The sequence below is a fragment of the Streptomyces sp. NPDC107517 genome (assembly GCF_055582645.1).
Genome location: NZ_JBVJPM010000026.1, coordinates 54751 through 100423, shown reverse-complemented (window position 1 = coordinate 100423; position 45673 = coordinate 54751). Strand labels below are relative to the sequence as shown.

Genomic DNA, 45673 nt, shown 5'->3' with positions numbered 1-45673 from the left:
GCACTTCTCGTTCGCGGCGTGCGCCTTCTTCGAGCGGGCGCAGCACTCGTTCCACAGCCACCGGCACCGCGCCCATTCCGCTTCGAGGGCGCCAGTTGCGGTGGACGACACGCGAAGGCGGAAGGTGTAGCGGGCATGCCCGACACCTGCCGTCTCCTGCGCCGCGGTCGTCATGAACAGCAACCTATCTGGGAGGACTGACAGTTGAGAGCTCTGATCCAATATGGGCTGCCTCGCCAACACGGCGGGTGGACGCCGATCCGCCCTGCCGGCGAATCGGCTTCTCCTGCCCTGCTCCGCAGGAGCCCGATTCCTCCCCGGCCTGAAGGCCGGGGCATCCTCGGAGGAATCCGGTGAAGCACCGCCGCACAGCCGCGTCCCTCATCCCCCTCGCCCTCGTGTCCGCCTCCCTGCTCACGGGCTGCGCCTATCTGCCGGGCGGAGGCGACGAGCAGCGCACGGTGACCGTCTGGCTGATGAAGGACAGCGCGTCGGACGCGTTCCTCAAGCGGTTCACGAAGAGCTTCGAGGACGAGAACCCCGGTCTGCGCCTGGACATCCGCATCCAGGAGTGGACCGGCATCGGCGAGAAGGTGAGCGCGGCCCTGGGCCGGGCGCAGGGCGCCCCGGCGAGCGAGGACGCGGCGGACGGACCGGCGCCCGACGTCATCGAGGTCGGCAACACGCAGGTGCCCCAGTACGTCGACGAGGGCGGACTCCTCGACCTCAGTCTGGAGTCCGCGCGCGACTTCGGCATGGAGGAGTGGCTGCCCGGACTCGCCGATCCCGGCATGTTCCACTCGCGCCAGTACGGCATCCCCTGGTACGCGGCCAACCGAGTGGTGATCTACAACAAGGACCTGTTCGCCAAGGTGGGCATCAAGCGGCCGCCCCGCACCCGCGCCGAGTGGCTCGACGACACACGGCGTCTCAACACCCATGGTGACCAGGGCATCTACCTGGCCGGCCAGGACTGGTACACGCTCTCCGGGTTCATCTGGGACGAGGGCGGCGACCTCGCGACGGAGGACGGCGGCATCTGGGAGGGCAGCCTCCAGTCACCGGCGGCGCTGCGCGGCATGGAGTTCTACCGGCAGCTCCAGGCCCTCGGCCGGGGCCCCAGGGACGCCGACGAGGAACACCCGCCGCAGTCGGGCGAGTTCGCGAAGGGTGACGTCGGCCAGATCATCGCCGTGCCCGGCGTCGCCCAGGCCGTCGAGGAGCAGAACCCCGAACTCAAGGGAAAGCTGGGCTACTTCCCGATCCCGGGCAAGACGGCGGCCAAGCCGGGGTCCGTCTTCACCGGCGGCTCCGACCTGGTCGTGCCCGAGAACACCGACGACCGCGACGGAGCCGTCGCGGTCGTCAAGGCCCTGGCCGGCGAGAAGTGGCAGAAGGACCTCGCCAGGACCATGAACTACGTGCCCAACAAGACGACGCTGAGCGACGCCGTCGCCGACGAGCCGGGCGTGGCCGCGATGGCGGCGGGTGCCGCACGCGGCCGGGCCACGCCCGTGTCCCCGCTGTGGGCGAAGGTCGAGGCCGACAACCCGATCAAGGCGTACATGTCGAAGGTGCTCGCCGGGGCCGACCCGGCCAAGGAGGCCGGGGCGGCTTCCCGGCGGATCACCAAGGAACTGGACGCCAGCGGACCGTGACCCGCCGCCTGCCACTGAGGTCGGGGGCGTCAGTCCACGACGCTGAGCGAGAGCGCGAAGCGGTTCTGCGCGTCCGTCCACCAGTGCGTCATGCGCAGCCCCGCGCCCGCCAGTTCGGCCCGCACGCCCTCCTCGCGGAACTTCGCCGAGATCTCCGTGCGGATCTCCTCCCCGTCCTCGAAGTCGACCGCGAGGCCGAGCGCCGGGATCTTGACGGTCTGGGTGGCCGTGGAGCGCAGCCGCATCTCGATCCACTCGTTGTCCGCGTCCCACAGGGCGACGTGCTCGAAGGCGCCCGGGTCGAAGTCGGCGCCCAGGTCGCGGTTGATGACACTGAGCACGTTCTTGTTGAACGCGGCCGTCACGCCCGCCGCGTCGTCGTACGCCGCGACGAGGACCGACTCGTCCTTCACCAGGTCCGTGCCGAGCAGCAGCATGTCGCCGGGCCGCAGCAGGGCGCGTACGGAGGCCAGGAACGCGGCGCGCTCGGCCGGCAGGAGGTTGCCGATGGTGCCGCCCAGGAAAGCGGCCAGGCGCGGCCCCGGGGTGTCCGGCAGGGTGAGCCCGAGCGTGAAGTCGGCGATCAGCCCGTGGATGTCCAGCCCTGGCCGCTCGGCGCCGAGCGCCTCGGCGGCGCCCCGCAGCGCGCTCTCGCTGACGTCCACGGGGACGTACGTCTCCAGGTCCGGCAGGTCGTCGAGCAGATGGCGGGTCTTGTCCGACGAGCCGGAGCCCAGCTCGACGAGGGTGCGGGCGCCGGTGGCGTCGGCGATCTCCTGGGCGCGGGCCAGCAGGATCTCCCGCTCGGCGCGCGTCGGGTAGTACTCGGGCAGCGTCGTGATCTCGTCGAACAGCTCGCTGCCGCGCGCGTCGTAGAACCACTTGGGCGGCAGCGTCTTCGGCGTGCCGGTCAGGCCGCTGTGGACATCGGCGCGCAGGGCGGCGCCGGTGGCGTCCTCGGGCAGGGTGCGGGTCAGCTGGTACGGGCTCACGCGGTGGGCTCCTTGAGCGGGGTCAGCAGGACGTCGGTGCGGCTCGCGGCGAGCAGGGTGCGGTCCGGCACCTCGCACCAGTGCGGATCGTCGTCGTACGGCTCGGAGGCGACGACGGTGCTGCGGCCGGGTTCGGTGAGATACCAGAGGCTGTCGCCCCAGGCGGTCGCGGTGATCGTCTCCCCATCGGTGAGGAGGAGGTTGAGCCGTGAACCGGGGGCGGCCTCGGCGACTTCGAGGACGGTGTCGGCGAGGGCCTGCCCCTCGTCGTCGCCCGAGCGCAGCCGGTGCAGCAGCAGCGCCCACACGAACGCCGAGTCGCAGCGGGCCTCCATGGACAGCAGGTCGACGGGCGGCACCGCTGTGGTGAGCGGGGCGAGCGAGCGCGGCCAGCCCTTCACCGCGCCGTTGTGGGAGAACAGCCACGGGCCGGAGGCGAAGGGCGCCGCCGCGGCCTCGCCGTCGGCGCCGCCGAGCGTGGCGTCACGGACCGCGGCGAGCACGGCCCCCGAGCGCACGACCCGCGCGAGGTCGGCGAACGACTGGTCGCCCCAGATCGGCCCGGCCCTGCGGTAGCGCGCGGGCACCGGGTCCCCGTCCGCGTACCAGCCCACGCCGAAGCCGTCGGCGTTCACGGTCCCGTGCCGCTGGCGGCGCGGTTCCCAGGACTGGCGCAGCAGGCTGTGGGGCGGCGCCACGAGCACGTCGCCGAGCGGCACCGCAGGGCCCAGATAGGCCAGTTGCCGGCACATCAGGCACCCTCCCCGTCGCGCGCCGTGCGGAAGCCGGCGAAGATCTGCCGGCGCACCGGATAGTCCCAGTTGCGGAACGTGCCGCGGCACGCCACCGCGTCCACGGCGAACGAGCCGCCGCGCAGCACCTTGTGGTCCGGGCCGAAGAACACCTCCGAGTACTCCCGGTACGGGAAGGCCGCGAACCCCGGGTACGGCAGGAAGTCGCTCGACGTCCATTCCCACACGTCGCCGATCAACTGCCGTACGCCGAGCGGGGATTCACCCGCCGGATAGCTGCCCGCCGGGGCCGGGCGCAGGTGGCGCTGGCCGAGGTTGGCGCGCTCCGGTGTCGGGTCCGCGTCACCCCACGGGTAGCGCATCGACCGCCCCGACGCGGGATCGAAGCGGGCCGCCTTCTCCCACTCGGCCTCGCTGGGCAGGCGCCGTCCCGCCCAGCGCGCGTACGCGTCGGCCTCGTACCAGCTGACGTGCACGACGGGCTCGTCCGGCGGGACCACCTCGGTCACCCCGAAGCGGCGCCGCAGCCACTGCCCCGCCTCACGCCGCCAGAACAGCGGCGACCGCAGGCCGTTCTCCCGCACCAGCGCCCAGCCCTCGGGCGTCCACCAGCGGGAGCTGTCGTAGCCGCCGTCCTCCATGAAGGCCAGATACGCGCCGTTCGTGACCGGCGCGGTGTCGATGTGGAACGGCGGGACGAGGCGCGCGTGCGCGGGCCGCTCGTTGTCCAGCGACCACGGCTCGGTGGTCGTCCCCATCGTGAACGGACCGCCGGGCACCAGGACTTCGGACGGTCCGCGGAACGCCGGGGAGACGGGGTCGGGATCCGGTGCCGTCAGCGCCGGCGCACCCGACCGGAGCTGATGGGTGATCAGCATCGTCTCGTCGTGCTGCTGTTCGTGCTGGGCGATCATCCCGAAGGCGAACCCCGCCTCGGTGAGCCGGGTGCCGTGGAACGGCGTGCTCTCCAGCACGTCGAGCGCGCGGCCCCGCACCTCGGCCGCATAACCGCGCGCCTCCTCGGGTGCGAGCAGCGGCAGCTTGGGCCGCTCGGAGCGCGGGTGCTCGAAGGCGTCGTACAGCGGGTCGATCTCCGGCCGCATCGCCTCGCGGCCCGCGACCGCGCGCAGGAGCCACTGCTCCTCCTGGTTGCCGATGTGCGCCAGGTCCCACACCAGCGGCGACATCAACGGTGAGTGCTGCGCGGTCAGATCGGGCCCCTCGACGCAGCTCGTGAGCAGCGTCGTGCGGTCCCGCGCGGTGAGCAGCGCGGTCCGCGCGCGCTCCCGCAGTGCCTCGGGGTCCGGGGCGGTGTCTTCGCTCTGTGCGGTCATGAGGTGACGGTCCTCCCGGGGGCGGGGGCATCGATGTGGTCGAGCACGTCGTCGGCGGGGCACCGGCCGCGCACGACATAGCGGTCCATGAAGGCGGAGACGGCGGCGAGCACTTTGGGTGACGCGCCGAGCCTCGGCAGCGCGTCGAGCGCCGCCGCGAAGCACGCGACGGCCGCCTCGGCGAGCTCGGGGTCCGAAGGCCCGAGCCGCGCCGCGTCGCGCCACAGCTGATTGTGCGGCGCGGGCAGCGGGCCCGCCCGTTCGGACAGCGGCTTCACCGTGCGGTACGCGGTCTCGGCGGCCTGCGGGTCGTCGAACAGGGCGGTCGTCACGGCGAGCGGCACGATCCAGCCGTCGTCGCCCGGCTGGGCGTCGATCATGCGCAGTTCGAGGTGGCCGCGCGGGCGCACCGGAGGGAACAGGGTGGACAGGTGGTACTCGACGTCACCGCGCGTGGCGGGCCGAGGCCCACCGGTACGCAGCCACGTCCGCAGCGACATGCCGTCGGGCACGTCCCAGGGCCCGCTGTCCTTGCGGACACACATCACCGGCGCGTCCAGGACGTGCCGGACCCAGGCCTCGCGCGGCTCCGCGTCGAGGGGCGGTGCCCCGGACCTGCCCGGGTCGATCTCCTCCCACACCGCCTGGCGGGTGGAGCGCCAGCCGGTCGGACGCCCGCGCAGCATCGGTGAGTTGGCGAACGCGGAGACCAGGACGGCGCCGAGCAGGTGCGAGAGCCGCCACCGTCTGCCGTGGCCGAGCGGCCCCGGCTCCTCGTACCCGGAGTCGAGGCAGACCTGCACCGACGCCGACGAGCACATCATGGCGCGGCCCGCGGGACCGGTCCGGTCGAACCAGGTCTCCATGGCGTCGTAGCGCGGCTCGTGGAGCAGCCGTCGCGGCGGGCGCCAGGGATCGGTGCCGAGGCCGGTCAGCGCCAGGCCACGAGCGGCGAGCGCGGTGCGGACCGCCGTCAGATCGGCCGAGACGGCCGAGACGCAGTCCATGAGAGATGAGGCGGGCAGGGAGCTGAGCTCCAGCTGGCCGCCGGGTTCTACGGTGAGCGCCGAGCTGAGGGGCAGGGCGCCCAGTGCGGCGTACGCCGCGTCGAGCCGTTCGGGTGGCACGGGGAGCCGCGGCCTGCGCGGCTCGTGGACGAGCCACTCCACCTCGACACCCACGGTGCGAGGCGGTCCGGTCTTGAAGCAGATCCCGCGGACCAGCGCCTCGACCTCGGCCTCGGTGACCAGGGCCGCCGTGCCGAGCTCCGTACAGTCTCCTTCGGGCATGTTCAGGACCCTCCTGATCTGTTCGCCTTCATCGTCCCCGGTAGGGGCCGTGCCGTCGACTCGACGGGGATGGGCCGGGCCGGGGCAATGCTCGTACCACCCAAAACCCTCACGGCGAATCGCACAAGAGTGCCCCTCGGACGGTGAAAATCTGTTGCTCGCACAGTCGCCCGGCGCACATCATGCGTTCATGAGAACGACCACGGGGGAGCGGGCGTGAGCGCCCGGCTGCGGGGGATCGCGCAGCAGACGGAGGAGATCGTCGCGGCGGGGCGGTACACGGCGCCGGGCGGCGCGGTCGTGCCGATCGCGGACGCGGTGGCGGCAGCGCGGGACGCGACCCGCACGTACGGCCCGGCCCCGGTCGATGTGCCCGAGCCGGGCCGGCCCGCGGACACGGCCGTCGAGGTCACCGGCGAGTCCAGCCTGGAGGCCGCGCGCCGCCTGGTCACCGCCGGTCAGGACCCGGTCGCCGTCCTGAACTTCGCCTCGGCCCGCAATCCCGGCGGCGGCTATCTCAACGGCGCACAGGCCCAGGAGGAAGCCGTGTGCCGGGCCTCGGCCCTGTACACGTGCCTGCTGCGGGCCCGCGACTTCTACGCTCACCACCGCGAGAACCGCGACCCGTTCTACACCGACCGCGTGATTCATTCACCCGGGGTCCCCGTCTTCCGCGACGACCGCGGACGGCTGCTCGACGAGCCCTACGCCGCGGGCTTCCTCACCTCACCCGCGCCGAACGCGGGCGTCATACGCCGCAGCACCCCGGAGCGGGCGGGCGAGATCGCGGGGGCCCTCGCGTCACGGGCCGAGCGGGTCCTGGAGACGGCCGCGGCGCAGGGCTACAGGCGCCTCGTGCTCGGCGCCTGGGGCTGCGGTGTGTTCCAGAACGATCCGGCGCAGGTCGCCGACGCGTTCCGGGCACTCCTCGACGACGGCGGACGGTTCGCGGGCCGCTTCGACCACATCGTGTTCGGCGTCCTGGACCGCACGCCGGACGCACGGACCAGGACGGCCTTCGAGCGGGCCTTCGCGGCCTCGCCGGCGGTCAGCGCCAGCCGTACCGCTCCCTGAGGCGCAGCACCACGAGGTTGAACCGCATGCGGTCCAGGGCGCAGGCCTCCCGCCGCATGCCCCGCTCGTGGACCCGGAGGACGCGGTCGATCGCCACCCACGAGTCGCGGCCCGCGGTGTCCCACGGCCCGCTGCCGATCGGCACCCACTCCCTGTCGTGGTCGTGCCGCTTGCTCGACAGCTGTACGGCGAGCAGCGTCCCGGCGGCCTCCCTGGCGACGACGAGCACGGGACGGTCCTTGCCGCGGCCGTCGTTCTCCTCGAACGGCACCCACGTCCAGACGATCTCGCCGGGATCGGGGTCGCCGTCGTGGGCGGGCGCGTACTCGGTGCGCACCCGGCCCACCTCGCGCGGCGCGGCCTCGACCGTGGCGGTGGCGCCGGCGCGGCCGGGGTGCTCGTGGGCATGCGGGTCATCGATGAAGGCAGTCACGCGGGTCACGTTAGGGCCTGACTGGCCCAACCCGCTGAGCGGGCCCGGCCGGTGGGACGCAGGCTCGGCGCATGAAGACACCCATAACCGCCCGAGCCGTACGACGCACGCGTCGCATACGCCCGGTCCCCCTGTCCTTCCTCGCGCTCACGGGTGCCCTCGTCATCGCGCTGTGGGGCGCCGCCCTCGCCCCCGCCCGGGGCGGCGCCGCGCCCCCGCCCCGCACCGTCTCGGCCTGGCTGCCGTACTGGGACCAGGAAGGCGCCTACCAGGACGCCCTCGCCCACGCAGACCAACTCCGCACCGTCAGCCCCTTCTGGTACGAGGCGAAGTCCGCGACCCGCATCGACGGGTACCCCAAAGCGGGGGAGCGGCGCATCATCGACGGACTGCACACCGCGGGCATCCAGGTCGTACCGACCGTCGTGGAACAGATGGAGCCCGGCGCCCTCGCGGCCGTCGTCACCAGCCCGGACCGCCGCGCGGAACACATCACGCAACTCCTCGCCCTCGTCCGCAGCCGCGCGTACGACGGGATCGACCTCGACTACGAGTCCATCGTGGCGACCGGCGACGCCGCCTACCGCACCGTGAGCGCGGGCTACACCGCGCTCGTACGTGACCTGTGCGCGCGGCTGCACGCGCTGGACAAGGTGTGCTTCGCCACCGTCACCCCCAAGACCACCACGACGGGCCGCATCTGGGACTACCCGAGCCTCGGCCGGGCGGCCGACCGCGTACGCATCATGGCCTACAACCTGCACCACGCCACGGGCACTCCCGGGCCGCTCTCCTCCACCGCCTGGTACGACGAGATCCTGCGCCGCGCAACGGCCGAAATCCCCGTGGACAGAATCGAGTTGGGCCTTCCCGCCTACGGCTGGGACTGGCCCGAGGGCAGTGACGAGCGCGCCCGGCACGTCACCTCGAAGGAGGCGGAGGCCCTGCGCGAGGCCGTCGGCGCGCCCTACGGACTCGACCCGGCCTCGCAGACCCCGCACTTCACGTACAAGGAGGGCGGCACCGTCCGCACCGTCTGGTACCAGGACGCGCGCGGCACCGAGGCGCACCTGCCCGTGCTGCGCCGCTACGGGGTGCGCAACACGGTGCTGTGGGCCCTCGACTTCGAGGACCCCGGCCTGTGGGCGGTGCTGGCCCGGGGCGCGTGACCCGCTCTACGAGCCGGTGCGCGACTCCTGGAGGTTCTCGGGCCACTTCTCGAACCACCGCTGATCCGCTTCGAGTTGGGCCGCGAGAGAGATGAGCTGCGGCTCGCTGTTCGCGGGGCCGAGCAGCTGCGCGCCCACGGGCAGCCCGTCGCCGGTGAAGCCCGCGGGGACGTTCACGCCGGGCCAGCCGAGGACGTTCCACGGCCACGCGTACGGGCACGCGGCGATCATCGCCCGGTCGGTGCGCCAGCCATTGAGCGCCGCCATCGCGCCGACGCGGGGCGGGGGAGTGGCCGTCGTCGGCGCGAGGACCACGTCGTACGTGTCGAAGACAGCGCCGACCCTGCGCTGGAGCGAGGCCTCGGCGCGCCGGGCGAGCCGCAGCGGAGCGCCCCCGAGTACCCGCCCCATCCGAGCGGACTCCCGGGTCCGCGGGTCGAGCTGTGAGGGGTCGGGAACGTCGCGCAGCCGGTCGGTGACGCCCGCGGTGGCGCGCGGCACGAACGCGAGGCCGATCTGCCCGTAGCGCGGGTCGGCCTCCTCCACGTCGTGCCCGAGCGCGGCGAGCCGCTCCGCCAGCGCGACGACACGGGACCGCACAACGGGGTCCAGTCGTTTGGGAGTTGCGGTGAACGGCATGCGCAGGGACAGCGCGACACGCAGCTTGCCCGGCTCGACGCGGGCCGCCTGCGCCGCCCCGATCCGCGGCGGACGGTGCAGGTCCCCGTCGTGCGGACCGCTCGCCGCGTCCAGGAGCAGCGCCGCGTCCTCGACGGTCCTGGCGAGCGTGCCGTTCACGGTGATCCCGTGGAAGGACTCCGCCCAGGGCCACGTCGAGATCCGGCCGCGCTGCGGCTTGATCCCGACGAGGTGCGTCCACGCGGCGGGGATACGGATGCTGCCCGCCCCGTCCGAACCGAGCGCGGCCGGCACGATCCCCGCGGCGACGGCCGCCGCCGAGCCGCCCGACGAACCGCCGGGTGTGTGCCCGTGATGCCACGGGTTGCGGGTGTCGCCGAACGCGGGCCCCTCGGTGAAGGGCCACTGCCCCAGCTCGCACGTGTTCGTCTTGCCGATCACGATGGCGCCCGCCGCGCGCAGCCGGCGCACGGCCTCCGCGTCCTCGGTCTTCGGCGGGAAGTCGCCGGGGCAGCCGAACGCGGTCGGCTCGCCCGCCACGTCCATATCGTCCTTCACGGCCAGCGGCACGCCGAACAGCGGCCGACTGCCTCCTGACGTGCCTTCGCCCGTCGCGCGTTCGCGGTCCGCGGCGTCCGCCTCGGCGAGCGCAGCCTCCCCGCGGACGACACGGAACGCGTTCAGGGCAGGCTGTGTTGCCTCGATGCGCGCCAGGGCCTCCTCGACGAGGACGCGCGACGACACGTCCCCCTCGGCGAGCGCGCGGGCGGTCGCGGCGAGCCCGGCGGCACGGTCGGACGCCATACGGACACCTCCTCGTACGGAATGCGGACTACGGAACTTCGGAAATTCGAACGCCTGAGTGCACGCACGCTAGCGGTCGCGGGCCCCCGCCGGTATGCCCGGCCGGGAACCCGGCCGCACCCGTCTGGAAAGATGCGGTGCGTCATGGTGCAGATACCGAAGCCGCAGTCCGCCCGCACATCACGGGAGTCCGCCGCGCCGAGTCCGGCGCCGACGAGCGCCGACGTCGCCCGGCTCGCCGGGGTCTCGCGCGCCACCGTCAGCTACGTCCTGAACAACACCAGCGCCGTCAGAATCAGTGAACCCACCCGCCGCCGCGTCCACGAGGCCGCGAAGGAACTCGGCTACGTGCCGCACGCGGCGGCCCGCAGTCTGCGCGCCGGGCACACCCGCATCGTCCTGATGCCCTCTCCGAGCGTCCCGGCCGGACCTCTCTACAACACGTTCTTCAACGACCTCCAGTGGGCGCTGAGCCGCCTCGACTACACGGTCGTGCAGTACGGCAGCGTCAGCCTGCGCGGCGACGACGCTGCGCGCGCCTGGGCGGAGCTGCGCCCGGTCGCGGTGCTCACACCGCCCGACCTGGGCACCGAGGGCGTCGAGGTGCTGCGCCGCTCCGGCGCCAGGGCAGTCATCACGATCGGCCCCGAGCGCGCCGAGGGCGCGCACGCGCTGCTCATGGACCACCGTGAGGTCGGCCGGAGCGCGGGCGCCCACCTCGTCGAACGCGGCCGGCGCCGCATCGGCGTCGTCCTGCCGACGGAGCCCGGCCTCGACCACTTCGCGCGGCCGCGCCTGGAAGGCATACGCAACGAGGTCCTCGGGACCGGCGCCGTGGTCTTCGAGCTGCCCCTCGCCTACGACGAGGATTCGGCGGCCCAACTGGTGCCGAGGGTCAGGGAGTTGGGTCTCGACGCCGTGTTCGCGTACAACGACGAGTACGCGATGCTCCTGATGCGTGCGCTCCAGGACGCGGGTGTCGGCATTCCGGAGGAGACGGCTGTCATCGGGGCCGATGATCTGATGCTCGGGCGGCTGCTGCGGCCCCGGCTGAGCACCGTCCGTATCGAGCTGCCGTCCGGGCAGGAACTCGCCGAGCTCGTCGACCGCCTCGTGCGCGACCCCGGCGCCGTCACCGAGTCGCACGACATGCTCCGGGCCCGCGTCGTGGCGAGACAGTCGACCTGACGACCGGGGCCCCGCACGGCCCACGCGACTAGGATGTTGCGTGCTCAACAACATGGGCCGGCGCACCGTCCCGCGCGCCGCCCCGGAGATCAGTGACCGATCGGAGATCCGGCATGCCCCTGCTCGACCCGAAGACCTGGCAGGCCCGCCCGCTGTCGGGCGATGAGCACGAGGTCACGGAGCCCGCCACGGGCGAGCGCCTCGCCACCGTCACGCTCGCCTCCCCGGACGACGTCCGCACCGCGGCGAAGGCCGCCGCGGCGGCCCAGGGCGACTGGGCCCGGCAGCCCCACTTCGCGCGCGCGGCCGTCCTGCGCCGCGCGGGCGACCTGTTCACCGAGCACGCCGACGAGCTGCGCACCTGGCTCGTGCGCGAGTCGGGATCGATCCCCGGCAAGGCCGACTTCGAGCTGCACGTCGCCGCCCAGGAGTGCTACGAGGCCGCCGCCCTCGCGTCCCGGCCCACCGGCCAGGTCCTGCCCAGCGAGGCGCCGCGCCTTTCGTACACACGCCGCGTCCCGGCCGGTGTCGTCGGCGTCATCGCCCCGTTCAACGCCCCGCTCATCCTCTCCATCCGCTCCGTCGCCCCGGCCCTCGCGCTCGGCAACGCCGTCGTCCTCAAGCCGGACCCGCGCACGGCGGTCTGCGGCGGCCTCGCCCTGGCGGCCGTCCTCGCCGCCGCGGGCCTGCCGCAGGACGTCCTCCACGTGCTGCCCGGCGGAGCGGACGCGGGCCAGGCGCTCGTCGCCGACCCGGACGTCCCCGTCATCTCCTTCACCGGCTCCACCGGCGCGGGCCGGGCCGTCGGCGAGGCCGCGGGGCGCCACCTCAAGCGCGCGCACCTGGAACTCGGCGGCAACTCCGCCCTGATCGTCCTGGCGGACGCCGACCTCGACGCCGTCATCTCCACCGCGGCCTGGGGCTCCTTCTTCCACCAGGGCCAGATCTGCATGACGACCGGTCGCCACCTCGTCCACGCCTCGCTCTACGAGGAGTACGTCGAACGCCTCGCCGCGAAGGCCGAGTCCCTCGCCGTCGGCGACCCCCACCGCGACCAGGTCCATCTCGGCCCCGTCATCGACGCGGCCCAACTCGCCAAGATCCACGGCCTGGTGGAGGCCAGCACCGCCGCGGGGGCGAAGCTCGCCGCGGGCGGCACGCACCGCGACCTCTTCTACCGGCCGACGGTCCTCGCGGGCGTGGACGACAGCACGCCCGCCTACGCCGAGGAGGTCTTCGGCCCCGTCGCGCCCGTCCGCTCCTTCACCGGCGCCGACGAGGCGGCCGCGCTGGCCGCAGCGAGCCCGTACGGCCTCTCCCTCGGCATCGTCACCCGCGATCCGGCGCGCGGACTCGACCTCGCCGAGCGCATCCCCACCGGCATCGTCCACATCAACGACCAGACGGTGAACGACGAGGCGGTCGCTCCGTTCGGCGGGGTCGCGGCGTCCGGCACGGGCGCCCGCTTCGGCGGCGAGGCGAACATCGAGGCGTTCACCGAGACCCGGTGGACGACGGTGCGCGGCGACGTGGCGGGCTATCCGTTCTGACCCCCGCGCGCACGTGAAACGGCCGCCGGGCCCGTACGGAAGTACGGGCCCGGCGGCCATCGTCATGGGGTCGGCGTCAGGCCTGCGCGCCGTCCGCGCCGTCCGCGCCTTCCTCGGCCTTCGCCTGCTGCTCGGCGATCGACTTGCGCACCTCGTCCATGTCCAGCTTCCTGGCCTGACCGATCACGTCGTCCAGAGCCTCCTGCGGAAGCGCCCCGGGCTGGGCGAACACGGCGACCTGGTCACGGACGATCATCAGGGTCGGAATCGACTGGATCCCGAACGCCGACGCGAGCTCCGGCTGGGCCTCCGTGTCGATCTTGCCGAAGACCAGGTCCGGGTTGGCTTCCGCGGCCTTCTCGTAGACGGGCGCGAACTGCTTGCACGGCCCGCACCACGACGCCCAGAAGTCGATCAGCACGAATCCGTTGTCCGTGACCGTCTGGTCGAAGTTCTCCTTGGTGAGCTCCACGGTGGTGCTGCTCATGATGTGCCCTCTTCCTGCTTCCTGGTTGCGGTGCTGAAGCCGCTGTTCACAACGGTCCCGGTATCGGACGTATTCCGCGCGCGTACCCGTGTGGCCCCGTCGCACACCTGCGACCACACTGGGCCCATGACGGATGAGAACACATACGACGTGGTGGTGCTGGGCGCTGGGCCGGTCGGGGAGAACGTCGCGGACCGGGCACGGGCCGCGGGCCTCAGTACCGCGGTGGTGGAGAGCGAGCTCGTAGGCGGCGAGTGCTCCTACTGGGCGTGCATGCCCAGTAAGGCCCTGCTGCGCCCGGTCATCGCCCGGGCCGACGCCAGGCGTCTGCCGGGCCTGCAGCGGTCCGTGGAGGGTCCGCTGGACGTGCCCGGGGTCCTCGCCCGCCGTGACGAGTACACCTCACACTGGAAGGACGACGGCCAGGTGAGCTGGCTGGAGTCCATCGGCGCCGACCTCTACCGGGGCCAGGGACGCCTCGCGGGCCCCCGCCGGGTCGCCGTCACCGGGCCCGACGGGACCGAGCATGTCCTGACGGCGCGGCAGGCAGTCGCCGTCTGCACGGGCACGCGGGCCGCGCTCCCCGACCTCCCCGGCCTGGCCGACGTCGAGCCGTGGACGAGCCGCGAGGCCACCAGCGCGCAGAAGGTGCCTGGCCGGCTCCTCGTGGTGGGCGGCGGAGTCGTCGCCGCGGAGATGGCCACGGCCTGGCAGGCCCTCGGCTCGCAGGTCACGATGCTCGTACGGGGGTCGGGGCTGCTGTCCCGGATGGAGCCCTTCGCCGGCGAGCTGGTCACCCAGGCCCTCGTCGAGGCCGGCGCGGAGGTGCGGACCGGCGTCTCCGTGAAGGGGGTCACCCGGGAGGGCGGCACCGTCGTCGCCACCCTGGACGACGGCTCGACCCTGGAGGCCGACGAGATCCTCTTCGCCACGGGCCGAGCGCCCCGCACCGAAGACATCGGCCTGGAGACCGTCGGACTCGAACCCGGCTCGTGGCTCCCCGTCGACGACAGCCTCCGGGTGGAGGGCAGCACCTGGCTGTACGCGGTCGGGGACGTGAACCATCGCGCGCTGCTGACCCACCAGGGCAAGTACCAGGCCCGTATCGCGGGCGCGGCCATCGCGGCCCGCGCCCTGGGCGTCCCGCTCCTGGAGACGGACCGCTGGGGCGCCCACGCGGCGACGGCCGACCACTCCGCCGTCCCGCAGGTCGTCTTCACGGACCCCGAGGCGGGCTCGGCAGGCCTCACCCTGGCGGAGGCCGAGGCCGCGGGCCACCGCGTCCGGGCCGTCGACTACGACATCGCCTCCGTTGCGGGCGCGGGCCTGTACGGCGACGGCTACCGCGGGCGGGCCCGCATGATCGTCGACCTCGACCGCGAGATCCTCCTGGGCGTGACGTTCGTCGGCCCGGGCGTCGGCGAACTCGTCCACTCGGCGACGGTCGCCGTCGCGGGCGAGGTCCCGATCGACCGCCTGTGGCACGTGGTGCCGTCGTATCCGACGGTGAGCGAGGTGTGGCTGAGGCTGCTGGAGACGTACCGCGGCTGAGGGTTGTCCCCGATCGCGTGGCTGTCCGGGCGGGTCACGATGCCCTCCGCCCGGACAGTCTCCCCCCGGTTGTCAGGGCGCGCAGAGTTCCCCGCGGACCGCACGGGCCGCCGCGACCACGTTCTCCAGGCAGGCGCGGGTCCCGGGCCAGTTGGACCTCCTCGACCTGCTCGCCGGACTCCGACCCGGTCTCTCATGCCACCGAGCCGGGCGAGCGCCCGTACATCCGTTTCCTGAGAACCTCCGCTTCCTGAGCAGGCCTTGCCGTACCGCAGGTCAGGAGGTCCTGGTGCCGGCAATGGCCAAAGTCACGCCGGGCGGCCCGGTCTTGGCCGTGCGCTCCGCACGCGGTACGGTCTCAGCGATATCGACGACAGCAAAGCGGAAGCCGGTGAGAATCCGGCACGGTCGCGCCACTGTGAGACGAGCTACTCGCCCGGACGGGCAGGGACCTCGCGAGTCAGACCCGCAGCTGTCGTACTTGTGCACCACCGAGATGGGACGCGAACTCCCAGAGGAGGTCCTGCCATGGCGCAGACCGTCGCGCAGCCGACAGCCACCACCCCCGTTCTTCCCGCAGCGTTGCCCTTGAAGGCGATCGCCCCCTGGGCGGTCTTCTTCGGCATCCTGATGCTGGTCCTTCTCTACTTCGTCGGCGCCGAGCAGGGCGCCACGGCCGTCGTCTCCGGCGAGGGCGTTCATGAATGGGTGCACGACGCCCGCCACCTGCTCGGCTTCCCCTGCCACTGACGAGGGACGCCGCGAAGCTCATGAACTCCGCAACAGTGAGAAACCTTCTCGTACGCGGCATGCTCGCCGGCCTCGCCGCCGGCCTGCTCGCCCTGATCGTCGCCTACCTCCTCGGCGAACCGAGCGTCGACAGCGCCATCGGCTACGAGGAGGCGCACGCACCCGCGCACCACCACGAGGTCGAACTCGTCAGCCGCAGCATGCAGTCCACCGGCGGCCTCGCCACCGGAATGCTGCTCTACGGCATCGCCTTCGGCGGCATCGCCGCCCTCGCGTACTGCTTCGCGCTCGGCCGCGTCGGCCGCTTCACCCCACGGGCCACGGCACTCCTGCTCGCCGGCACGGCCCTGCTCGCCGTGTACGTCGTGCCGTTCCTGAAGTACCCCGCCAACCCGCCGTCCGTCGGGGACCCCGGCACCATCAGCGAGCGCACGACGCTGTACTTCCTGATGATGCTGCTCGGCGTCCTCCTCGCCGTCTCCGCGGTGATCATCGGGAAACGGCTCGCTCCCCGCCTGGGCACCTGGTACGCCACCGTGGCCGCGGTCGCGTTCTTCGTCCTCACGATCGGACTCGCGTACGCCTTCCTGCCGGTCGTCAACGAGGTGCCGAAGGACTTCCCCGCCACGCTGCTGTGGCGGTTCCGCACCTCGGCCCTCGCCATCCAGCTCACCATGTGGACAGGATTCGGCCTGATCTTCGGTGAGTTGGCGCAGCGTCAGCTCGTCCCGCGCACCGAGGCGGTCGCGTCCGGCAAGGCAACTCCCGTACCCCACTGAGAGAACCGCGCCACAGCCCGGACCCCCAGACAGGCGATCAAGCGCAGAGGGCCGCCGGAACCACCCGGTCGGCCCTCTCGCTTTCTTCCGACTTTCTTCCGAGGGCGGAGATCCGCGTGGCCAGACACCCCCAACCGCGCCACATCACACTCGGCGGCCGCGAGGCGGTCGCGCTGTCCCTGGAGGAGTACGAGCAACTGATCGCCAGCAGACGGCAGATCGGCGGTCAGAGCGCGCGTGTACGCGTCCTGGCGCAGCGGGCCAAGGAGAGCGAGGAGCTGCTGAGGGAGATCGAGTCACTGGTCGGCTGCCCGTCGCACGGGTGCCACGGCCCGCGGGACCGACGGGGGAGTGAGGGCCCGGACGGCGAGGCGGACGAACCCGCGGGAGCGGCGGACGGCGACTGCCTGCGGTGTGCGCTCACGGCGCTGCTCCTGCGGCATCGGGCATCAACGGGCGTGCATCCGGGGGTAGTTGGAGGCAAGTGCTGCTCACCGTCGAGCCAGTAGGGGGCAGCGGTGAACGGGCGGTCCACTCCGGGACCCCTCCAGGACCACTCCGGGTCCCTTCCGGGTCAGCTCCCGGCTTCGCCCTCCGACGGGCCGAGCGCCCGTCCGAGCCGAATGTTCCAGCGCCCGGAGCGCCCGCTGACATCGGTCGCGGTCAGGGGCGGTACGTCGAGCCGCCAGAACGCCGATCCGGGCGCGTCCAGGATCGTGACGGCCACCGCCCGCACCACCTCCGGCTCCACAACGGCGAGCGTCCGGCCGCCGAGCTCCGCCGAAGCGTCCAGCAGGCGCGCGACCCGTTCGCACAGGGCACGAACGGACTCCCCGCCGTGTGGCGCGGCGCCGGGGTCGGAGAGCCAGAGGGCGATGCCGGCCGGGTCCTGGGCGCTCACCTCGTCGAGTGTCAGCCCCCGCCAACGGCCCGCGTCGAGCCCGGCCAGCTCCGGGGCTTCGACGGCGGCGAGTCCGAGCGCCGTCGCCGTCTCCCGGCAGCGTACCGTGGGGGAGACCAGCAGCCGCTCGGCCGCGGGCAGGAAACCGGCCGCCGCCCGGGCCCGTGCCGCGGCGCTCGCGTCGAGCGGACACCCGTCATCGAACCGGGCCTCCCGCAGCGACCGGCTCGCGGCGGCAGAGATCAAGGTGACGCGGCTGGTCACGGGTTCGGTCCTGTCCTCGATGTGCTGGGCGACCGGGGGACGCCGTGCCCGCGCGTCCCCCGCGTGGCGCTCGACGCGCCTATGAACGCGGCTCGCGCTCCTTCTTGACGGCGCGCAGGACCACGAACTTCGGGTCGCTGGCGATGAGTTCACTGTTGCCGAACAGACGGCGCAGCTTCACGTGGTAGCCGAGGTGGCGGTTGCCGATGACCCACAGCTCACCGCCCGGGCGCAGCGCGTCGCGCGCGTCGGAGAACATACGCATGGCCGTGGCCGCGGTCGTCGCCTGGTGCGAGTGGAACGGCGGATTGTTCAGGACCAGGTCCGCGCTGCCCGCGGGCAGCTCCGCGAGCCCGTCGCCCACGAGGAACTCCGCCCTCGCCTCGGGGTGTTCAGAGGGGTCGATGTTCGCCCGGTAGGTCGCCTCGGCCGACGCCACCGCCTGGAACGACTCGTCCGTGAACACGATCTCCGCCCGCGGGTTCTCCAGCGCCATGGCCGTACCGACAACGCCGTTGCCGCAGCCCAGGTCCACGACGCGCTCGGCGCCCTCGCTGCGGGGCAGGTGCTGGAGCAGGAACCGGGTGCCGATGTCGAGACGCTCCGCGCAGAACACCCCCGCGTGGTTGGTGACGGTCCGGCCCGACACGGGGCCGACACCGTCGGGCAGGGCGTACGTGTGGGGCCACGGGTTCCGCGGCCGGGCGAGCGCCGGGAACGGCGTGGTGAAGATGAGCCGCGCCTTCTTCTCGGCGAGGGACGTGCGGGTCGGGCCGATGATCCGTTCGAACAGCTTCAGCGTCGAGGTGTGGATCTCCTTGACCATGCCGGTGCCGATCACCACGGTGTCTTCGTGGACGGCGGGCGCGATGCGGTGCAGCTGGTCCTCGAGGAGCGCCAGGCTCTTGGGGACGTGTACGAGCAGGACGTCCACGCGCTCCGGCGGGGTGTCCTGGGTGGTCAGCAGGCGCACGGCGTTCTCGTCGAAGCCGGCCCGGTCGAGGTTGGCGCGGGTCGCCCGCTGCCCGAGGTACGAGTCGGAGATCGCGGTCGGCCGGTCGCAGTGCCCGGCCAGGGACGTGGCGAGCGCGCCCCACCGGTCGCCGATCACGACCACCGACCCTGAAAGATCGGTGGCGCTGTCGGCGAGATGCCGCAGCAGGTACTCGTCCGCGGCATCCCACGCGCGCAGCGGGTCGTGGGAATCCTCGGGGAAGCGGGCGAGGTCGAACTCGCCCCATGACGTCTCGAAACGGTTGCTCATCGTCCCGCCAGGCTAGCGGAGCCGCAGATCAGGGTGCCGGGGGCGGGGCCGACCGGAGGCCGACCGGCCCAGTGGCCGGCCCCCGGCCGTGGCTCAGGCGTCGCCGAAGTCGCCCGCGAACGCGGCCGCCATCCGCAGATGCGGTCCCGCCTCCTCGTGGCGGCCCTGGCGCTCCAGGGTGCGGCCGAGCATCAGACGGGCGTAGTGCTCGACCGGGTCACGCTCCACGACCGTGCGCAGCTCGGCCTCGGCGCGGCCCAGCTGGGCCGAGTGGTAGTACGCGCGGGCCAGCAGCAGGCGCGCCGCCACCTGCTCGGGGATCTCGGCGACCAGGTCGTCGAGAATCTGCGCCGCGAGCGTGTACTCCTTGGCGTCGAAGAACATCCGCGCGCGCTCCCAGCGCTCCGCGGGGGTGCCCTGCGTGTAGTAGTTGACCGTGTTCACCACTGGTGCCTCCTCGACGGCTGTAAACGGCACGGACCCGGCGCATATTCCGTCCTGGTGAGCGCGCGGGTCCACCCGTACGCATGCCTGACGGGACGGCCGGGTCGGGTCTAGGTTGTGAGCCATGAGCAATCTTGATCGCGAGGCGGTGCCGACCATGTGCGGCGGCCGGGGCTTCGTCGTGGCGGAGCCCGTACGCGAACTCCTCTCCCCCCGGCGCGTGAAGCTCGGCGAGTCCACCGAGGTCCGCAGGCTGCTTCCGAACCTCGGCCGCCGCATGGTCGGCGCCTGGGCCTTCGTCGATCACTACGGGCCCGACGACATCGCCGACGAACCCGGCATGCAGGTGCCGCCCCACCCCCACATGGGGCTGCAGACGGTGAGCTGGCTGCACGAGGGGGAGGTCCTGCACCGCGACTCCACGGGCAGCCTCCAGACGATCAGGCCCCGCGAGCTGGGACTCATGACGTCCGGACGGGCCATCAGCCACTCCGAGGAGAGCCCGCGCCCGCACGCCCGTCTGCTGCACGGCGCGCAGCTGTGGGTCGCCCTGCCGGACAGCCACCGCCACACGGAACCCCGCTTCGAGCACCACGCCGACCTGCCCCAGGTCACGGCCCCCGGCCTGAGCGCGACCCTGATCCTCGGCGAGCTCGACGGCGCCGCGTCACCCGGCACGACGTACACACCCATCGTCGGGGCGGACCTCAGTCTCACGCGCGGGGCCGATCTCAGCATCCCCCTCGAACCGGACTTCGAGCACGCGGTCCTGTCCATGTCGGGCGAGGCCCACGTCGACGGCGTCCCTGTCCTGCCCGGCTCCATGCTCTACCTGGGCTGCGGCCGTACCGAACTCCCCCTGCGCGCCGAGTCGGACGCTTCCCTGATGCTCCTCGGCGGCGAGCCGTTCGGCGAGGAACTGATCATGTGGTGGAACTTCATCGGCAGATCGCAGGACGATATCAGTCAGGCTCGTGAAGACTGGATGGGCGGGTCGAGATTTGGGGAAGTGAAGGGGTATGACGGGGATCCACTGGCTGCGCCGGAGCTGCCGCCTGTGCCGCTGAAACCTAGAGGTCGAGTGCGTTGAACTGGCTCTTTGTGGCGTGAGCTATGCGGGGCTGGGCAGGCGGCGTAGTCGACTTGCCCGGCTTCCCTTCGCTGCGATCGCAAACGATCCTCGGGGGCCTTGAATCCACGTTCGCGAGTTGCAGGATTCGTCACCCGTGGGCAGCTCTCATCAGACTGATGCTGACCCAATGCTGACTTTCCTGACGCCGCATCAGGTTTCTGGTGGCACAGAGACCTGGCCGATGCCCGACGATCCGAGCTCCCGTTTCAGGGCCCAGGCCGGGCGCTCCAGCGCAGGGCACAGGCGCTCATCCCCTATGAAGAGCGATTCCTTGCGGAGTGCTGCCGACTCGAAGGGGCGTTTGTGCGGTTCTCACAGATCGCCGCACCTCCAGTCCGCTCGGTCGGCACTCTTCATGAATGGCGATTGTGCCAGGCGAGATCCTCCGAGTCGGCGATGATGTCGGTCCGGTGCTGATCGGTGATCTGTTGCGGGGCGTGGCCGGTGTGATGGGCACCGTACGCAGCGCGGCCCGGCCGGGAAAGGACCTCGGCTCGACGCTGTGCGCGGCAGAGAGGAACTCCTCGGCCTGCTCCGGCCATACGCCGGGCGGACACGGGTGTAATGCCTCAGCCCGCAGCAGCCCTCGGCGTTCTCGCCGATGAGGAACCGAAGCGCGACAGCTACCTGTCCACTTGGCGGAGGCCACGAGAGTTGTCGACCTTGATGTGCTCGAGGCGCATGGCGCCCCAGGGGATGTTCCGGCCGAACGAACACCGTAGTGGCCAGAGTGGACCAACCGCTGATGTTCAGCCCGCCAAGGGCGCCCGGGCCCTGAGGACAAGACGTACAGCAGTACCGATGCTTGTAGCGTCGGCCACACTCCTCAGTGAACGACCATGGAGTGAGGCTCGGGTGCTTGTCCGGTGGCAGATCGTGGCCGCGCGCGAAGGGCAGCGAGGCTGATGAATGTCATTGAGAACAGGCCCGTCAAGGCGAACGCGATGAACCCCCAAGAGCCGTTCCCCGATGCCAGAAGCTGACCGCCGAGCCACGGGCCGAAGACGGCGCCGAACCGGCCCATGCCGGAGGTCCAGCCGACTGCTGTCGCACGGTTGTCGGGTGTGGAGCGGATCGACACGGTCGCATAGATCATGCTCTGCGCGCTGTTGAGGAAGAATCCGGCGAGGAAGACCACCGTGAAGGTGAGTGCGAGAGCCATGTGGATGCTCAGCAGGTAGACGCTCATCGCGGTGGCCAGGAACCACACGGCCGAGATGCGTGGTGCGCCAAAGCGGTCTGAGGCTTTGCCGGCAGCGAGCAGTCCGATGATGCCGCCGAGGTTGAAGACGACCACGAACTGCAGGGACGAGCCGAGGTCGTAGCCTTCGGAGCGCATCAGGGTGGGCAGCCAGGTGGCAACACCGTAGACGAGTAGCAGTCCGCCGAAGGAAGCCAGCCAGTACAGGAGGGTCTGGGGCCACTGGCGGTCGCGGAACAGGGCGGCGACCGCGTCTCCGCGGCGGGGCCCGTCGGCTGTGGCCGGTGGGTCGGGCAGGGGGGCGCCGTAGGTGTCAGCTGTCTGCTGTGCCTCGCGCGTTCGGCCCTTGGCCATGAGGAAGCTCAGCGACTCGGGCATGGCCTTGATCAGCACAGGCACGAACAGCACGGGTACGACGCACGCCCAGAAGGCCGAGCGCCAGCCCAGCGGCTCGACCACCCAACTGGCCACCTAGGCAGAGACGATGCCGCCGGTACTGTGCGCGGTCATGACGCCTCCCACGGCCAGGGCGGTGCGGTGCCCGGGGGCGAATTCGGAAACCATGGTGATGGCGGTGGGCAACAGACCGCCCAGACCGAGTCCTGCCAACGTGCGGCCCAGACCGAAGATGGCGACGCTCGGGGCGAGGGCGCACAGGCTGGAGGCCAGGGAGAAGATGGTGACGCACGCGATCACCGTCTTCTTGCGGCCGATGCGGTCGCAGACGGTGCCTGCGGCGAGGGCCCCGATGAGCATGCCGAAGGTGGCGTAGCTGCCCAGATCACCGGCTTGCCCTGGATCCAGCCCCAGGGCCTTGGTCTCGAGCATGTGCGGCAGTACTGAGCCGTAGATGAACATGTCGAGGCCGTCGAACAGGACAGCGGTCCAACACAGGGCGAAGACTATGGCGGTGCCGCGTCCAAAGCTGCGGACAGTTGTTGGTGGGGCAGAGGAGCCAATCGTTGTGTCCTCTCGTCCAAAGACTCTCAGCGGGTGAGAAGCGGAGGTGGCGTGCCTCCCGGACACCACCGCTTATAGACAGTGCTGAACATCGGCCGCCACGGTCGCCGCCTGCGGAGCCTCAGGCACAGGGGACCGGGTTTGGTTGTGGCCAAGCCCTTGACCAGCCGCAGGCAAGCGGTCCGGGCTATCCGGCCACCCTCCAGTTCGATCGGCGGCCTCGTGCAGCGCATCACGATGGTTCAGCTGAGCCATCGTGGGCGGAGCACGAGAAGGAGTCGGCCGGCGACCGGCCGGACGACGACGTGCGCGCGGCCGCATCGAGGGCTGGTGCGCACTGATCACACCGCTGGCTACAGAGCAGGCCGCACTCGAATGTGTCCTGATGCAGTACGAGGGTCGGGGCGCGGTCGAGGACTGCCCATGCCGTCACCGCCATCGGCGCGGACAAGGACGGCTTCCGGCATCGCCCAGCCGGGCGAAGACGAGTGCCCGAAAGACCCTGGTCGGTCATACCGGTGCACCGCATATAGTTCCGGGACAGGCAGCAAGCGGGGAAGGCGCAGACGATGGGCGCCACGCAGGATCGGTGGAGGGCGAATGGGCGGGGAAGCAGAGCGCGGCGTGAGCACCGGGCAGGTGCCGTCGGCCGCACACCGCGGGCCCATCAGCCACGCGATCTTCCGGGTCGCCCGACTGCACCGCATGATCGCCGGGCAGCTGCTGCGCGAGGTGGGCCTCCACCCGAGCCAGGAGCTGGTGATGATGGAGCTCTGGGAGCGCGGCGCGATGCGCCAGGTCGACCTCGGCCAGGTCGTCGGCTCGGACGCTGCGACGATCACCCGTACTGTTCGCCGTCTGGAGCAGGCCGGGTTCGTGCGCCGTGTGCCCTCGCCCACCGACAAGCGCTCGGTGATCGTCGAGCCGACTGCCGCCAGCATGGCATTGCGGCGCAAGGTCGAGGACATCTGGGCTGAACTCGAAAACTCCGCCGCCGGTGGCCTTTCCAAGAGTGAGCAAGCCGACGTGCTCGCCGCGCTCGAGAAGCTCGAGCGGAATCTGGCTCATGAGGCACGCGACGCCGAGCCAATCGGTTGCGTGGAGGAGCTCCCGGGCGACTGAGCTGCGCGCCACTTGATTGTTCAGGCAAATGAAGGTGCGGTCGGTCAGGGGGCCGCCGCACCCTTGAGTTTTCCCTGCAAAGAGCAGCCGTCCCGGGTGTGTTGAGGTGCGGTGCCGAAAGGTTTCTTAGTTCATACGTCCTGAAGGTTGCTTGACCAATCTTTTCCGCCGCACTACGGTCTCGTACACTGCCGAGGGAGGTCGGATGAGTTTCGACACACCTGTGGGTACCCGTGGTGCGCGCCAGCCGGGCGGCTGGCTGCGCTGGGTCAACAAACTTATGGCGCGCCGGATCCGCCGCAAGGGCGGAAAGGTCATGGGAGCCGATGCGCTGGTCCTCACGACCGTGGGACGCAAGAGCGGTGAAACGCGGGAGACTCCGGTGATGTGGTTTCCCGGTGACGGCGACAGGTGGCTTGTGGTGGCCTCCGCTGCGGGGGCGCCGAAGAATCCCGCGTGGTACCTCAACATCGCGGCCCACCCCGACCAGGTGGCGATCGAGGTGGAAGGGCGCCGGATCGACGTGGTGGCCGAGCAGTTGCACGGCGACGCCCGTGAGGTGGCATGGGAACGGATTACTGCCGCGTCCCCGCGCTTCGCCAAGTACCAGGAACAGACCGACCGATTGTTGCCGGTGATCCGCCTGACGCCGCGCGGCGCCTGAGACATCGGTTCGCCAGTCACTCCGAGGGCGTCGCCAGATGGCAGGCCGCCCAGTCCGCGATCGTGCGCAGCACGGGGACGAGGGCCCGACCGTGGTCACTGAGTCCGTAGCGGGTGCGGACGGGCGGGCCGGGATCCACGATCCGGTCGAGGAGGCCGGCCTCGGCCAGCTCCCGCAACCGGTCCGAGAGCATGCGCTCGCTGACACCGGACACGGTGCGGTACAGCTCGGCGAAGCCCAGCGGTTCGCGGCGAAGCGCGGCCAGGATCAGCCCGTTCCACCGCTTCCCCAGCACGTCGAAGGCGCGGCGCAGATCGCCCGGTGCCGGGCATTCGGCAGGCTGGGACCCGGTGCCGTACGCGGCCGGAGACGCGACCGGTGCTCTGGGCTCGACAGTCTCTGGATGACGGACGGGGATCGGCACGTCTTCCCGGGCGGCGGACAGCGCCCTGGGTCTATTCATGCTGGTCACCGCCTCCTCGGGCGTCCGAAGGCCCAAATCTTGTCCGGCCTAGAAATATACAAGCGTTGAGGTGAGTCGTCGAACGGCCCCGGCCCCGGCCCCGGCCCCGGCCTCGGCCCCGGCGTGCCGGGGCCGAGGGGCTCCGGTGAACTCGGCGCCGTGCAGTGGCGGTTGGAGGGCAGATGGGCGCGATCAGGGCCCAGGCTGCGCCGACCACGAGATGTATCGCGGCGAGTATGACGACGTCCTGTGTCGTCGGCCATGAGGAACGGCGACACGCTGGAGATCACTGCGACCGCGAGCCCGGTCCTCGCGAGCCGCCGCGCGAGGGCGGGGGTGTCGCGGCACGGGGAGGTCGATGACGGCGGCGCCGATCAGCAGCGGCGTGCGGAGGCGGCGGCCACCACTTCGACGGTGAGGTCGTACGGGCGTCGATCGTCGTCGCCGCTCCGGCGACGGCGGCGATCCAGTACGCGATGCGGTCGAGGGCGGCGGGTCCGATCACGGCGACAAGGGCGCGTGGGACGGCCGGAACCTGCCGGCCAGCGATCAGCGGGGCGGTGCGGGTGGTTGTTCTCGGGTGTTCCATGAGGGCAGGGCTACGGAGATCCCGGGCGGAACGGCCCAGCGGATATGTCAAGCTGCAACAGGTTCTCGGTATCATCCGCGCATGCCTCAGCAAACCCTGCGGATCCCGGGGATCGAGCGGCTCGACCTCCCACAGACGCGTGGGTCCATCGAACCCCTGCACACCTATTTGCGTGAGTGCATCCTCGACGGCCGGATCCCACCGGGCACGAAGCTGTCGCAGGTGGCACTCGCCGACCAGGTCGGCGTGAGCCGCACCCCCGTACGGGAAGCGCTGCGCATGCTTCAAGAGGAGGGCCTGGTCGAGGGGCAGGCGAATCAGCGTTTGCGCGTGGCCGGGTTCGACCCGGCGGAGCTGGATGGTATCTACGGCGCCCGGATCATGCTGGAGTGCCTGGCGATCGCCACGACCATTGACGGGTTCGGCCCGGCGCAGCGCCGTCAGGCCAAGGCGGCCCTCAGCGCGATGCGACGCTCCGCCAGAAGCCGGGACCTGTCCGCCTGGTTCACCGCACATCGCGAGTTCCACGAAGTGCTCGGCAGCGCTCCCGGCGGGGTGCTGCGCACCCAGATGCGTACGCTTGCCGACCGCAGCGCCCGCTACATCCGTATCGAGCAACATGTGGACCCCGCCGAGTGGCAGAAGGAAGGCGACATTGAGCACGCCGCGCTCCTGGAGGCCGTAGCCGCCCATGACGAGCGGCGTGCTGTCCCCCTGATGGCCCGCCACCTCGAACGAACAGCACGCCGCGTTCTCACCGACTGCGCCCCCGACTACATCTTGCAGGCTGTCCCCAAAGCGGTGGCATTGATCGGTCGGGGCGACGAGCCCGCTGGCTGAGGGATCCGCGGCGGCGTCGGTGCGGCGGGGCTCGGGGCGGGGCGCATTCCTGCAGTGTGCGCGGTGAGGCCCGCCACTTGGGCCCAGCGGCGGACGCCGGAGCCGAGGGGCGCGTCGAGTGATGGGGCGACCAGGACGGGGCATTGGCCGACGCCCCTACGGCGCTGATGACGGGCGTGAAGCCGTACGGCAGGCCGGCGAAGCCATTCACCTGCACCCGCACCTGCCTGACCATGCAACGCCGAGCAGCGCCCCATTGGCGACGGCGCAGATGTCAGAGGCGGATTCGCCCTGGGCGTCCGAGTCCGAAACAGTTCCATGGCCATGTCTTTGCACACCGGAGTGCCGGCGAATGCCGCGGAATTCGTCCGCAAGCGCATCATTGGCCACTCCGTGGAACCCATGGCGCGCGCCGTGGACGGCCCCGACACGCGCCTGAGAGCAGTGCTGAGCAGCGCCCTGATGAGGTGCGTCGCAAGCCGGCGGAATCTGCTCAGCAGGCCGGGCCCTGCCGGGGTCGACCTGGAGGGTGCGCTGCGCCTGGTCAGCCCGGTCCTGCGCGGTCTTCTGCCGCCGCACGCGGACAAGGAGCCCTCCGCGGGCTGATGTCAGCTGACCTTTGTGGGCGTGTCCAGGACCCGGTCATGGCCGACTTCCCTTACAGAGCCGACGAGTTGGGCCGTGGTGCGCAGTCGGATGTCCGTGCTCGACGAGCCCACCATGAGCTCGATCTCCCCCGGCTCCACGATGCGCCGCATGCCGGGGCCCGTGTAGGCGAGCCGGTCGGAGTGCAGGGTGAACGTGACGCGGCGCTGTTCACCCGGGGTGAGCGCGACCCGGGCGAAGCCCGTCAGTTGAGTGACGGGGCGGGGGAGCGCGGCGACGGGGTCGGCGGTGTACAGCTGGACGACTTCGGCGCCGACCCGCTCTCCGGTGTTGCGCACCACGCAGCTGACCTCGATCTGCCCGCCAGTTGCGAACTCATCTGCGCTGAGGGTGAGTTCGTCGTACGTGAAGGTGGTGTACGACAGGCCGTGGCCGAACGGGTAGGCGGGGGTGGGATCGAGGTTGCTGACGCCCTCGCTGTTGCCGCCGAGCGGCGCGTGCAGATACGTACCGGGTTGGCCGCCCGCCGTCCGCGGCACCTGCACCGGTAGCTTGCCGGATGGAGTGACGCGGCCGGACAGCACGCCCGCGAGTGCGCTGCCGCCTTCCTCGCCGGGGAAGAACGCCTGGACCACGGCCGCGGCGCGGTCTGTGTAGGCGCCGAGTGCGTAGGGTCGGCCGGAGACGACGAGCAGTACGACCGGTGTGCCGGTGGCGAGCAGAGCCTCTACCAACTCGTCCTGGACGCCCGGCAGGGCCAGGTTCTCGGCGTCACAGCCCTCGCCGGAGGTGCCGCGACCGAACAGGCCGGCGCGGTCGCCGACCACGGCGACGCACACGTCCGACTCGCGGGCCCGTGCCGCGGCCGCGGCGATCCCGTCGCGGTCGATGTCCTTGACCGGACAGCCTTGCTCGAATGTGATCTGAACGCCGCTGAGTTCGGCGTCCAGAGCGGCGAGCAGCGAGCGGGCCTCTATGCCGTTGTCGTGGCCGGGGTGGTGGGGCAGGACGTGGTTGGGGAACGAGTAGCAGCCGAAGAAGGCGTTCGGGTCGTCGGCGCACGGGCCGATGAGGGCGACCGTCGCGGTGTTCGGGGTCAGCGGCAGCACGCCGGAACGGTTGTCGAGCAGGACCACGCTCTGCTCCGCGATACGGCGGGCGAGGGCGCGGTGGGCGGGCGGGTCGAAATCGACGGGTCCGTCAGACGTATCAGCCTCCGGGCTGAAGTCGGCGTCGAGCAACCCGAGTTCCGTCTTCTGGCGCAGAATTCGGCGCACAGCGCGGTCGACCAGCCCCTCCGGGACGTCCCCGGCGCGGACGAGTTCGGCGAGCGGTTCGCCGTAGCAGAGGGTGTTGGGGAGTTCGACGTCGATGCCGGCGCGCAGGGCGCTGGCGCCTGCCTCGCCGTCGGTCGCGGCGACGCGGTGCATGGTGCGCAGGAACGCCACGGCCCAGTAGTCGGAGACGACCGTGCCCTCGAACCCCCAGTCTTCGCGGAGGAGGTGGGTGAGCAGATGTGGGTCGGCTGCCGCAGGGACACCGTCCACATCGGCGTAGGAGTTCATCACCGACCGCGCGCCGCCCTCTCGCAGCGCCATCTCGAACGGCGGCAGGATGACGTCGGCGAACTCGCGCGGGCCCATCGAGACGGGGGCGTGGTTGCGGGCGCCCTTGGATGCCGAGTACCCGGCGAAGTGCTTGAGCGTGGCGATGATCCCGGCGCTTTCCAGGCCGCGCACGTATGCGGTGCCGGTCATCGAGACGAGGTACGGGTCCTCGCCGAGGGTTTCCTCGACCCGGCCCCAGCGGTAGTCGCGTACGACATCGAGGACGGGGGACAGTCCCTGGTGGACGCCGACGCGGCGCATGCTCGTGCCGATCGCCCGCGCCATGTCCTCGATCAGTGCGGGGTCGAAGGTGGCGGCCCAGGCCAGGGCGGCGGGGAAGACGGTGGCGCGGTACGTGGTGAAGCCGGTGAGGCACTCCTCATGCGCGATGGCGGGGATGCCGAGTCGGGTGTGATCCATCAAGTCGCGCTGCAGGGCGGCGAGTTGGTGTGCGCCGTCTGAGGGTTCCACGGGCTTGGTGCCGAACGGGCGGGTGAGGTGGCCGAGGCCGTTCTTGCTGGCGGAGGCGAATTCGGTGTGCCGTGCGAAGACGTCCTGCATAGGGGCTACGTTGCCGCTGACCTGGCGCACGCCGGGCCAGGCACTGCCCAGTTGGGCGAGTTTCTCTTCCAGGGTCATCTCGGCGAGGAGTGCCTCGACCCTGTCGTCACGCGGGCAGGCCGGATCGGCCCAAGGTGTCGTCATGGTGCGTCCCTTGAGATGGGGTGTGGAATTCGGTTCAGGAGTGGTCGGGTGGTGGTGCGGTGGAGCCTCGGATGACCAGCTGGGTGGCCAGTTCCACCCGGTGGCTGTCCAGCGGTTGCTGTCCGGAGCTGAGCCGTAGCAGCGTGCGAAGGGCAGCAGCACCGATCTCCGCGAACGGCTGGCGCACAGTGGTCAGAGGCGGGGCAGAGGTGGTGGCCGCGGCGGTGTCGTCGAAGCCGACGATGCTCAAGTCCTGCGGTACGCGCAGGCCGTGCACCCGGGCGGCCTCGATGACGCCGAATGCCTCCAGGTCGTTGCCGGCGAAGACGGCGGTGGGCGGTTCGTCCAGGGCGAAGAGCTCCAGCGCGGCCTCGTAAGCCGGTTCGAAACGGAAGGCCCCTCGTTTGATCAAGCACGGGTCGGGGGTGATGCCCGCGGCGGCGAGGGCGGCTTGGTAGCCGTGCAGCCGCGCGGTGTTGCACACGGCGTCGTGCCGGCCCTCGATCATGCCGATCCGGCGGTGCCCGAGTCTGAGGAGGTGTTCCGTGGCGGCCATGCCGCCACTGAAGTTGGTGGCGCCGATGCTCGGTACGGAATCGTCCGGCACGTTCATCGGATCGATCAGTACGAGCGGGATGCCCGCTTTGGTGAACTGGGCGCGCTGCTGCGGGGTCAGCTCGGACGTCACGAGGATGACGCCCTCGCGCCCCGCGTGGCTGATCTTGCGGACCCAGCCGGCGCCGAGCGGGTCGTCGGGCGCTGTGCCGATGACGACGTCGACGCCGGCCGCGGCCGCCGCCTCGGTCACGCCCTTGGCGATCACCAGGTTGTTGGGGTTGACCAGTTGGTCGAAGGTGAGGTCGATGGTGCGGACCGGGGCCTGGACACCGCCGGGCCCGCGGGCCACGTAGTCGTGCTCCAGCAGGAGTTGCTCGATGCGAGCCCGGGTCTCGGGCGACACATCGCTGCGGCCGTTGACCACTTTCGACACGGTGGCCACGGAGACCCCGGCCGCCTCGGCGATGCCGGTGAGGGTGGTCCGACCTTGCTCGACGACTCTCTTCGCCATGGTGATCCTTTCGGCTTCTTACGGGGACGCTAGCGCAACCTTTCGCCGTGGTCCATAGGTTGTTGTGCAGGCAAGATTATTGGCTCAGACCGGTTGACCGGGTCGGGGAACGCTCTCTAATTTATCGGCCAGCGCACGTAGTTGTTTCGAAAACTTTCGAGCCGTGCAGTGTTGTCGAGCCTCTGAGAGCGAAGGAGCTCACGATGGCCCCGAGAATCACCACCCGCATACTGGTCCCCGCAGCCGCGACCGTCCTCGCGCTGACCCTGACGTCGTGCGGCAGCAGCGGACGCTCCACCGATGGCAGCGGCTCCGGCGACGGCACCCTGGTCTGGGCACTGACGCAGGGCTCTGAGGCGACGTTCCGCGCCTCCGCCAAGGAGTGGAACAAGACCCACCCGGACAGCAAGGTCACCTACCAGTTCTTCCAGAACGACCCGTACAAGCAGAAGCTGCGGACGGCGGTCGGGGCGGGCAACGGGCCGGTCCTGTTCGAGAACTGGGGCGGTGGCGCGCTCAAGAACTATGTCGACGCCGGCAAGGTCGGCGACCTCACCCCGGAGCTCGACAAGAGCCCGGAGTGGAAGAGCCGGATCTTCCCGAACGTTCTGCAGAGCACCACCATCGACGGCAAGGTCTACGGCGTTCCGGTCAATGGTGTGCAGCCCGTCGTCCTGTACTACAACAAGGAGCTGTTCCAGAAGGCGGGCGTCCAGCCGCCGAAGACGTGGAGCGATCTCCTCGCCGCGGTGAAGAGGTTCAAGGCCGAGGGCATCGCCCCGCTGTCCATGGGGGGTGGGTCCAAGTGGCCTGACCTGATGTGGCTGGAGTACCTGGTCGACCGCATCGGCGGTCCGGAGGTCTTCGCGAGGATGGCCGCGGGCGAGAAGGGTGCGTGGTCGGACCCGGCTGTCCTCCAGGCCGCCAAAAAGATCAAGGAGTTGGTCGACGCAGGAGGCTTCGCCAAGGGCTTCACCTCCGTCTCCGCCGACACGGGCCAGGCCGAGGCGCAGGTGTACACCGGCAAGGCCGCGATGATCCTGCAGGGCAGCTGGGGGTACGGCACGATCCAGACCGGCGCCCCGAAGTTCGTCTCCGGAGGTCACCTCGGCTGGACCGGATTCCCCTCCGTCCCCGGTGGCAAGGGCGACGCGACGAACGTCGTCGGCAACCCGGCCAATTTCGCCTCCCTCTCCGCGCAGGCCGGCGCCAAGGAGAGGAAGGCCGCGGTGTCCTATCTCAAGGACGGTGTCTACAACGCCAGTTACATCGACAGCCTGCTCAAGGGCGGCAATGTGCCCCCGGTGAAGGGTCTTGAGCCGAAGCTCAAGACCGCGGACAATCCGGACTGGCTCGCGTACGTCTACGGCCTGGCCAAGGACGCCAAGAGCTTCCAGCTCTCGTGGGACCAGGCGCTCAGCCCCGCGCTCGGCGACGCCCTTCTCACGCATCTCGATCAGCTGTTCCTGGGTGAGATCAGCCCGAAGGAATTCTGCGCGCAGATGGACGAGGCGGCCGCGTCGTGAGCCTTGCCGCTGGCAAGCGGACAGCTGGTACGGCCACCAGGGGCGGTCCGCCGTTCCTGATGGCCGTACCCGCCCTCGCACTCTTCGCCGTGTTCGCGCTGGTGCCCATGGCGATCGTGGTCTATCTCAGCTTCACTCGCTGGGACGGCCTCGGCAGCCCTGCCTGGGCCGGCACCGACAACTGGCACGAAGCGCTCACCAGCGACGTCACCCGGCACGCGCTGTGGCTCACCTTCAAGTTCATGGTCGTGTCATGGCTCGTCCAGACACCGATCAGTCTCCTCCTCGGTGTCTTCGTCGCCGGAAAGCAGCGCTACCGGGCCCTGTTCGCGGTCGTCTACTTCATCCCGCTGCTGATCTCCTCGGCCGCGATCGCCATCATCTTCAAGAACCTCCTCGACCCCGGCTTCGGCCTCGGCGCCACCCTCGGCCTCTCCCTCCTCGATCAGAACTGGCTCGGGGATCCTCAACTCGCCTTCTATGCCGTCGTGTTCGTCATCGCCTGGCAGTTCGTGCCGTTCCATACGCTGCTCTACCAGGCCGGTGCCCGGCAGATCCCCGCCTCCCTCTACGAGGCCGCGTCGATCGACGGCGCGGGACGCCTGGCCCAGTTCCTGCACATCACGCTGCCGCAGCTGCGCTACACCGTCGTCACCTCGTCGACGCTGATGCTGGTCGGCTCGCTCACCTACTTCGACCTCGTCTTCGTCCTCACCGGCGGCGGCCCCGGCTACGCGACCCGCCTGCTACCACTGGACATGTACATCACCGGCTTCCAAAGCAACGACATGGGCCTCGCCAGTGCCATCTCCGTGATCCTTGTCGCGGCCGGACTCCTCCTCTCCCTCGTCCTCGTCCGCTTCTCCGGCTTCTCCCACATGCGAAGCCAGCAGGCAGGTATGTGATGTCCGTGCTCTCCCACACCCCGGCAACCGGCTCCGAGGCGCGTACCGCGGTGCCGTCCGGCACCCCGGTCTCCGGCCGTCTGCGACGCCTCAACCCCCTTGGCGCGCTCGGCGGTTGGCTCTGGCTGCTCATCGTGATCGTCCCGGTGTACTGGGCCGTCGTCACCAGCCTGCGCACCCGCGAGGGCTTCTTCGAGGCCAACCCCCTGGCCGTACCGTCCGACCCGACCCTGGAGAACTACCGCCTCGTCCTGGACAACGGCTTCGCCCACTTCCTGTGGAACAGCGTCACCGTCACGGCAGGTGCGACGGCCCTGACCCTCGCCGTGTCGTTCCTTGCGGCGTACGCGATCGTGCGAGGCAGCGGCCGGGCCCTGCGCTGGTCCTTCAGCGTGTTCCTGCTCGGCCTGGCCATCCCGCTCCAGGCCACGATCATCCCGGTGTACTTCCTGATCGCCAAGGCCCGGATGTACGACACCCTGCCCGCGATCGTGCTCCCCTCGGCGGCATTCGCGATCCCGCTGACCGTGATCATCCTGGTCAACTTCCTGCGGGACATCCCCGACGAGCTGTACGAGTCGATGCGCGCGGACGGTGCGGGACACTGGCGCATGCTGTGGAGCCTGGCCCTGCCGCTGTCCCGCCCCGCGCTCATCACGGTCACGATCTATGACGCGCTGAACGTCTGGAACGGCTTCCTCTTCCCTCTGATCCTCACGCAGAGTCCCGACAAACGTGTCCTGCCGTTGTTCGTGTGGAGCTTCCAGGGTGATTTCACCATCAACGTCCCCGCAGTCCTGGCCGCCGTCATCCTGTCGACGCTGCCGATTCTCGCGCTGTACGTGATCGGGCGACGTCAGCTCATCGGCGGACTGACCGCCGGTTTCGGCAAGTGACGGACAAGTTCGTCGACACGCGTGACAAAACTTGGCCGAGCAATGATATATCTGGTGGATCTTCGCGGGGTGTGTGTCACAGCAGCCTTAATCCTGGGCTGATCCTAGATTGCTGGCATCGTTTCGCGGCTGCCTGCGAGTGATTGTCCGGCTTAGTAAAGGCGCTCAGTGCAAGGGGAAGTTTCATGACCGATGGGCCCGTTCTTGTTGTCGGCGGCACGGGCTCACTCGGCGGACAGGTCGTCGACGCGCTGCTGGCCCGAGGGAAGACGGTGCGCGCTTTGGTGCGTCCCGGGTCGGACGCGCGGCGCCTCGAAGCCGCCGGGGTGTCCATCGCCCGAGGCGACATGCTCGACTTCGGTTCTCTTCTCAGAGCGTTCGACGGCGTCGACTCGGTCATCACCACGGCGGCGGGCTACACCCGGCACAGCAAGGGCGACAGCCCGGAGACCGATGTCGTCGGCAATCGCAACCTTGCCGATGCCGCAGCGACCGTCGGTGTCCGAAGGTTCGTACTGACCAGCATCCTCACCTGCGACCAGACCCCGGACGTCCCGCACTTTTGGCACAAGAAGCTCGCCGAGGACCGGCTGGAGGAACTCGGGGTCCCGTTCGTGGCACTGCGTCCAGGCGCGTTCCTCGACCAGATCACCCAGACCGGCGGTGACGGGTTCGCCAAGCGCCGGCTCAACTGGTTCGGCTCGGACCGGACGACGTTGACCTTCGTGCTCACCTCCGACCTTGCCCAGTACCTCGCTGCCGCGGTCGACGTGGACGCGGTCGACGGGGAGCGCATCGACATCGGCTGGGACCGCCCCATCTCCGTGCGGGAGATCGGAGACATCGCCCGCGGCCTTCTCGACGCGGAGATCAAGGTCCGCTCCTTCCCAGCCGGATTCCTGCGCGTGGTCGGCCGCCTGGTGGGGCGCATCGCGCCGTTTACCAAGGACATGTCCGCGATGGTCGATTGGTTTGAGACCGGCCGGTACGTCGCCGACACCGCCCGCCAGAAGGTCCTCTGCGGCGCCGAGCCGACGGCCAAGGACGCTGTCGCCCGGCTGCTCATCAGCCTCGGACATGCCGTCGACTGACGGGGCCGGCGGGTATAGCCCTCAGTGCTCTGGTGTCTTCCTGTTCAGTCATGAAATGTGTCGTAAGCCTCGCCTTCGAGGGGTGATGTCCCGGCTGGATGCTTTAAGCCTGGAGAGCGTTATGCCTGGTGGCGGGGCGGTTTCACTGTCGACTCCCCTCATGGTGACGCGCGTCATGCTGCAGCGGGAATGCGTGACTCGCTTTGCTTGTTTGAGCAACTAATGGCACGATGGATACCGGCCGAGGCGTCCTCCAGGGCGTCCGCACCTTGCACTGAGGAGATTGACGATGACGAAGGCGTTCGAGACCTACGAGCTGGGCGGCAAGCAGCTGGCGAACCGGATCGTGATGGCCCCCATGACGCGGAGCCGGGCGCATGGCCCGGGTGAGTCGGCCACGGATCTGATGGCCACGTATTACGCGCAGCGTGCGAGTGCGGGTCTGATCGTTGCGGAGGGTACGCAGCCGTCGCCGATCGGCCAGGGCTACCCCGACACCCCGGGTATCCACACCGCCGAGCAGGTCGAGGCGTGGAAGAAGGTCACCGCGGCGGTGCACGCAGAGGGCGGCGTCATCTACCTGCAGCTGATGCACACCGGCCGCGTCGGTCACTCCAGCTGGACGGGCAACCAGCCGGTCGCTCCCTCGGCTGTCCAGGCCAAGGGGCAGGTGTACACGCACAACGGGCCGAAGGACTTCGAACTGCCGCACGCGCTCACCGACGCCGAGGTCGAGGCGACCATCGCCGACTACGTGACCGCGTCCCGCAACGCCATCGCGGCCGGTTTCGACGGTGTCGAGCTGCACGGCGCCAATGGCTACCTGATCCACCAGTTCCTCTCGCCGAACACCAACACCCGCACCGACCGCTGGGGTGGCTCGCCCCAGGGCCGCGCCCTGTTCCCCATCGAAACGGCCAAGGCCGTGGTGGAGGCCATCGGTGGCGACAAGGTCGGCTTCCGCATGTCGCCGGGCAACCCGTTCAACGACATCGACGAGAGCGACCGCGCCGACGTCGAGGACACGTACACGGCGCTCCTCGACGGCCTGGCCCCGCTGAACCTGGCCTACCTGCACGAGATGGAGGCCCCGGGCCACCGAGACTTCACCGAGCAGGTGCGCAAGGCGTGGAACGGCACCTTCATCCTGAACCCGTTCACGGGCCAGGAGCCCACCGGTCTGAACGACCTCGGGCTGCTCGAGGACGGCCTCGCGGACCTGGTCTCCTTCGGAGCCCTGTTCATGTCCAACCCTGACCTGCCGGCCCGCCTTCAGCAGGGTGGCCCGTTCGCCACGCCGGACCGCTCCAAGGCCTTCGGCGGAGACGCGACCGGCTACACCGACTACCCGGCCCTCCAGGGCTGAAGCAGTGACGCGGCCGCGCAGCTGAGCTGATCGGCCCCTGCGCCCGCTCCGCCTCCAGGCGAGCGGGCGCCACGCCGTCTTGAACCGCCCACCCGGAGTACCCGGGCGGGCGGCACCCGCGGTGCAAGTGCCGGACCGCCAGAAGGATCAAGGAGGAAGAATGAGCGGCGGAACCGAATGCGGGGGAGCGAGCACCGCGCAGGTGCCGATCTGCGCACGGCGAGGCCCCGTCAGCCACGCGTTCTTCCGGGTGGCCCGGCTGCACCGCATGATCGCCGGCCAGTTGCTGCGTGAGGTCGGCCTCTATCCGAGCCAGGAACTCGTGATGATGGAGCTGTGGGACCGCGGCGCACTGCGCCAGGTGGACCTCGGCCGACTTGTCGGCTCGGACGCGGCGACGATGACCCGAACCGTCCGGCGCCTCGAGCAGGCCGGCTACGTGAGTCGTGTGCCCTCGCCCACCGACAAGCGGTCGGTGATCGTCGAACCCACCGCCGCCAGCAGGGCGTTGCGGCGCAAGGTCGAGGAGATCTGGGCCGAACTCGAACGGGCCTCCGTGGGCAACTTCACCGAAGCAGAGCAGGCCAAGATCCTCGCCGCCCTTGAACGGTTCGAGCGGAACCTGGCACACAGCGCCGGCGAGGCCGAAGCGGCGGGCGATACCGAAGAGGCCTCCGACGCTTGAGCGGCGTACCAGCCGCCCACGACCGGAGGCCCGAGACCCCCATCCAGTCACAGCCCGGGAGGGCACCCCATGCAATTCGGTGTTTTCAGCATCGGCGACGTCTCCGGCGAACTTGCCGGTGGGAACCCGCGTGCCGAGCAGCAGCGCCTCAAGAAGATGGTTGCGATCGCGGTCAGGGCGGAGGAGGTGGGGTTCGACGTGTTCGCGACGGGTGAGCACCACAATCCGCCGTATGTGTCGTCGTCGCCGACGACGTTGTTGTCGCACATTGCCGCGAAGACCAGCCGGATCATGCTGTCCACGTCGACGACGCTGATCACGACGAATGATCCGGTGAAGATCGCCGAGGACTATGCCGTGTTGCAGCACCTCGCGGATGGCCGGGTTGACCTGATGATGGGCCGTGGCAACACCGGGCCGGTGTATCCGTGGTTCGGCAAGGACGTGCGGCACGGCATCCCGCTGGCGGTGGAGAACTATGCGTTGCTGCACCGGTTGTGGCGTGAGGAGAACGTGGACTGGGAGGGCCGTTTCCGCACTCCGTTGCAGAGTTTCACCTCGGTGCCCAGGCCGCTGGACGGCACCCCACCGTTCGTCTGGCATGGCTCGGTGCGCAGCCCGGAGATCGCCGAGCAGGCCGCGTACTACGGCGACGGGTTCTTCGTGAACAACCTGTTCATGCCGACCGATCACTTCCGCCGGCTGATCGGTATCTACCGTGAGCGGTACGCGCATTACGGGCACGGCACCGCGGAGCAGGCGATCGTCGGCGCGGGCGGACTCGTCCACGTGGCCCGCAACTCCCAGGAGGCCAGGAGCCGGTTCCGTCCGTACTTCGACCGTTCACCGATGGCTGGGCACGGGGTGTCGATGGAGGAGTACCTCGCGCAGACGCCGCTGACCGTGGGCAGTCCGCAGGAGGTCATCGACAAGGTACTGACGTTCCGTGAGCACTACGGCGACTACCAGCGCCAACTGTTTGCCATGGACAGTGGCGGGATGCCGCTGGAGACGGTTCTGGACCAGCTCGACCTGCTGGGCGAGGAGGTCCTCCCGGTGCTGCGCAAGGAGACCGCCGCCCTGCGGCCCACCGACGTGCCCGCAGCCGCACCGATTCATCCGGCCGTCATCGCCGAGCGGAACGGAAAGTAAGAGGGCGCGGTGTACGCGAGCTCTGGGTGATCAACGGGCCGTGGCCGTGCTGACGGCGGATTTCCGCAGCAGCGGGACGAACGCAATTTGGAAATGCAAGGAGAACAATGGATCTGGGACTGCAGGGTCGACGGGTGCTCGTCACCGGCGCCTCGGGAGACATCGGGCGTACGACAGCACTCGCGTTCGCCGCCGAAGGCGCACACGTCGCCATCACGTACCACTCGAACGACGAGGCTGCGGAGAAGCTCGCGGCCGAGATCATGTCCGAAGGCGGTACCGCGACAGCCGTCCGACTCGACCTCGGGGACGCGTCGTCGACGGTGGAGGCGGTGGGTACAGTCGTGCGCGTCTTCGGTGGCATGGACGTGCTGGTGAACAACGCAGTCGCCCGCACACCGCGCGTTGCGGGCGGTGAGCTGTTCGAAGATTTCCCACTCGACGTCATGCGTACCTCGGTCGAGACGAATCTTCTTGGGCAGTACGCCCTGAGCCAGGCCGCGGTCAGGGCGATGCGCGACAACGGCTGGGGCCGCATCGTGCATGTCTCGAGCAGCCTGGTCGTCGACGGCCTCCCCGGCTCTTCCGCGTACACCACGCCCAAGGCCGCGCTACATGGCCTCACCCGCACCATGTCGCGTGAACTCGCGCCCGCGGGGATTTTGACAAATGCCGTACTGGCCGGCCTAGTTGCCCGCTCAGGCACCCCACAGGCCATCCTCGACCGCGCCACCCGCTCGGCCGCGATCGGTCGCCCGAGCACCGCGCGTGAGATCGCGGATCTGATCGTTTTCCTCTGCTCCGGCGTCAACACCAACATCACCGGCGAACTCATCCGCGCCGACGGCCACTCGCTCACAACAGCGTAGGCGGTTCACGGCCCAGGGCGGATCCGCTGTCTGGCGGGCGGGGCGTCGCAACTCGTGGAGCCCGACCACCGGACAGCGCTGAGGTCAGCCGAGGGTGGGGTAGTCCGTGTAGCCGTGCTCGTCACCGCCGCAGAAGGTCGCGCGGTCGGGCTGGTTGAACGGGCCGCCCTGGAGGAGGCGAGTTGGAAGGTCGGGGTTGGCGAGGAAGAGGGTGCCGAACGTCAGGGCGTCGGCGGTGCCGTCCTCGATCAGCTGCAGTGACGAGGCGTCGGTCGGCTTGGGGTAGGTGAATGGGTTGAGGACCAGGGCGCCGGGCCATTCCTTGCGCAGCCGCACCGTGAGGTCGCGGATGTCCGACATTTCCATGACGTGCAGGTGGGACATGCCGAGCGGGGCGAGGGCGGCGATGAGTTCTCCGTAGAGACCCGGGAGGTCGCTCTCGGTGGTGTCGCTGAGCGGGTTGGCCGGAGAGATGCGGATACCCACCCGGTGTCCGCCGATGGCCTCGGACACCGCAGTGGCTACCTCCACGGCGAAACGGATGCGGCCCTGGATACTGCCCCCGTACTCGTCGGTGCGCAGGTTGGCGTTGTCGGAGAGGAACTGGTGGATCAGGTGGCCATGACCGCCGTGCAGCTCCACACCGTCGAAGCCGGCGGCTATCGCGTTGCGGGCGGCATCGGCGAAGTCGACGACAGTCTGCGCGATCTCGGCCTTGGTGAGTTCCTTCGGAGTGACGAAGTCCTGTGGCCCTTGGCGGGTGAGGGCCTGTCCCTGGGCAGCCACGGCCGACGGCGCGACCGGCCAGTCGCCGTCGGGCAGCAGTGCCGGGTGGGAGCGGCGGCCAGTGTGCATCAGCTGGGCGAAGATGCGACCCCCGCGCTCGTGCACGGCCGTTGTGACCTTGCGCCACCCGTCCACGTGCTCGGGGCTGTGCAGGCCTGGGTTGTCGGCGTGTCCCTGGCCAAGGGCGCTGGGCTGGGTTCCCTCGGTGATGATCAGGCCGGCGGATGCCCGCTGGGAGTAGTACGTGGCCATGGCGTCGGTGGGGGACTGGCCTGGGCCGGTGGCGCGGTTGCGGGTCATGGGGGACATGAAGATGCGGTTCTTGAGGGTGGTCCCGGCGAAGTCGAGGGGTTCGAAGGCGGTAGGCATGATGAGCTCCAGAAAGCAGAATTCGTAATGAAGGAAGTGCTTGTTTCGTCGCGCTGACGTGCAGGCGGCTGCCTGTGGGGGATCGGGTGTCCGGTGTGGGTGTGACGGGCGTCGGTACGCGCGGCCGGTCAGGGAACAGCCGGGAACGTGCTGGCCTGTCTGGCGATGGTGGGCGTGGGCCCGGTCAACACTCGTAGTCGGCTTCTGACGTGGCGATCTTGGTCAGGAGGTCGCCCAGCCACGCGCGCACCTGTACGGACAGCGCGATGAAGGACGGTCCTCCACCTCGGCCAGGGACCTTGGTGGCGCTTCCTGTGCGGAGCTGAGCACGACGTGCCACAGGCCCGGGGAGCCAAGCCCTCCGGCCGTCTCCTCGTACGGATGCGGAGGCGGCCAGAGAGGTGGTGTGGGACAGGACGGGTGAGGATCAGGAGGTCGAGCCCGCTGTGAGGGCTGGGAAGCTGATTCGTCCTTCTTGCAGCTTCGCGTCGTGCGGTGCTGCGTCGAGGCCGCTGTCGGTGATGTAGAGGTGATTGCCCCGCACCGCGGTGGCGGTGGGGGATGCGACGCCGTCGGCCTGGGTCACGGCGACCGTCTTGGTGCCGTCCGGACGGATCACTGCGACTTCGTTCGAGGCGTGCAGCGCGGCGAACACCACGTCGGAGCGCCCGTTGAGGAAGTTGAAGTCGTCGATGCCCACGACGTCGGTGGCCACCACGGCGACGCGCCCTGCGGAGCCGTCCGGCGCCACGGGGACACGCAGAAGCGTGCCCTTGCTGAGGTTGGAGACCCACAGCGCGCCGTTGTGGAAGCGGAGCCCATTCGCGCCGAGCGGCCGGGACGACGACGTGTCCGGCGCCAGCGACGCGTCGGTCAGCCAGGCCGTCGCCGCTCCGCCGGCGGAGGGAACAGACCACACGGCGCCCCGGTCGCTGTCCGCGACGTAGAGCGTGCGGCCGGCCGGATCGATTGCCAGACCGTTGGGGAAGGTGCCCACGGGCAGGGCCGCGAGGCGCTCGGGGGTGCCGCCGGGGGCGAGCTTCCACACGCCGGAACGGGAGGCGTCCTGGGACAGGACGTTGAAGTACACGGTGCCGTCGGCTCCGCGGGCGTTGCCGGTGATCGCGTCACCCGCGGAACCCGTGGCGAGAGTCGTGCGCTCGCCGGACTGGCTGATGCGCACCAGTGTCGGTGCCTTGCCGACCGGGGCGCCCATCATCGACAGCGTGAGCGAACCGCCCGGGTTGGCGGTGATGTTCTCCGGGGCCTCGCCGGCCGCGAAGTCGAACGTGGCCGCCGTCTTCACTTGCGTGACGACCTGGGGGGACTTCCCGGATCCGGTCCCGGCCGTCGCCGCGGTCGCGTAGGGCGCCGAGACGAGGACGGTTACTGACGCGGCGGCCGCTGCTGCGAGCGTGAGCCGGTGGCGCAGGGCGGACTTCCTGATTTCCATTGCTCCCTCGTCCGAAATCTTCCTGAAGTGCGCTTCTTGAAGTGGCTGCTGCCGTCAGCGGTGGACCGACTCCACGGTGTAGAGGTGTGGTTCGAAGTGCTCGGCGAGCTCCCCGGCGGCGCCCATCTGTTGCCGAGCTTCGGGGTCGGCCAGGACGGCGCGCAGGTGAGCCTCGGTCTCCCACTGCGCGTAGGAGGCGACCCGGGTGCCGTCGGTGCCGGCATGCACCGTGGTGGAGATGAAGCCCTCGCGGTGACGCATCACGTCGTTGGTGGTCTTCGCCAATGCGTCGAGCAGCGCGCGCTGGTTCTCCGGCTTGACGGTGAACACGTTGATGAGCGTGGCCACTTGGGTTTCTGCGGTGATGGTGATCGTGGTGTCCATGACCGGTCGTCCTTCCGGGGGCGCTGTGGTCATGCCGGTCATGCGGCCTGGTCGGCCGGTCGGCGCTCGATGACGAGGTCGCGCTCGAAACCGTCCTTCAGCCACTCGCGGCAGACCTCGGCGTAGGCGATGGGGCCTCCGGGGTAGCCGGAGTGGATCAGTTCGGACTGCGCGTTGGGGGTGCAGTTGAGTTCGGGGCGGGGGAGGCCCGCCGCCTTCTCCTTGATCTGCTGCGCCCAGTTCTCCTCCGCCTCGGGGCGGACCTCCACGCTCGCGTACGCCTGGTCGAGGCAGCGGCGGACGATGGTGGCGACGTGGGTGGCCTGGTCGTACAACTGGTGCGTGAAGTTGATCGCGTGGGTCGCCTGGGGGATGCCGCCGACCACGAACAGGTTCGGGAAGCCCGAGGTCAGGACGCCGTGCAGGGAGCGGACGCCGTCGCCCCATGCCTCGGACAGCAGCTGACCGGCGCGTCCCGCGACGGGGAAGTGGCCGGCGTTCATGTCGAAGCCGGTGCCGAAGACGACGCAGTCGACCTCGTACTCCACCCCGTCGACGACGATGCCGTTCGCGGTGAGGCGCTCGATGCCGCGACCCTCGGTGTCCAGGAGGGTCACGTTGCCGCGGTTGTAGGCCTGCAGGTAGGTGTCGCTGAACTGGGGGCGGTTGCAGCCGAGGTTGTAGTACGGCTTGAGCTTTTCGGCGGTGTCCGGGTCGTCGACGACCGTGGCCATGTCGGCACGGATCTTCTCCATGGCGGCGTAGTTGCCCATGAGCATCCGTGTGGCCATGTCGGCGCCCTCGAGCCGGGCGGCGACCTCGGGCGGCAGGTTTCGCGGCAGCTTGGCCAGGCCGGTCAGCGAGTCGTTCAGGAGGTCCTTCGCGGGAGGCGCGCTGCCGGGCGGGCTCTGCACGACCGCGGTGAGGTTCTTGACGCGTTCCTGCTGCCAGCCCGCTTTCTGGCCCCGGAACCACTCGGGGTCAGTGGGCTCGTTGTTACGGGGTATGACGACGACCGGGGTGCGTTGGACAACGGTCACCTGGTCCGCGTACCGGGCCAGTTCGGGGATGAACTGGATGGCGGAGGCCGCGGTGCCGACCACCGCGACCCGCTTGCCCGCGAGCTTGGTCAGGCCGCCGCGCTCGTTGCCGCCGGTGTAGTCGTAGTCCCAGCGGCTGGAGTGGAAGACGTGTCCCCGGTACTCATCGAGTCCGGGTACGTCGGGGATGCTCGGGTTGTCGAGCGTGCCGCCGCCCAGGCACAGGAACCGGGCCCGCATCTCGTCGCCGCGGTCCGTGGTGACGGTCCAGCGGTCGGCGGCCTCGTCCCAGCGCACGCCGGTGACCTGCGTCTGCATCAGGGCGTCCGCGTCCAGTCCCTCCTTCTCGGCGAGGAGTTGGGCGTTGGCGCGGATCTCGTCGCCCTGGGCGTACTTCTCGGTCGGCATCACGCCGGTCTCTTCGAGCATCGGCATGTACGAGTACGCGTCGACGTCGCAGCGGATGCCGGGGTAGCGGTTCCAGTACCAGACGCCGCCGAAGCCGCCGGCCTTCTCGATCAGGCGGACGCGCTCCACGCCCGCCTTGCGCAGGTGCGCGCCCGTGATGAGGCCGGTGTGGCCGCCGCCGACCACGACGACATCCACCTCGTCATGCAGCGGTTCGCGCGCGAAGCCCGGCTCGACGAAGGGGTCCTCGACGGACAGGACGGCGCTGTGTGCGACCGGCCGCCCCGGCGTCGGCTTTCCCGAGCGACGCTTCCTGCTCTCCTCCAGGTACTTGAGGCGGATCGCCTCGGGGTCGAAGCCGGAACCACCGGGCGTGGCCGAGGTGTTGCTCACGTCGTGTCTCCTTGTTGTGCAGTTCTGATTTTGGGCAGGCCGGAGCCGCGCGCCGGGTCTCGGGAGGTGCCGGCGCCGCGGAGGGTTGCGGGCAGCCGGGTACGGCGAGGCGGTGGCATGCGGCCGGGCCCCGGATGGGGGCGCCCGCCGGCCGTGCGTTTCGGGCGGTCGGCGAGGCGCTGGGTCAGGCGTCGCCGTGCGCGTCGCCCTCGTGAACGGTCCGCTGAATGCTCACCGGCTGGTCGTGCCGGAACGGCTCGCCCTTGAGGTTGAAGCTCCACGACAGCGTGGGCGTGATGCGCAGGTAGCGCGCTGTGCCGAACTGTCCGTCGCGTTCGACGAGTTCGGCGGTGCCGTAGACGCGCAGGTAGCGCGGCGTCCACGGATCGACGGCGGGCAGGTCGTCGATGACGAGGGCGACCTTGGTCCTGCCCGCCTCGACGTTCAGGAACTTACGGGTCTTCGCGGGGGCGATGCCGCCCACGTACAGATATGTACCGTCGAACTCGTACCCGACCGGCACGACGTCCGGCTGGTCGTCCACCGAGACGGTGGCGATGCGGGCCAGTCGCTGTGCGTGCAGGTAGCTGATCTCTTCTTCGGTGAAGGACATCGGTGTCTCCTCTGTACGAAGGGAGCGATGGGTGCGATCAGTGACGGTCGTCGCGCGATGTCAGGCGGCGCTGCCTGTGAACAGCTGGCCGAGGCGGCCGGTCAGCAGGTCCGTGCCCTTGAACTGAGAGGTGACGTCGGGCCCCGCGATACCGCGGCCCGGCAGCTGGGAGGCGCCACCGGCCGGACCGAGCGGGAGGATGATCGCGGCCGGGCCCGGCTGGTATGCGGCGAGGTCGGTGCGGCCCGCGATGAGGGCCTTGATGTTGCCCGCCACGACCTCGACGTGGCGGTTGGCGGCGCTGGCCTGCTTGGGCTCGGCGACGTCGGTGATGTCACCGAGCGCGAAGACCGCGTCCTGCCCCTTGACCTGGAGCGTCTCGGTCACCGCGAGCTGCCCGTTCGGCTGCCGTACGTCCGCGAGCGCGTCGGCGACGTAGTTGGTCTGCGGGACGACGCCGAAGCAGCGGAACCAGATGTCGGCGTCGATCTCCGTGCCCACGGCGGTGCTGACGTGGAAGGCGCCGTGCTCGCCAGGCTTCGTGGACGGGTCGGTCGCGAGCGGGGACCCGAGGACGAGGCGGATACCGAGTTCGTCGAGCTGGCGGCGGATCTCCTCACGCAGCTCCGGGTCGTAGCCGGGGAGGATGTCGGCCATAGGGTCGACGATCGTGACGGTCTTCTCCGGCCAGGCGGCCTTGATCTCTCCGGCGAACTCGAGGCCGACCGGCCCTGCACCGAGCAGCATCACGTCCCCGGCCGCGAGCAGATTGCCGCGTGCCTGCTGGTACTTCTCCTGCGCCTTAGCGGTGTCGTCCACGTCGCTCTTGGCGGGGAAGGGGTAACCGGAGCCGGTGGCAAGGACGATGTAGTCAGCCACCAGTTCCTCGCCGGAACCCAGCGTCACGCGGCCCGGCTCCACCCGCACGGCACGGTCGCGGATCACGCGCCCGTTGGTGAGCAACTGGTCATAGGGGAAGAAGACGCGGGGCAGAAAATCTGGGTCCACGGCCGCGCGCAGGGCGCCTACGGCGTGGAAGAAGGCTTCCTTGGGCTCGACCAGGACGACATCGGCGACGTCGTCAAGTGCCTTCGCGGCGGCACTGCCGCCGTAGCCACCGCCGACAACCACAACGGACTTGGACATGGAGCTCTCCTCAGAAACGGTGATAGGTCAGGGTGCGGTCAGCAGGCCGTGCATGGCGCCGGACTGGTAGCGCTCCACGGCGTCGATGACGCGTGACTGGCTGGACATGCAGAACCCGCCGTACATGTAGGCGGGACTGTGAATGGGGCGGCCCGCGCCGAAGAGGAACTGCGCGCCCTGCTCGCCCGCCTCGATCTCAACGGCCCCCTCGCCCTGCTCGAACACGGCCAGGCCGGACGGGCCGAGGTCGCCGCGGCTCGACGGCGTGGCGATGCGCCCGCCGCCGCTGACCGTCATGGCGAAGCCGCGGA

The 45673-nt window shown here is 70.3% G+C and carries 43 protein-coding genes and 2 pseudogenes (1 of these 45 cut by a window edge); 22 read left to right on the top strand and 23 right to left on the bottom strand.

What is annotated here, in order from left to right; genetic code table 11:
* Positions 1-174 (bottom strand): annotated as a pseudogene (locus ACZ67T_RS37555) (RNA-guided endonuclease TnpB family protein); the annotation flags it as partial.
* A 179-nt stretch (positions 175-353) separates the two neighbouring features.
* On the opposite strand from ACZ67T_RS37555, the gene ACZ67T_RS37550 reads away from it, so the two are divergent.
* Positions 354-1658, top strand: a complete 1305-nt coding sequence (locus ACZ67T_RS37550; RefSeq protein WP_469990369.1) for an extracellular solute-binding protein — start codon at positions 354-356, stop codon at positions 1656-1658.
* A gap of 29 nt (positions 1659-1687) precedes the next feature.
* On the opposite strand, the gene egtD is transcribed toward ACZ67T_RS37550, so the two are convergent.
* The 4 genes from egtD to egtA are packed head-to-tail and all read right to left on the bottom strand — an operon-like array spanning position 1688 to position 6025.
* The gene (egtD, locus tag ACZ67T_RS37545) at positions 1688-2650 is read right to left on the bottom strand and encodes an L-histidine N(alpha)-methyltransferase (RefSeq protein WP_469990368.1); all 963 of its coding nucleotides are present in this window, start codon (positions 2648-2650) and stop codon (positions 1688-1690) included.
* Positions 2647-3402 carry an ergothioneine biosynthesis protein EgtC gene (egtC, locus tag ACZ67T_RS37540; RefSeq protein ID WP_469990366.1) on the bottom strand — a complete coding sequence of 252 codons (756 nt, stop codon included), beginning with the start codon at positions 3400-3402 and terminating at the stop codon, positions 2647-2649. Before egtC ends, egtD begins: the two co-directional genes overlap by 4 nt.
* A complete protein-coding gene (gene egtB / locus ACZ67T_RS37535) occupies positions 3402-4736 on the bottom strand; it encodes an ergothioneine biosynthesis protein EgtB (RefSeq protein ID WP_469990364.1) in 1335 nt (444 codons plus the stop codon). Before egtB ends, egtC begins: the two co-directional genes overlap by 1 nt.
* A complete protein-coding gene (gene egtA, locus ACZ67T_RS37530; protein WP_469990362.1) occupies positions 4733-6025 on the bottom strand; it encodes an ergothioneine biosynthesis glutamate--cysteine ligase EgtA in 1293 nt (430 codons plus the stop codon). The genes egtB and egtA overlap by 4 nt, the downstream gene beginning before the upstream one ends.
* A 216-nt stretch (positions 6026-6241) precedes the next feature.
* On the opposite strand from egtA, the gene ACZ67T_RS37525 reads away from it, so the two are divergent.
* Entirely contained in the window at positions 6242-7099 is an 858-nt protein-coding gene (locus ACZ67T_RS37525) for a TIGR02452 family protein (RefSeq protein WP_469990360.1), read from the top strand.
* On the opposite strand, the gene ACZ67T_RS37520 is transcribed toward ACZ67T_RS37525, so the two are convergent.
* Entirely contained in the window at positions 7074-7532 is a 459-nt protein-coding gene (locus ACZ67T_RS37520) for a type II toxin-antitoxin system PemK/MazF family toxin (RefSeq protein ID WP_100593005.1), read from the bottom strand. The two genes, ACZ67T_RS37525 and ACZ67T_RS37520, sit on opposite strands and share 26 nt — an antisense overlap.
* Positions 7533-7603: 71 nt before the next feature.
* On the opposite strand from ACZ67T_RS37520, the gene ACZ67T_RS37515 reads away from it, so the two are divergent.
* On the top strand, positions 7604-8701 hold the full coding sequence (locus ACZ67T_RS37515; RefSeq protein ID WP_469990358.1) for a glycosyl hydrolase family 18 protein: 1098 nt from the start codon (positions 7604-7606) through the stop codon (positions 8699-8701).
* 6 nt (positions 8702-8707) lie between these two features.
* On the opposite strand, the gene ACZ67T_RS37510 is transcribed toward ACZ67T_RS37515, so the two are convergent.
* Positions 8708-10144 (bottom strand): amidase, encoded by a 1437-nt coding sequence (locus ACZ67T_RS37510; protein WP_469990356.1) that lies wholly within the window; start codon positions 10142-10144, stop codon positions 8708-8710.
* A gap of 144 nt (positions 10145-10288) precedes the next feature.
* On the opposite strand from ACZ67T_RS37510, the gene ACZ67T_RS37505 reads away from it, so the two are divergent.
* Both ACZ67T_RS37505 and ACZ67T_RS37500 read left to right on the top strand, forming a co-directional pair.
* Positions 10289-11332 (top strand): LacI family DNA-binding transcriptional regulator, encoded by a 1044-nt coding sequence (locus ACZ67T_RS37505; RefSeq protein WP_469990354.1) that lies wholly within the window; start codon positions 10289-10291, stop codon positions 11330-11332.
* A gap of 113 nt (positions 11333-11445) precedes the next feature.
* Positions 11446-12882 carry an aldehyde dehydrogenase family protein gene (locus ACZ67T_RS37500; protein WP_469990353.1) on the top strand — a complete coding sequence of 479 codons (1437 nt, stop codon included), beginning with the start codon at positions 11446-11448 and terminating at the stop codon, positions 12880-12882.
* Positions 12883-12958: 76 nt separating this feature from the next.
* On the opposite strand, the gene trxA is transcribed toward ACZ67T_RS37500, so the two are convergent.
* Entirely contained in the window at positions 12959-13369 is a 411-nt protein-coding gene (trxA, locus tag ACZ67T_RS37495; protein ID WP_469990351.1) for a thioredoxin, read from the bottom strand.
* A gap of 126 nt (positions 13370-13495) precedes the next feature.
* On the opposite strand from trxA, the gene ACZ67T_RS37490 reads away from it, so the two are divergent.
* The 4 genes from ACZ67T_RS37490 (at position 13496) to ACZ67T_RS37475 (ending at position 16958) form a co-directional block, all read left to right on the top strand.
* Entirely contained in the window at positions 13496-14920 is a 1425-nt protein-coding gene (locus ACZ67T_RS37490; RefSeq protein WP_469990349.1) for a dihydrolipoyl dehydrogenase family protein, read from the top strand.
* 528 nt (positions 14921-15448) lie between these two features.
* Entirely contained in the window at positions 15449-15670 is a 222-nt protein-coding gene (locus ACZ67T_RS37485) for a CbtB domain-containing protein (protein WP_100593014.1), read from the top strand.
* A gap of 20 nt (positions 15671-15690) precedes the next feature.
* Positions 15691-16449, top strand: a complete 759-nt coding sequence (locus ACZ67T_RS37480) for a CbtA family protein (protein WP_469990347.1) — start codon at positions 15691-15693, stop codon at positions 16447-16449.
* A gap of 116 nt (positions 16450-16565) precedes the next feature.
* Positions 16566-16958: a hypothetical protein gene (locus ACZ67T_RS37475; RefSeq protein WP_469990345.1), complete on the top strand. Its 393-nt coding sequence runs from the start codon at positions 16566-16568 to the stop codon at positions 16956-16958.
* Positions 16959-17023: 65 nt separating this feature from the next.
* Here the strand turns inward: ACZ67T_RS37475 and ACZ67T_RS37470 are convergent, their stop codons facing one another.
* From ACZ67T_RS37470 to ACZ67T_RS37460, 3 genes are all read right to left on the bottom strand, one after another.
* On the bottom strand, positions 17024-17614 hold the full coding sequence (locus tag ACZ67T_RS37470) for a histidine phosphatase family protein (protein ID WP_469990343.1): 591 nt from the start codon (positions 17612-17614) through the stop codon (positions 17024-17026).
* Positions 17615-17693: 79 nt separating this feature from the next.
* Entirely contained in the window at positions 17694-18878 is a 1185-nt protein-coding gene (locus ACZ67T_RS37465) for a methyltransferase (RefSeq protein ID WP_469990341.1), read from the bottom strand.
* 93 nt (positions 18879-18971) lie between these two features.
* Positions 18972-19262 carry a tetratricopeptide repeat protein gene (locus ACZ67T_RS37460; protein WP_326778390.1) on the bottom strand — a complete coding sequence of 97 codons (291 nt, stop codon included), beginning with the start codon at positions 19260-19262 and terminating at the stop codon, positions 18972-18974.
* Positions 19263-19446: 184 nt separating this feature from the next.
* On the opposite strand from ACZ67T_RS37460, the gene ACZ67T_RS37455 reads away from it, so the two are divergent.
* The gene (locus tag ACZ67T_RS37455; protein ID WP_469990339.1) at positions 19447-20412 is read left to right on the top strand and encodes a pirin family protein; all 966 of its coding nucleotides are present in this window, start codon (positions 19447-19449) and stop codon (positions 20410-20412) included.
* Positions 20413-21280: 868 nt separating this feature from the next.
* Here the strand turns inward: ACZ67T_RS37455 and ACZ67T_RS37450 are convergent.
* Positions 21281-22615, bottom strand: a pseudogene (locus ACZ67T_RS37450) (MFS transporter).
* A 600-nt stretch (positions 22616-23215) separates the two neighbouring features.
* On the opposite strand from ACZ67T_RS37450, the gene ACZ67T_RS37445 reads away from it, so the two are divergent.
* Positions 23216-23737, top strand: coding sequence for a MarR family winged helix-turn-helix transcriptional regulator (locus tag ACZ67T_RS37445; protein WP_469990337.1), 522 nt, complete (start codon positions 23216-23218; stop codon positions 23735-23737).
* Between the two features lie 205 nt (positions 23738-23942).
* Positions 23943-24401, top strand: coding sequence for a nitroreductase/quinone reductase family protein (locus tag ACZ67T_RS37440; protein WP_469990335.1), 459 nt, complete (start codon positions 23943-23945; stop codon positions 24399-24401).
* A gap of 16 nt (positions 24402-24417) precedes the next feature.
* Here the strand turns inward: ACZ67T_RS37440 and ACZ67T_RS37435 are convergent, their stop codons facing one another.
* Both ACZ67T_RS37435 and ACZ67T_RS37430 read right to left on the bottom strand, forming a co-directional pair.
* A complete protein-coding gene (locus ACZ67T_RS37435; protein ID WP_469990333.1) occupies positions 24418-24864 on the bottom strand; it encodes a winged helix-turn-helix transcriptional regulator in 447 nt (148 codons plus the stop codon).
* 286 nt (positions 24865-25150) lie between these two features.
* Positions 25151-25453, bottom strand: a complete 303-nt coding sequence (locus ACZ67T_RS37430) for a hypothetical protein (protein WP_469990331.1) — start codon at positions 25451-25453, stop codon at positions 25151-25153.
* A gap of 81 nt (positions 25454-25534) precedes the next feature.
* Between ACZ67T_RS37430 and ACZ67T_RS37425 the strand changes: the two genes are divergently transcribed.
* Both ACZ67T_RS37425 and ACZ67T_RS37420 read left to right on the top strand, forming a co-directional pair.
* Complete coding sequence (locus tag ACZ67T_RS37425; RefSeq protein ID WP_469990329.1) at positions 25535-26293, top strand: GntR family transcriptional regulator; 759 nt, start codon at positions 25535-25537, stop codon at positions 26291-26293.
* Positions 26294-26617: 324 nt separating this feature from the next.
* Entirely contained in the window at positions 26618-26899 is a 282-nt protein-coding gene (locus ACZ67T_RS37420) for a hypothetical protein (RefSeq protein ID WP_469990327.1), read from the top strand.
* A gap of 2 nt (positions 26900-26901) precedes the next feature.
* Here the strand turns inward: ACZ67T_RS37420 and ACZ67T_RS37415 are convergent, their stop codons facing one another.
* Together ACZ67T_RS37415 and ACZ67T_RS37410 are read right to left on the bottom strand one after the other, a co-directional pair.
* A complete protein-coding gene (locus ACZ67T_RS37415) occupies positions 26902-29211 on the bottom strand; it encodes a beta-xylosidase/alpha-l-arabinosidase (protein ID WP_469990325.1) in 2310 nt (769 codons plus the stop codon).
* Between the two features lie 34 nt (positions 29212-29245).
* Complete coding sequence (locus ACZ67T_RS37410) at positions 29246-30280, bottom strand: LacI family DNA-binding transcriptional regulator (RefSeq protein WP_469990324.1); 1035 nt, start codon at positions 30278-30280, stop codon at positions 29246-29248.
* A 203-nt stretch (positions 30281-30483) separates the two neighbouring features.
* Between ACZ67T_RS37410 and ACZ67T_RS37405 the strand changes: the two genes are divergently transcribed.
* The 8 genes from ACZ67T_RS37405 to ACZ67T_RS37370 all read left to right on the top strand — a co-directional run bounded on the left by ACZ67T_RS37405 (position 30484) and on the right by ACZ67T_RS37370 (position 38770).
* The gene (locus tag ACZ67T_RS37405) at positions 30484-31806 is read left to right on the top strand and encodes an extracellular solute-binding protein (protein ID WP_469990322.1); all 1323 of its coding nucleotides are present in this window, start codon (positions 30484-30486) and stop codon (positions 31804-31806) included.
* A 59-nt stretch (positions 31807-31865) separates the two neighbouring features.
* Positions 31866-32711 carry a carbohydrate ABC transporter permease gene (locus ACZ67T_RS37400; RefSeq protein ID WP_469990371.1) on the top strand — a complete coding sequence of 282 codons (846 nt, stop codon included), beginning with the start codon at positions 31866-31868 and terminating at the stop codon, positions 32709-32711.
* A complete protein-coding gene (locus ACZ67T_RS37395) occupies positions 32711-33607 on the top strand; it encodes a carbohydrate ABC transporter permease (RefSeq protein ID WP_469990320.1) in 897 nt (298 codons plus the stop codon). Before ACZ67T_RS37400 ends, ACZ67T_RS37395 begins: the two co-directional genes overlap by 1 nt.
* Before the next feature lie 185 nt (positions 33608-33792).
* A complete protein-coding gene (locus tag ACZ67T_RS37390) occupies positions 33793-34698 on the top strand; it encodes an SDR family oxidoreductase (protein ID WP_469990318.1) in 906 nt (301 codons plus the stop codon).
* A gap of 289 nt (positions 34699-34987) precedes the next feature.
* Positions 34988-36064 (top strand): alkene reductase, encoded by a 1077-nt coding sequence (locus ACZ67T_RS37385; protein WP_469990317.1) that lies wholly within the window; start codon positions 34988-34990, stop codon positions 36062-36064.
* A 160-nt stretch (positions 36065-36224) separates the two neighbouring features.
* Positions 36225-36749, top strand: coding sequence for a MarR family winged helix-turn-helix transcriptional regulator (locus tag ACZ67T_RS37380; RefSeq protein ID WP_469990315.1), 525 nt, complete (start codon positions 36225-36227; stop codon positions 36747-36749).
* Positions 36750-36818: 69 nt separating this feature from the next.
* Positions 36819-37901: a CE1758 family FMN-dependent luciferase-like monooxygenase gene (locus ACZ67T_RS37375; RefSeq protein WP_469990313.1), complete on the top strand. Its 1083-nt coding sequence runs from the start codon at positions 36819-36821 to the stop codon at positions 37899-37901.
* Between the two features lie 107 nt (positions 37902-38008).
* Entirely contained in the window at positions 38009-38770 is a 762-nt protein-coding gene (locus ACZ67T_RS37370) for an SDR family NAD(P)-dependent oxidoreductase (protein WP_469990312.1), read from the top strand.
* Positions 38771-38854: 84 nt separating this feature from the next.
* Here the strand turns inward: ACZ67T_RS37370 and ACZ67T_RS37365 are convergent, their stop codons facing one another.
* From ACZ67T_RS37365 to ACZ67T_RS37335, 7 genes are all read right to left on the bottom strand, one after another.
* The gene (locus tag ACZ67T_RS37365) at positions 38855-39925 is read right to left on the bottom strand and encodes an alkene reductase (protein ID WP_469990310.1); all 1071 of its coding nucleotides are present in this window, start codon (positions 39923-39925) and stop codon (positions 38855-38857) included.
* 427 nt (positions 39926-40352) lie between these two features.
* On the bottom strand, positions 40353-41378 hold the full coding sequence (locus tag ACZ67T_RS37360; RefSeq protein ID WP_469990308.1) for an SMP-30/gluconolactonase/LRE family protein: 1026 nt from the start codon (positions 41376-41378) through the stop codon (positions 40353-40355).
* Between the two features lie 54 nt (positions 41379-41432).
* Positions 41433-41762 (bottom strand): antibiotic biosynthesis monooxygenase family protein, encoded by a 330-nt coding sequence (locus ACZ67T_RS37355; protein WP_469990307.1) that lies wholly within the window; start codon positions 41760-41762, stop codon positions 41433-41435.
* Between the two features lie 38 nt (positions 41763-41800).
* Complete coding sequence (locus ACZ67T_RS37350) at positions 41801-43603, bottom strand: flavin-containing monooxygenase (protein WP_469990305.1); 1803 nt, start codon at positions 43601-43603, stop codon at positions 41801-41803.
* A 184-nt stretch (positions 43604-43787) separates the two neighbouring features.
* Positions 43788-44216, bottom strand: a complete 429-nt coding sequence (locus ACZ67T_RS37345) for a PPOX class F420-dependent oxidoreductase (protein ID WP_469990303.1) — start codon at positions 44214-44216, stop codon at positions 43788-43790.
* 60 nt (positions 44217-44276) lie between these two features.
* Positions 44277-45362, bottom strand: coding sequence for an NAD(P)/FAD-dependent oxidoreductase (locus ACZ67T_RS37340; protein ID WP_469990301.1), 1086 nt, complete (start codon positions 45360-45362; stop codon positions 44277-44279).
* 27 nt (positions 45363-45389) lie between these two features.
* On the bottom strand, positions 45390-45673 hold the final stretch of the coding sequence (locus tag ACZ67T_RS37335; RefSeq protein WP_469990299.1) for a pirin family protein. The gene runs 568 nt beyond the window's last position; 284 of the gene's 852 nt are visible here — the last part of the coding sequence; its start codon lies off the right edge, out of view — the gene reads right to left on this strand; the stop codon is at positions 45390-45392.

Bases quoted from the DNA above. Each gene is read 5' to 3' on its own strand.
- egtC (WP_469990366.1), bottom strand. From the start codon at position 3,402: ATGTGCCGGCAACTGGCCTATCTGGGCCCTGCGGTGCCGCTCGGCGAC.
- egtB (WP_469990364.1), bottom strand. From the start codon at position 4,736: ATGACCGCACAGAGCGAAGACACCGCCCCGGACCCCGAGGCACTGCGG.
- egtA (WP_469990362.1), bottom strand. From the start codon at position 6,025: ATGCCCGAAGGAGACTGTACGGAGCTCGGCACGGCGGCCCTGGTCACC.
- ACZ67T_RS37515 (WP_469990358.1), top strand. From the start codon at position 7,604: ATGAAGACACCCATAACCGCCCGAGCCGTACGACGCACGCGTCGCATA.
- ACZ67T_RS37510 (WP_469990356.1), bottom strand. From the start codon at position 10,144: ATGGCGTCCGACCGTGCCGCCGGGCTCGCCGCGACCGCCCGCGCGCTC.
- ACZ67T_RS37505 (WP_469990354.1), top strand. From the start codon at position 10,289: ATGGTGCAGATACCGAAGCCGCAGTCCGCCCGCACATCACGGGAGTCC.
- ACZ67T_RS37500 (WP_469990353.1), top strand. From the start codon at position 11,446: ATGCCCCTGCTCGACCCGAAGACCTGGCAGGCCCGCCCGCTGTCGGGC.
- trxA (WP_469990351.1), bottom strand. From the start codon at position 13,369: ATGAGCAGCACCACCGTGGAGCTCACCAAGGAGAACTTCGACCAGACG.
- ACZ67T_RS37490 (WP_469990349.1), top strand. From the start codon at position 13,496: ATGACGGATGAGAACACATACGACGTGGTGGTGCTGGGCGCTGGGCCG.
- ACZ67T_RS37485 (WP_100593014.1), top strand. From the start codon at position 15,449: ATGGCGCAGACCGTCGCGCAGCCGACAGCCACCACCCCCGTTCTTCCC.
- ACZ67T_RS37480 (WP_469990347.1), top strand. From the start codon at position 15,691: ATGAACTCCGCAACAGTGAGAAACCTTCTCGTACGCGGCATGCTCGCC.
- ACZ67T_RS37465 (WP_469990341.1), bottom strand. From the start codon at position 18,878: ATGAGCAACCGTTTCGAGACGTCATGGGGCGAGTTCGACCTCGCCCGC.
- ACZ67T_RS37460 (WP_326778390.1), bottom strand. From the start codon at position 19,262: ATGTTCTTCGACGCCAAGGAGTACACGCTCGCGGCGCAGATTCTCGAC.
- ACZ67T_RS37455 (WP_469990339.1), top strand. From the start codon at position 19,447: ATGAGCAATCTTGATCGCGAGGCGGTGCCGACCATGTGCGGCGGCCGG.
- ACZ67T_RS37445 (WP_469990337.1), top strand. From the start codon at position 23,216: ATGGGCGGGGAAGCAGAGCGCGGCGTGAGCACCGGGCAGGTGCCGTCG.
- ACZ67T_RS37440 (WP_469990335.1), top strand. From the start codon at position 23,943: ATGAGTTTCGACACACCTGTGGGTACCCGTGGTGCGCGCCAGCCGGGC.
- ACZ67T_RS37435 (WP_469990333.1), bottom strand. From the start codon at position 24,864: ATGAATAGACCCAGGGCGCTGTCCGCCGCCCGGGAAGACGTGCCGATC.
- ACZ67T_RS37430 (WP_469990331.1), bottom strand. From the start codon at position 25,453: ATGGAACACCCGAGAACAACCACCCGCACCGCCCCGCTGATCGCTGGC.
- ACZ67T_RS37425 (WP_469990329.1), top strand. From the start codon at position 25,535: ATGCCTCAGCAAACCCTGCGGATCCCGGGGATCGAGCGGCTCGACCTC.
- ACZ67T_RS37420 (WP_469990327.1), top strand. From the start codon at position 26,618: ATGTCTTTGCACACCGGAGTGCCGGCGAATGCCGCGGAATTCGTCCGC.
- ACZ67T_RS37415 (WP_469990325.1), bottom strand. From the start codon at position 29,211: ATGACGACACCTTGGGCCGATCCGGCCTGCCCGCGTGACGACAGGGTC.
- ACZ67T_RS37410 (WP_469990324.1), bottom strand. From the start codon at position 30,280: ATGGCGAAGAGAGTCGTCGAGCAAGGTCGGACCACCCTCACCGGCATC.
- ACZ67T_RS37405 (WP_469990322.1), top strand. From the start codon at position 30,484: ATGGCCCCGAGAATCACCACCCGCATACTGGTCCCCGCAGCCGCGACC.
- ACZ67T_RS37400 (WP_469990371.1), top strand. From the start codon at position 31,866: ATGGCCGTACCCGCCCTCGCACTCTTCGCCGTGTTCGCGCTGGTGCCC.
- ACZ67T_RS37395 (WP_469990320.1), top strand. From the start codon at position 32,711: ATGTCCGTGCTCTCCCACACCCCGGCAACCGGCTCCGAGGCGCGTACC.
- ACZ67T_RS37390 (WP_469990318.1), top strand. From the start codon at position 33,793: ATGACCGATGGGCCCGTTCTTGTTGTCGGCGGCACGGGCTCACTCGGC.
- ACZ67T_RS37385 (WP_469990317.1), top strand. From the start codon at position 34,988: ATGACGAAGGCGTTCGAGACCTACGAGCTGGGCGGCAAGCAGCTGGCG.
- ACZ67T_RS37380 (WP_469990315.1), top strand. From the start codon at position 36,225: ATGAGCGGCGGAACCGAATGCGGGGGAGCGAGCACCGCGCAGGTGCCG.
- ACZ67T_RS37375 (WP_469990313.1), top strand. From the start codon at position 36,819: ATGCAATTCGGTGTTTTCAGCATCGGCGACGTCTCCGGCGAACTTGCC.
- ACZ67T_RS37370 (WP_469990312.1), top strand. From the start codon at position 38,009: ATGGATCTGGGACTGCAGGGTCGACGGGTGCTCGTCACCGGCGCCTCG.
- ACZ67T_RS37365 (WP_469990310.1), bottom strand. From the start codon at position 39,925: ATGCCTACCGCCTTCGAACCCCTCGACTTCGCCGGGACCACCCTCAAG.
- ACZ67T_RS37360 (WP_469990308.1), bottom strand. From the start codon at position 41,378: ATGGAAATCAGGAAGTCCGCCCTGCGCCACCGGCTCACGCTCGCAGCA.
- ACZ67T_RS37355 (WP_469990307.1), bottom strand. From the start codon at position 41,762: ATGGACACCACGATCACCATCACCGCAGAAACCCAAGTGGCCACGCTC.
- ACZ67T_RS37345 (WP_469990303.1), bottom strand. From the start codon at position 44,216: ATGTCCTTCACCGAAGAAGAGATCAGCTACCTGCACGCACAGCGACTG.
- ACZ67T_RS37340 (WP_469990301.1), bottom strand. From the start codon at position 45,362: ATGTCCAAGTCCGTTGTGGTTGTCGGCGGTGGCTACGGCGGCAGTGCC.